This window comes from Klebsiella sp. I138, from assembly GCF_051131765.1.
Taxonomy (GTDB): Bacteria; Pseudomonadota; Gammaproteobacteria; order Enterobacterales; family Enterobacteriaceae; genus Klebsiella.
The window spans coordinates 631,495-687,107 of the sequence record NZ_CP180447.1; the positions used below are offsets into that span (position 1 = coordinate 631,495).

At 53.5% G+C, this 55,613-nt stretch carries 58 protein-coding genes and 4 tRNA genes (1 of these 62 running past the window's edge); 42 read left to right on the forward strand and 20 right to left on the reverse strand.

The features are described from left to right. Positions 1-45 precede the first annotated feature (45 nt). Positions 46-135, forward strand: a tRNA-Ser gene (locus ACMYSK_RS02825). Between the two features lie 278 nt (positions 136-413). Here ACMYSK_RS02825 and ACMYSK_RS02830 read toward each other — a convergent pair. Then, positions 414-1,496, reverse strand: coding sequence for a porin (locus ACMYSK_RS02830; RefSeq protein ID WP_434640053.1), 1,083 nt, complete (start codon positions 1,494-1,496; stop codon positions 414-416). Between the two features lie 584 nt (positions 1,497-2,080). Here ACMYSK_RS02830 and drpB point away from each other — a divergent pair. From drpB to ACMYSK_RS02850, 4 genes are read left to right on the forward strand one after another with little or no spacing between them, the layout of a single operon-like run. Then, positions 2,081-2,362, forward strand: a complete 282-nt coding sequence (drpB, locus tag ACMYSK_RS02835) for a cell division protein DrpB (RefSeq protein WP_434640055.1) — start codon at positions 2,081-2,083, stop codon at positions 2,360-2,362. Between the two features lie 42 nt (positions 2,363-2,404). Then, positions 2,405-3,100, forward strand: coding sequence for a phosphohydrolase (locus tag ACMYSK_RS02840; protein ID WP_434640056.1), 696 nt, complete (start codon positions 2,405-2,407; stop codon positions 3,098-3,100). A 56-nt stretch (positions 3,101-3,156) separates the two neighbouring features. After that, positions 3,157-4,590, forward strand: coding sequence for a DNA cytosine methyltransferase (locus ACMYSK_RS02845; RefSeq protein WP_434640058.1), 1,434 nt, complete (start codon positions 3,157-3,159; stop codon positions 4,588-4,590). Beyond that, on the forward strand, positions 4,565-5,065 hold the full coding sequence (locus ACMYSK_RS02850) for a very short patch repair endonuclease (protein WP_434640059.1): 501 nt from the start codon (positions 4,565-4,567) through the stop codon (positions 5,063-5,065). The genes ACMYSK_RS02845 and ACMYSK_RS02850 overlap by 26 nt, the downstream gene beginning before the upstream one ends. Here the strand turns inward: ACMYSK_RS02850 and yedA are convergent. Continuing rightward, positions 5,040-5,951: a drug/metabolite exporter YedA gene (gene yedA / locus ACMYSK_RS02855; RefSeq protein WP_434640061.1), complete on the reverse strand. Its 912-nt coding sequence runs from the start codon at positions 5,949-5,951 to the stop codon at positions 5,040-5,042. The two genes, ACMYSK_RS02850 and yedA, sit on opposite strands and share 26 nt — an antisense overlap. Before the next feature lie 249 nt (positions 5,952-6,200). On the opposite strand from yedA, the gene ACMYSK_RS02860 reads away from it, so the two are divergent. From ACMYSK_RS02860 to dgcQ, 3 genes are all read left to right on the forward strand, one after another. Further along, positions 6,201-7,112 carry a DUF808 domain-containing protein gene (locus tag ACMYSK_RS02860; protein ID WP_434640063.1) on the forward strand — a complete coding sequence of 304 codons (912 nt, stop codon included), beginning with the start codon at positions 6,201-6,203 and terminating at the stop codon, positions 7,110-7,112. Between the two features lie 76 nt (positions 7,113-7,188). Beyond that, positions 7,189-7,368 (forward strand): YodC family protein, encoded by a 180-nt coding sequence (locus tag ACMYSK_RS02865; protein ID WP_434640065.1) that lies wholly within the window; start codon positions 7,189-7,191, stop codon positions 7,366-7,368. 108 nt (positions 7,369-7,476) lie between these two features. After that, entirely contained in the window at positions 7,477-9,144 is a 1,668-nt protein-coding gene (dgcQ, locus tag ACMYSK_RS02870; RefSeq protein ID WP_434640067.1) for a cellulose biosynthesis regulator diguanylate cyclase DgcQ, read from the forward strand. A 296-nt stretch (positions 9,145-9,440) separates the two neighbouring features. On the opposite strand, the gene yodD is transcribed toward dgcQ, so the two are convergent. Beyond that, a complete protein-coding gene (gene yodD, locus ACMYSK_RS02875; protein ID WP_434643801.1) occupies positions 9,441-9,668 on the reverse strand; it encodes a YodD family peroxide/acid resistance protein in 228 nt (75 codons plus the stop codon). Between the two features lie 185 nt (positions 9,669-9,853). On the opposite strand from yodD, the gene dsrB reads away from it, so the two are divergent. Further along, complete coding sequence (dsrB, locus tag ACMYSK_RS02880) at positions 9,854-10,042, forward strand: protein DsrB (protein WP_004864183.1); 189 nt, start codon at positions 9,854-9,856, stop codon at positions 10,040-10,042. Positions 10,043-10,100: 58 nt separating this feature from the next. On the opposite strand, the gene rcsA is transcribed toward dsrB, so the two are convergent. Then, the gene (rcsA, locus tag ACMYSK_RS02885) at positions 10,101-10,724 is read right to left on the reverse strand and encodes a transcriptional regulator RcsA (protein ID WP_434640070.1); all 624 of its coding nucleotides are present in this window, start codon (positions 10,722-10,724) and stop codon (positions 10,101-10,103) included. A 472-nt stretch (positions 10,725-11,196) separates the two neighbouring features. On the opposite strand from rcsA, the gene yedD reads away from it, so the two are divergent. Continuing rightward, a complete protein-coding gene (yedD, locus tag ACMYSK_RS02890) occupies positions 11,197-11,610 on the forward strand; it encodes a lipoprotein YedD (protein ID WP_434640072.1) in 414 nt (137 codons plus the stop codon). A gap of 47 nt (positions 11,611-11,657) precedes the next feature. Here yedD and amyA read toward each other — a convergent pair whose 3' ends face one another. Next, the gene (gene amyA, locus ACMYSK_RS02895; protein ID WP_434640073.1) at positions 11,658-13,145 is read right to left on the reverse strand and encodes an alpha-amylase; all 1,488 of its coding nucleotides are present in this window, start codon (positions 13,143-13,145) and stop codon (positions 11,658-11,660) included. A gap of 199 nt (positions 13,146-13,344) precedes the next feature. On the opposite strand from amyA, the gene tcyJ reads away from it, so the two are divergent. The 4 genes from tcyJ to tcyN all read left to right on the forward strand — a co-directional run bounded on the left by tcyJ (position 13,345) and on the right by tcyN (position 16,659). Next, a complete protein-coding gene (gene tcyJ / locus ACMYSK_RS02900; RefSeq protein ID WP_434640075.1) occupies positions 13,345-14,145 on the forward strand; it encodes a cystine ABC transporter substrate-binding protein in 801 nt (266 codons plus the stop codon). A 94-nt stretch (positions 14,146-14,239) separates the two neighbouring features. Further along, entirely contained in the window at positions 14,240-15,226 is a 987-nt protein-coding gene (gene dcyD, locus ACMYSK_RS02905; RefSeq protein WP_434640077.1) for a D-cysteine desulfhydrase, read from the forward strand. Between the two features lie 15 nt (positions 15,227-15,241). After that, positions 15,242-15,910 carry a cystine ABC transporter permease gene (tcyL, locus tag ACMYSK_RS02910; RefSeq protein WP_434640079.1) on the forward strand — a complete coding sequence of 223 codons (669 nt, stop codon included), beginning with the start codon at positions 15,242-15,244 and terminating at the stop codon, positions 15,908-15,910. Further along, complete coding sequence (gene tcyN, locus ACMYSK_RS02915; RefSeq protein ID WP_434640081.1) at positions 15,907-16,659, forward strand: L-cystine ABC transporter ATP-binding protein TcyN; 753 nt, start codon at positions 15,907-15,909, stop codon at positions 16,657-16,659. Before tcyL ends, tcyN begins: the two co-directional genes overlap by 4 nt. A gap of 2 nt (positions 16,660-16,661) precedes the next feature. Here the strand turns inward: tcyN and ACMYSK_RS02920 are convergent, their stop codons facing one another. Further along, complete coding sequence (locus tag ACMYSK_RS02920; RefSeq protein ID WP_434640083.1) at positions 16,662-18,020, reverse strand: CoA transferase; 1,359 nt, start codon at positions 18,018-18,020, stop codon at positions 16,662-16,664. Positions 18,021-18,165: 145 nt separating this feature from the next. Here ACMYSK_RS02920 and sdiA point away from each other — a divergent pair, with 145 nt between their 5' ends. Continuing rightward, positions 18,166-18,888, forward strand: coding sequence for a transcriptional regulator SdiA (sdiA, locus tag ACMYSK_RS02925; RefSeq protein WP_434640084.1), 723 nt, complete (start codon positions 18,166-18,168; stop codon positions 18,886-18,888). 65 nt (positions 18,889-18,953) lie between these two features. On the opposite strand, the gene ACMYSK_RS02930 is transcribed toward sdiA, so the two are convergent. Next, on the reverse strand, positions 18,954-19,178 hold the full coding sequence (locus tag ACMYSK_RS02930; protein WP_004864152.1) for a DUF2594 family protein: 225 nt from the start codon (positions 19,176-19,178) through the stop codon (positions 18,954-18,956). 465 nt (positions 19,179-19,643) lie between these two features. On the opposite strand from ACMYSK_RS02930, the gene uvrY reads away from it, so the two are divergent. From uvrY to ACMYSK_RS02975, 9 genes are all read left to right on the forward strand, one after another. Further along, positions 19,644-20,300: a UvrY/SirA/GacA family response regulator transcription factor gene (gene uvrY, locus ACMYSK_RS02935; RefSeq protein WP_434640086.1), complete on the forward strand. Its 657-nt coding sequence runs from the start codon at positions 19,644-19,646 to the stop codon at positions 20,298-20,300. After that, complete coding sequence (gene uvrC / locus ACMYSK_RS02940; protein WP_434640088.1) at positions 20,297-22,129, forward strand: excinuclease ABC subunit UvrC; 1,833 nt, start codon at positions 20,297-20,299, stop codon at positions 22,127-22,129. Before uvrY ends, uvrC begins: the two co-directional genes overlap by 4 nt. Positions 22,130-22,186: 57 nt before the next feature. After that, the gene (gene pgsA / locus ACMYSK_RS02945; RefSeq protein WP_004864143.1) at positions 22,187-22,735 is read left to right on the forward strand and encodes a CDP-diacylglycerol--glycerol-3-phosphate 3-phosphatidyltransferase; all 549 of its coding nucleotides are present in this window, start codon (positions 22,187-22,189) and stop codon (positions 22,733-22,735) included. 151 nt (positions 22,736-22,886) lie between these two features. Continuing rightward, positions 22,887-22,962 (forward strand) — tRNA-Gly (locus ACMYSK_RS02950). Between the two features lie 40 nt (positions 22,963-23,002). Beyond that, positions 23,003-23,076, forward strand: a tRNA-Cys gene (locus tag ACMYSK_RS02955). 12 nt (positions 23,077-23,088) lie between these two features. Continuing rightward, positions 23,089-23,174, forward strand: a tRNA-Leu gene (locus ACMYSK_RS02960). A gap of 336 nt (positions 23,175-23,510) precedes the next feature. Then, positions 23,511-24,476 carry a metallophosphoesterase gene (locus ACMYSK_RS02965; protein WP_434640090.1) on the forward strand — a complete coding sequence of 322 codons (966 nt, stop codon included), beginning with the start codon at positions 23,511-23,513 and terminating at the stop codon, positions 24,474-24,476. Between the two features lie 144 nt (positions 24,477-24,620). After that, a complete protein-coding gene (locus ACMYSK_RS02970) occupies positions 24,621-25,196 on the forward strand; it encodes a DUF805 domain-containing protein (protein ID WP_434640092.1) in 576 nt (191 codons plus the stop codon). Between the two features lie 84 nt (positions 25,197-25,280). After that, positions 25,281-25,949 carry a YecA family protein gene (locus tag ACMYSK_RS02975; RefSeq protein WP_434640094.1) on the forward strand — a complete coding sequence of 223 codons (669 nt, stop codon included), beginning with the start codon at positions 25,281-25,283 and terminating at the stop codon, positions 25,947-25,949. 25 nt (positions 25,950-25,974) lie between these two features. Here ACMYSK_RS02975 and tyrP read toward each other — a convergent pair whose 3' ends face one another. Continuing rightward, positions 25,975-27,186 carry a tyrosine transporter TyrP gene (gene tyrP / locus ACMYSK_RS02980; RefSeq protein WP_434640096.1) on the reverse strand — a complete coding sequence of 404 codons (1,212 nt, stop codon included), beginning with the start codon at positions 27,184-27,186 and terminating at the stop codon, positions 25,975-25,977. Between the two features lie 194 nt (positions 27,187-27,380). Between tyrP and ACMYSK_RS02985 the strand changes: the two genes are divergently transcribed. Next, on the forward strand, positions 27,381-27,620 hold the full coding sequence (locus ACMYSK_RS02985) for a YecH family metal-binding protein (RefSeq protein WP_434640098.1): 240 nt from the start codon (positions 27,381-27,383) through the stop codon (positions 27,618-27,620). 36 nt (positions 27,621-27,656) lie between these two features. Here the strand turns inward: ACMYSK_RS02985 and ftnA are convergent, their stop codons facing one another. Further along, entirely contained in the window at positions 27,657-28,154 is a 498-nt protein-coding gene (gene ftnA / locus ACMYSK_RS02990) for a non-heme ferritin (RefSeq protein WP_434640100.1), read from the reverse strand. A gap of 430 nt (positions 28,155-28,584) precedes the next feature. On the opposite strand from ftnA, the gene ACMYSK_RS02995 reads away from it, so the two are divergent. Then, positions 28,585-29,223, forward strand: a complete 639-nt coding sequence (locus tag ACMYSK_RS02995; protein WP_434640102.1) for an RpiB/LacA/LacB family sugar-phosphate isomerase — start codon at positions 28,585-28,587, stop codon at positions 29,221-29,223. A gap of 51 nt (positions 29,224-29,274) precedes the next feature. On the opposite strand, the gene ACMYSK_RS03000 is transcribed toward ACMYSK_RS02995, so the two are convergent. Beyond that, positions 29,275-30,696 carry an MFS transporter gene (locus ACMYSK_RS03000; RefSeq protein ID WP_434640104.1) on the reverse strand — a complete coding sequence of 474 codons (1,422 nt, stop codon included), beginning with the start codon at positions 30,694-30,696 and terminating at the stop codon, positions 29,275-29,277. Positions 30,697-30,904: 208 nt separating this feature from the next. Between ACMYSK_RS03000 and azuC the strand changes: the two genes are divergently transcribed. Then, a complete protein-coding gene (gene azuC / locus ACMYSK_RS03005; protein WP_434643804.1) occupies positions 30,905-30,988 on the forward strand; it encodes a stress response protein AzuC in 84 nt (27 codons plus the stop codon). Between the two features lie 79 nt (positions 30,989-31,067). After that, a complete protein-coding gene (locus ACMYSK_RS03010; RefSeq protein ID WP_434640106.1) occupies positions 31,068-31,319 on the forward strand; it encodes a DUF2766 family protein in 252 nt (83 codons plus the stop codon). Between the two features lie 48 nt (positions 31,320-31,367). Here the strand turns inward: ACMYSK_RS03010 and ACMYSK_RS03015 are convergent, their stop codons facing one another. Then, entirely contained in the window at positions 31,368-32,879 is a 1,512-nt protein-coding gene (locus ACMYSK_RS03015; RefSeq protein WP_434643807.1) for an MFS transporter, read from the reverse strand. A gap of 419 nt (positions 32,880-33,298) precedes the next feature. Beyond that, positions 33,299-33,802 (reverse strand): non-heme ferritin-like protein, encoded by a 504-nt coding sequence (locus tag ACMYSK_RS03020; protein WP_434640107.1) that lies wholly within the window; start codon positions 33,800-33,802, stop codon positions 33,299-33,301. 891 nt (positions 33,803-34,693) lie between these two features. Here ACMYSK_RS03020 and ACMYSK_RS03025 point away from each other — a divergent pair. The 5 genes from ACMYSK_RS03025 to otsA all read left to right on the forward strand — a co-directional run bounded on the left by ACMYSK_RS03025 (position 34,694) and on the right by otsA (position 40,610). After that, entirely contained in the window at positions 34,694-35,674 is a 981-nt protein-coding gene (locus ACMYSK_RS03025; protein WP_434640109.1) for an arabinose ABC transporter substrate-binding protein, read from the forward strand. A gap of 62 nt (positions 35,675-35,736) precedes the next feature. Further along, entirely contained in the window at positions 35,737-37,251 is a 1,515-nt protein-coding gene (gene araG, locus ACMYSK_RS03030) for an L-arabinose ABC transporter ATP-binding protein AraG (RefSeq protein WP_434640111.1), read from the forward strand. Positions 37,252-37,265: 14 nt separating this feature from the next. Further along, a complete protein-coding gene (araH, locus tag ACMYSK_RS03035; protein WP_434640112.1) occupies positions 37,266-38,246 on the forward strand; it encodes an L-arabinose ABC transporter permease AraH in 981 nt (326 codons plus the stop codon). A 161-nt stretch (positions 38,247-38,407) separates the two neighbouring features. Next, positions 38,408-39,211 carry a trehalose-phosphatase gene (gene otsB / locus ACMYSK_RS03040; RefSeq protein ID WP_434640114.1) on the forward strand — a complete coding sequence of 268 codons (804 nt, stop codon included), beginning with the start codon at positions 38,408-38,410 and terminating at the stop codon, positions 39,209-39,211. After that, positions 39,186-40,610, forward strand: coding sequence for an alpha,alpha-trehalose-phosphate synthase (otsA, locus tag ACMYSK_RS03045; protein ID WP_434640116.1), 1,425 nt, complete (start codon positions 39,186-39,188; stop codon positions 40,608-40,610). Before otsB ends, otsA begins: the two co-directional genes overlap by 26 nt. Positions 40,611-40,649: 39 nt before the next feature. Here the strand turns inward: otsA and uspC are convergent, their stop codons facing one another. After that, on the reverse strand, positions 40,650-41,078 hold the full coding sequence (gene uspC, locus ACMYSK_RS03050) for a universal stress protein UspC (RefSeq protein ID WP_434640118.1): 429 nt from the start codon (positions 41,076-41,078) through the stop codon (positions 40,650-40,652). A gap of 158 nt (positions 41,079-41,236) precedes the next feature. Then, positions 41,237-41,365, reverse strand: coding sequence for a hypothetical protein (locus ACMYSK_RS03055; RefSeq protein WP_434640120.1), 129 nt, complete (start codon positions 41,363-41,365; stop codon positions 41,237-41,239). A gap of 73 nt (positions 41,366-41,438) precedes the next feature. Here ACMYSK_RS03055 and ACMYSK_RS03060 point away from each other — a divergent pair, with 73 nt between their 5' ends. Further along, on the forward strand, positions 41,439-43,022 hold the full coding sequence (locus ACMYSK_RS03060) for an MFS transporter (RefSeq protein WP_434640122.1): 1,584 nt from the start codon (positions 41,439-41,441) through the stop codon (positions 43,020-43,022). Between the two features lie 4 nt (positions 43,023-43,026). Continuing rightward, positions 43,027-44,166 carry a glycoside hydrolase family 88/105 protein gene (locus ACMYSK_RS03065; RefSeq protein ID WP_434640124.1) on the forward strand — a complete coding sequence of 380 codons (1,140 nt, stop codon included), beginning with the start codon at positions 43,027-43,029 and terminating at the stop codon, positions 44,164-44,166. A gap of 260 nt (positions 44,167-44,426) precedes the next feature. On the opposite strand, the gene argS is transcribed toward ACMYSK_RS03065, so the two are convergent. Further along, positions 44,427-46,160: an arginine--tRNA ligase gene (gene argS / locus ACMYSK_RS03070; protein ID WP_434640126.1), complete on the reverse strand. Its 1,734-nt coding sequence runs from the start codon at positions 46,158-46,160 to the stop codon at positions 44,427-44,429. 232 nt (positions 46,161-46,392) lie between these two features. Between argS and ACMYSK_RS03075 the strand changes: the two genes are divergently transcribed. Together ACMYSK_RS03075 and cutC are read left to right on the forward strand one after the other, a co-directional pair. Next, positions 46,393-46,962, forward strand: a complete 570-nt coding sequence (locus tag ACMYSK_RS03075; RefSeq protein ID WP_434640128.1) for a VOC family protein — start codon at positions 46,393-46,395, stop codon at positions 46,960-46,962. A 75-nt stretch (positions 46,963-47,037) separates the two neighbouring features. Continuing rightward, positions 47,038-47,781, forward strand: coding sequence for a copper homeostasis protein CutC (gene cutC, locus ACMYSK_RS03080; RefSeq protein WP_434640129.1), 744 nt, complete (start codon positions 47,038-47,040; stop codon positions 47,779-47,781). Positions 47,782-47,869: 88 nt separating this feature from the next. Here the strand turns inward: cutC and cmoB are convergent, their stop codons facing one another. The 5 genes from cmoB to ACMYSK_RS03105 are packed head-to-tail and all read right to left on the reverse strand — an operon-like array spanning position 47,870 to position 51,493. After that, positions 47,870-48,883, reverse strand: coding sequence for a tRNA 5-methoxyuridine(34)/uridine 5-oxyacetic acid(34) synthase CmoB (cmoB, locus tag ACMYSK_RS03085; RefSeq protein ID WP_434640131.1), 1,014 nt, complete (start codon positions 48,881-48,883; stop codon positions 47,870-47,872). Continuing rightward, entirely contained in the window at positions 48,880-49,623 is a 744-nt protein-coding gene (gene cmoA, locus ACMYSK_RS03090) for a carboxy-S-adenosyl-L-methionine synthase CmoA (protein WP_434640133.1), read from the reverse strand. The genes cmoB and cmoA overlap by 4 nt, the downstream gene beginning before the upstream one ends. A gap of 39 nt (positions 49,624-49,662) precedes the next feature. Further along, positions 49,663-50,058, reverse strand: a complete 396-nt coding sequence (locus ACMYSK_RS03095) for an MAPEG family protein (RefSeq protein WP_434640134.1) — start codon at positions 50,056-50,058, stop codon at positions 49,663-49,665. A 53-nt stretch (positions 50,059-50,111) separates the two neighbouring features. Next, a complete protein-coding gene (locus ACMYSK_RS03100) occupies positions 50,112-50,930 on the reverse strand; it encodes a DUF72 domain-containing protein (RefSeq protein WP_434640136.1) in 819 nt (272 codons plus the stop codon). Further along, positions 50,927-51,493 (reverse strand): hydrolase, encoded by a 567-nt coding sequence (locus ACMYSK_RS03105; protein ID WP_434640137.1) that lies wholly within the window; start codon positions 51,491-51,493, stop codon positions 50,927-50,929. Before ACMYSK_RS03105 ends, ACMYSK_RS03100 begins: the two co-directional genes overlap by 4 nt. Before the next feature lie 268 nt (positions 51,494-51,761). On the opposite strand from ACMYSK_RS03105, the gene aspS reads away from it, so the two are divergent. From aspS to ruvA, 5 genes are all read left to right on the forward strand, one after another. Continuing rightward, complete coding sequence (gene aspS / locus ACMYSK_RS03110; protein ID WP_434640139.1) at positions 51,762-53,549, forward strand: aspartate--tRNA ligase; 1,788 nt, start codon at positions 51,762-51,764, stop codon at positions 53,547-53,549. A 1-nt stretch (position 53,550) separates the two neighbouring features. Further along, a complete protein-coding gene (nudB, locus tag ACMYSK_RS03115) occupies positions 53,551-54,006 on the forward strand; it encodes a dihydroneopterin triphosphate diphosphatase (RefSeq protein WP_434640140.1) in 456 nt (151 codons plus the stop codon). Positions 54,007-54,055: 49 nt separating this feature from the next. Next, positions 54,056-54,796 carry a YebC/PmpR family DNA-binding transcriptional regulator gene (locus tag ACMYSK_RS03120; RefSeq protein WP_434640142.1) on the forward strand — a complete coding sequence of 247 codons (741 nt, stop codon included), beginning with the start codon at positions 54,056-54,058 and terminating at the stop codon, positions 54,794-54,796. Between the two features lie 154 nt (positions 54,797-54,950). Then, positions 54,951-55,472 carry a crossover junction endodeoxyribonuclease RuvC gene (gene ruvC / locus ACMYSK_RS03125; protein WP_004864044.1) on the forward strand — a complete coding sequence of 174 codons (522 nt, stop codon included), beginning with the start codon at positions 54,951-54,953 and terminating at the stop codon, positions 55,470-55,472. A 79-nt stretch (positions 55,473-55,551) separates the two neighbouring features. After that, positions 55,552-55,613, forward strand: the beginning of a protein-coding gene (gene ruvA, locus ACMYSK_RS03130) for a Holliday junction branch migration protein RuvA (RefSeq protein ID WP_434640144.1). The gene runs 550 nt beyond the window's last position; 62 of the gene's 612 nt are visible here — the first part of the coding sequence; it begins with the start codon at positions 55,552-55,554; the stop codon falls past the right edge of the window.

Consider the following 55,613-nt stretch of genomic DNA (forward strand, 5'->3'; position numbering starts at 1 on the left):
GAACTATTAAAGTGCCAAAGAACCTGGCATTATAGCAACCTCAGCGGAGAGATGCCGGAGCGGCTGAACGGACTAGTCTCGAAAACTAGAGTAGGGGCAACTCTACCGGGGGTTCAAATCCCCCTCTCTCCGCCACTATTCAAACACTTACGTCAATTCCTTTCAACGACCCGCATCACACTTGGCATAGTGTTGGTATAACGGGGCGTCACATTCTCATCAATCATCATCCTCTGATTTCTCAACGACGGGAAGTGCTCACTTCGACGACACCCGCTGGCAGCAGCCTTTTGCCATTTGCAAAACAGGTGATAGAAGGGGGGCGGGCAGGTTTTTGGCGAGCGATACGGCAGCAGCGCTGCGTGAAAAAGCCCGCACGCGGCGGGCTTAGCTTAAGCGCGGAAAAAAACGCATCAGAACTGATAGGTTATGCCGACAGCAAACTGGTCGTCAGTCGCGGAGCCGGTGATGGCACTGTCTTTATCATCAAGCAGGTTAAATTTGTAAGCCGTGTAAACGTTGAAGTTTTTGTTAAAGTAGTACCAGGTGCCCAGTTCAACATAGTTCATAATTTCAGCATTTCTGCCATTGCCAGCCCCAAGATCTTTGCCTTTAGCATAGACATAGCCGAGGGATGGGCGCAGACCAAAGTCGAACTGGTACTGAACCACGGCCTCAATATTTTGCGTTTTGTTGGCGGTTTTGTTGATGAAAACGTCATTTTCTATCGGCGTCATATTGTGGGATTCGGCATACATTACCGCCGTGTAAAGGTTATTGGCGTCATACTTCGCTGCTAAGCTCCAGACTTCTGCGGTTTCGCCTTTGCGGTCCGCTGCCTGTTCGTCAGTGCGGTCCGAATTGCTGTAGGCAGCGGCAAAGCCAAAGCCATCGACGCTGTAAACGACCGACGTGCTATAGCCGTCACCGTTAGATTTTAAACGGTCGCGGTTATTATTTTTACCCTGGTATTGCAGCGCGAAATTCAGACCATCAACCAGACCAAAAAAGTCGCTGTTACGATAGGTGGCAACGCCGTTGGTACGGCCGGTCATAAAGTTGTCGGTAGCCACCAGACCATCACCACCCCATTCGACCAGCATGTCGGTAAAACCTGCTGCGTCATAAACCAGCCCGTAGTTACGGCCATAATCAAATGAGCCGAAGTCGGCGAGTTTCAACCCCGCAAACGCCAGGCGCGTTGCGCTACCCTGTTCGCCTTCTGGTTTATCCGCTTTGATATTGTACTCAAACTGACCGTAACCGGTCAGGCTGCTGTTAATCTGAGTTTCACCCTTGACGCCGAAACGAGCATAGGTGGTATCCTGGGAGTTATTGTCACTGTTGTCGCGGTCGGTATTGGTGAAAACATGCTCGCCTACCATTTTGCCGTAGAAGTCCAGCTTGTTGCCGTCCTTATTATAGATTTCTGCTGCGTTAGCCGCTCCGGCTATTAATAAGGCCGGAACCAGAAGTGCCAGTACTTTTCTTTTCATTATGTTTTCCCTTTGTATTATAATTAATATGAATGGAGATAAGTCTTGCTGAAAGCTATTTAATACTATCGGGAAGGTTCGGTATTTTTTAAAATAAAAATGTAAATAAATTATATTGAATATTTCAAAATGTTTCCATTTGAATCTTTATATTTTAAATCTATCATTATAAAACAATGCATTCATATGATTTATTGTCTTTCATAACATTGGGTTATTGGTTTTTTTAGATGAGGTTGTAGATTTTATTTAATATGGTTTTTTTATTCATTTTGCATAATGGATTTGGCTTGTTTATTTAATTCCGGTAATGCGTGTTTTAGATTGAGAGTGCCTGGGTGAACATTCATTTTGTTATGTCAAAATAATCATCTGGCATCTTAATTATTTTGTTCGCCACCTAAAGTCAGAAGGGCGGGTATATTATGCTCTGGGCTGCTATTTCTCTCTGTATACCCGCGGGCATCAGCACGGTTTCCCAGTCGCTGAAGGGACTGTTCCATCCTCTTTTTCACAGTATAATGTGACGTGCGTCACCTTTTTCCGGTGTCGCTGTTTCGTTGTCAGTTAAAGGAGAGGAATGAATGGAGCAGAAAGCGAAACGGAGCCCGGGTGGGAAACTTGCCCTGTGGGTCTTTTATGCCTTTTGTGGTTACTTTCTGTGGGCGATGCTGCGCTACTGGTGGGTCGTTGGCAAAATTGAAAGTGTTCCCGGAGCGGCAATAGATGGGGATCTTGGATCGACGACGGGTAAGTGGCTTGGCGCTCTGCTTGGGTTTCTTGTACTGAGCCTCGTGGGTGCCATTCTGGGCGCCATTGCCTGGTACACCCGGCCTGTTCCCGGGATGCATGAACATCACGATTAAAGTTGCTATGCTCAACGCTGGCCTTTTCTCAGAGGAACGCGCATGGAACAACTTGACTGGCAGCAACGATTTGAAGCCTGGCTCGCGGGGCATCATCCGCAGGGTGACTCGGCCCATGACATTTCGCACTTTCGTCGCGTGTGGGGAACCGCGCAGCGGCTGGCCGAAGACTGTCAGGTCGATCGTCTGGTCATTCTGACTGCCTGTTATTTTCATGACATTGTTAGCCTGGCAAAAAATCATCCTGAGCGCAGCCGCTCCTCGGTGATGGCGGCAGAAAAAACGCTGGGTATTCTCCAGTCGTCGTTCCCTGATTTTCCGCGTGAGTGCTATCCCGCTGTTTACCATGCGATTGAAGCGCACAGCTTCAGCGCCGCTATTGCACCGCAAAGTACGGAAGCCAAAATTGTCCAGGATGCCGACCGGCTGGAAGCGCTCGGCGCAATTGGCCTTGCCCGCGTTTTTGCCGTGTCCGGAGCGCTCAATAATATTTTATTTGATGCGGACGACCCCTTTGCAGACCGGCGTGAACTGGATGATAAAAAGTACGCGTTGGACCATTTCCAGCGCAAACTGTTGCGCTTACCCGAAACGATGCAAACGGACAAAGGCAAAGCGATGGCGGTGCACAATGCTCGCTTTCTCGTGCAGTTTATGGCCAAGCTCAGCGCCGAGCTACGCGGCGACCCGTTGTCGGTGGATGACGCGGTTTTAAGGCGCTTTGACCCACAGCCCTGAAACTGCTCACGCGATTTATGGTACCCTCTGCAAAATTGTCCGGGCTGGTTGAGGATATGCCGCAAAATTTATTGAAGGAAAAGAGCCTGTCATTGCCTCCGGAACATGCCGGGGAAGAGGCTCAGGCGCTGCTGCGCCGGCTGATGACAATATACGATGTAAAAACGCTGGTGGCATTTCTGCTGGCCGTTGGCGATCGTCACTGGAGTCCGGCAATATTAAAACGCGTGGCAACGGTTGACCGGGCGGCAAGTCGTATCACTGCCAACGAGTATGCCCGTCTGGCAACGCTGCTGCCGCCACCGCCGGCCCATCATCCCAATTATGCCTTCCGCTTTGTCGATCTCTTTGCGGGAATCGGCGGTATCCGCAGCGGTTTCGAAGCGATTCGCGGGCAGTGTGTTTTCACCAGCGAGTGGAATAAGCATGCGGTGCGAACCTACAAAGCCAACTGGTATTGTGACCCGGAACAGCATCGCTTCAATGAAGATATTCGCGATATCACCCTCAGCCATCGCCCGGATGTCAGCGACGAGCAAGCCGCTCAGCATATTCGCGACACCATTCCTCCGCATGATGTTTTGCTGGCGGGCTTTCCCTGTCAGCCTTTTTCGCTCGCGGGGGTCTCGAAGAAAAATGCCCTGGGCCGGGCCCACGGTTTCGCTTGCGAAACGCAGGGCACGCTGTTCTTTGACGTGGTGAGAATTATTGCTGCCCGGCGACCGGCAATCTTCGTCCTGGAAAATGTTAAGAATCTTAAAAGCCATGATAAGGGACGGACTTTCCGCATTATCATGCAGACGCTGGACGAGCTCGGCTATGAAGTTTCCGATGCCGGGCACAGCGGCGCGGACGATCCGAAAGTGATCGACGGGCGACATTTCCTTCCCCAGCACCGCGAACGTATTGTCCTGGTGGGCTTTCGTCGCGACCTGCAGCTGCATGACGGTTTTACCCTGCGCGATATCTCAACGCTCTTTCCGACCGCGCGCCCGACATTTGGCGATTTGCTGGAGCCGACGGTGGATGCCAAATTTATTCTGACGCCGGTGCTATGGAAGTATCTCTATTACTATGCGCGCAAGCATCAGGCGCTGGGCAACGGGTTTGGCTATGGCCTGGTTGATCCGCTCAATCCGCAGAGCGTGGCGCGCACGCTATCCGCGCGTTATTACAAAGACGGCGCAGAAATTCTGGTCGATCGCGGCTGGGACCGCCCGTTGGGCGAAAAACACTTCGATGATTCACAGAACCAGCTCCGCCGTCCGCGGCGGCTGACACCGCGCGAATGCGCACGGTTGATGGGGTTTGAAAGTCCGCAGGGCTATCGCTTCCGCATTCCGGTTTCTGATACCCAGGCATATCGCCAGTTTGGCAATTCGGTCGTCGTGCCGGTGTTTGCGGCCGTCGCAAAATTGCTTGCGCCGAGAATCGCCAGGGCCGTGGCGCGTCGTGAATCCGAGGATGAAGACGGTGGACGTCCACGATAAAGCCACGCGCAGTAAAAATATGCGGGCTATAGGTCAACGCGATACGGCGATTGAAAAGCGACTTGCGGTGCTGCTCAGCCAGGCCGGATTTGCATTTACTGTTCAGGATGCGGCTCTGCCGGGCCGCCCGGATTTTGTTGTTGCAGAGTACCGCTGTGCTATTTTTACCCACGGCTGTTTCTGGCACCACCATCGCTGCTATCTGTTTAAAGTCCCTGCGACGCGCACGGATTTCTGGCTGGATAAAATCGGTAAGAACGTTGCCCGGGATAATCGCGATATGGCGCGTTTACAGACGCAGGGCTGGCGGGTGCTGATTGTCTGGGAATGCGCGCTGCGCGGGCGGTTGAAGCTGAGCGATGAGGCGTTGACTGAACGCCTGGAAGAGTGGATCTGCGGCGGTGGTCACCGCGCGCAGATCGATACGCAGGGCATCGGCGAGTTAGAACTTACTTCTCCACCTCACAAGGCGTGACTTCTCTTCGCGCGGGAAACAGGTATTTTCCCAGCGTCACCAGCACAACGGCGAAAATAATAACGCCCAGCGCCAGCCATTCGACGGACGACAGGCTTTCACCGGCAAACCCGGTCCCCAGCAGTACTGCCACTACCGGGTTAACGTAGGCGTAGCTGGTGGCGACCGCGGGGGTAACGTTGCGAATTAAATACATATACGCGTTAATAGCGATAAGAGAGCCAAAAATGGCCAGATAGGCAACGGCAAAAATGCTGGACCACGACGGCATTTGGGTCAGAGTTTCGCCAGTCAGCCAGGAAGCGACCGCCAGGACTATCCCCGCGGCGAGCATTTCAATTGCCCCCGCCATCATGCCTGTCGGCAGCTCAATGCGTGAACCGTACACGGAGCCAAATGCCCAGCTCATCGAGCCGATGAGGATCAGGAATGCCCCCCACGGATTGCCACTCAGGTTGCCGCCGCTGTTAAGCAGAATGATCCCCGCCAGGCCGATAGCAATCCCCAGCCACTCAATCTTGCGGGTGGTGATACCAAAAAAACGGCTAAAACAGAGTGTGAAGAGCGGGACGGTTGCCACCATAACCGCCGCGATGCCTGAAGGCACATGCTGGTGCTCAGCCAGGGTGACAAAACCATTCCCGACAGCCAGCAGCAGGATACCGATCAGGGCCGCGTTAAACAGAGGTCTGAGCGGCGGAAGCGAGTGGCCGGTTGCCAGTAAATACGCCAGCAGCAGTCCACCGGCTGAGAGAAAACGAATGCCGGCCATCATTAGCGGAGGCCAGCTGGCGACCCCAACGGCGATGGCAAAATAGGTCGATCCCCAGATGATATAAAGCGCAAACAGGGCTCCGATAAGCGGCAGAAGCTGACGGGTAGACATACGTCCTCACGACGGTACAGAGATAGAAAGGAGGCATATAGTAAACGTGAAAACTACCGCGCTGGCGAGCGCTTTAATTGATCCATAATTGTTAAATTTATATTGACTATTTGCCGCTCTGGGCGAGAAAGCACTTTTACCTCATACTTATGCGAATACGACAGCTAAACGCTCAGGCCGTGGCCAATGGCTCGCATCACCGCCCGTGTGGTTTTGCCGTTAACTCTCAATAAATGAAGGAAGGTCATTTTGGCAGGAAGTAGTCTTTTAACGTTGTTAGATGATATCGCCACCTTACTTGACGATATTTCCGTGATGGGGAAGCTGGCAGCAAAGAAAACAGCCGGCGTGCTGGGGGACGATCTTTCCCTCAATGCTCAGCAGGTAACGGGAGTGCGCGCAAACCGTGAACTGCCCGTCGTATGGGGCGTTGCCAAGGGATCGTTCGTCAATAAAGTGATTTTAGTCCCGCTGGCCCTGTTGATTAGCGCATTTATTCCTTGGGCAATTACGCCTTTGCTGATGTTGGGCGGTGGATTCCTGTGCTATGAAGGCGTTGAAAAAGTGCTGCACAGCCTACAGGCGCGTAAACACAAAGAGGATCCGCAGGCCCGTCAGCAGCGTCTGGAAGCGCTCGCTGAGCGAGACCCGCTGGCATTTGAACGCGATAAAGTGAAAGGAGCGATACGGACTGACTTCATTCTTTCGGCCGAGATCGTGGCCATTACGCTTGGCATCGTAGCCGACGCACCGTTGTTAAATCAGATTCTGATTCTCTCCGGGATTGCCATTCTGGTGACTATCGGCGTGTATGGCCTGGTGGGGATTATCGTGAAGCTTGACGATATGGGCTACTGGCTGGTGGAGAAAAGCAGTGCGCTGGCGCAGTGGGTTGGCAAAGGGTTGCTGGCGATTGCGCCGCGTCTGATGAAGCTGCTCTCCGTCGTCGGAACGCTGGCGATGTTTCTGGTCGGGGGCGGTATTATCGTCCACGGCATTGCGCCGCTCCACCATGCGGTTGAACATTTAGCAGGTGAACAGGCCGGGCTTCTTGCGTCACTGCTGCCGACGGGCGTCAACCTGGTGCTGGGATTTATCGTCGGCGCGGTGGTGCTGGCTGGCGTGAAGGCTATTTCCAGGCTGCGTGCTACGGCGGAGTAAAATCGGCTGGTGATTACGCAAAATCGCTCAGCTTCGTCTATGGTGAAACAGTTTCTCCCAGATGACGGACTAAAAAATGGTATTGTTGGTCAGTGATGAAGTGAGGCGAAAGAGCGGAGGGCCGCGCATGGTTGTGACGGGCTTCGCCAGCGGAATGGTCGAGTGTCGTTGGTACGACGGTTTTGGCGTTAAACGCGAGGCATTCCGCGAAGATGAGTTAGTACGTGGGGATGGGCGACAGCAGAACGGTGCCTGACCCCCTATAGCGCCCGGCAAACGCCGGGCGTTTTGTCGTTTTATTGCTTGTTTAACAAACAGGGAGCGTTGATGACGTTTGTATCTTTGATTGTACTGCGAGAGAACAATGGATAAACCACAGTGGGTAGGAAGACTTCGCCGCGTTTCTAGCCCGGGACATGTGGTTAATTATTGTTTTGTCGCGGTATTATTCTTTTCTACGCTCTTGATATGGCGCGAGGTGATGGTGCTGGAAGGGGCGTACGTCACCAATCAGCGCAATAATCTGGAAAACGTCGCCCACGAAATGGACGGTCTGCTGCAGTTCAATATCGACAGGATTGTATTTTTTCGCAACGGGATGCAGTCGGCCCTTGAAACCCCACTGGATTTCGCGATTTTACGTGACGCAGAACAAGAGTACATGAGCAAACGTCATGAGCCAATCTGGTCCGTGGCGCTACATAACCGGCGGACGTTACCGGTATTTGGCGTTTCTGACGCCTTTGTTGACAGCCAGAGTTCGTTGTCCCGCAACGACTCCCTGACCGGCAATGAGCTGATGGCAGCCCTTGAACTGGGCTATCTTCTGCGCCTGGCTGACAACAACCGCGGTTTTAACGAGCGGATGCTTTACGTCTCGCGCAGCGGTTTTTTTACCAGTACCGAATCGCCAACAAGTGCCGCACAGGCGCAGATGCAGTATGTTCAGGCGATCGGCGCCCCGTGGTTTCTTCGGCAGTCGCAGCGCAGTAACCCCGGTCGCGGCGTGGTCTGGCAAACCGTTCTGGAAGAGGATGCGCAAAATGACGACCCGGTGGTAGCGGCCTCTATTCCCCTGGATTTCCGACATGACTGGCTCGGCGTGTTATCGATGGATTTTTCGGTACGCGAGATGAAGGCGTTTCTGGTCAGTGCCATTAAGGGCGGGCAGGAGGGGGAGTACCAGCTGTATGACAGTCGGCTCAACCTGATAGCCTCTTCGGCTTCGGATAATGTACTGACCCTGCTGTCACCCCGCGAGCAGGCGATGCTGAGCTATGCGTTTTTACATGAAAACCGGGGCGGGATTCGTTTGTTAACGCGCTATATCAGCTGGGAGAAGTTAAATAACTTTGATGGTGTACTGCTGCGAATCCATACCCTCCAGGAAGGCGTGCGCGGTGATTTTGGCTCCATTACTATTGCGCTGACGCTGATGTGGCTGCTCTTTACGCTGATGCTAATCATCTCCTGGCTGGTGATTCTGCGGATGGTGCGCAACATGAGCATTTTGCAGAAGTCTTTGCAGTGGCAGGCCTGGCATGATGCGTTAACCCGCCTGTTAAATCGCGGAGCCTTATTCGAAAGGGCGATCGTCACGAGCAAAACGTGCGAACGGACAAACCGTCCGATCGCAGTGATCCAGCTCGATCTCGATTACTTTAAGAAAGTGAACGATCAGCACGGCCACCAGGCGGGCGACCGCGTACTGTCGCTGGTTGCCAGTACTATTGCGAGCAATATTCGTGAGGGAGATCTGGCCGGTCGCGTTGGGGGCGAGGAGTTTTGCATTGTCATGCCAGATACCACATTACAGGCGGCGACCGCCATTGCCGAACGCATCCGTATTCGCATTTATAGCCGTGAAATCTTACTCTGCAACGATACGAGTCTGCGGATTAGTGCCTCGCTGGGGGTGAGCTGTAGTGGCGATCCGGCAGGATATAATTTTGAAAACCTGCAGTCAGTTGCCGATCATCGGCTATATCTGGCCAAGCAAAATGGACGCAATCAGGTGTGCTTTAAAGATTAGCGGCGGCATGCCTGAATCGAGAAATGAGATTTATCTTAAAAAAGTGCCCGGGGTAAATCAGAATTTGGGGAAGGGAGCCTGTAATAAACCCTTACGGTGTCTGGATTTTTGGCGATAGATAAAAAGTTCATATCATTTCTCAAATATTTTCTTCATGAATAGCTCTTGTCATGCAAAATAATTGAGGATAATGTTTTCCCCGCAACGGATTTCCCGGTGTAACGAATTTTCAAGTGCTTCTTGCATTAGCAAGTTTCATCCCGACTCCTGCGAGTCGGGATTTTTTTCACCTGTATCTAGCGGTTGATCTCAGTGACGCTAAAGTCATGAATATCGAGCTCAAAGGCTTCCGCTAGTTCACGCCAGGTGTGATAGTCGCGGCCATCAACGCTCACGTGGTGAGGGTCGTCTCGCGTACGCTGTATCTCACTCTCACTGATTTCATTAATCGCCGCCAGCAGGGCGTCAACATCGACATTCACCCCGTGACTTCCCGCATATCCACTACCTTTGGCGGTTTTCATCATGGCTACCTCGCTTGGTTCCGATCGTGCCTCTTTAAGTATAGGCATAAAATTTTTCTACGGATGATGCAGTGCAGCCGCCAGCTACGAGGCGCTGCGGTCTATAAAAACATCACTCACCGGGCGGGGCACTGCACAGCGGGCAGTTTTGTTCTACACTGGCTCAAAAATAGAGGAGATAAGTTATGCAGGTGAACGATCGTGTCACGGTGAAGACCGACGGTGGCCCACGTCGATCGGGTGTAGTTCTGGCAATTGAGTCGTTTAGTGAAGGGACAATGTATCTGGTTTCGCTGGAAGACTACCCGCTGGGGATCTGGTTTTTTAACGAAGCAGGGCATCCGGACGGGATTTTTGTTGAGAGAGAAGACTAGCTCGCAAAACGTCTGAACTGGCGGAGATCGCGCCGCCAGTTTTTCACCTGCGCCAGTGTCAGCGCAGGTTGACGTGTATTCCGCTGGTAATGTTTTCCGCCAGGCGAACGATGTGGTAAATCACCTGTTTATTGTGCGTCTGGATTTTCTTTTTAATATTTCCTTTATGCGATGAGACCGTCTTCGCCTTAATGTTCATTTGGCTCGAAATTTGCTCCGTGCCATAGCCGGCCATCCACATTTTCAACATATTCGACTCGGCGCGGCTTAGCGATAACGTCGGCATATTGATACGTGCGCTACTGTAATTATCATATTTAAGACGGTTACCCAGAATTTCATCAAGGTCTCTTGGCGTTAGCGATTTAGAGCTAATAAGTAAATTCTTACGCACCAGCAGATAGTGATCAAAATGAATGTTGGCCAGCGACATAAAGATAACAAATAGCGTTCCAGGATGCTGAGTTATGATATGTCGAATCAGCTGATTGCTCGGCGAATGATGAATAAAGCAATCTTCATTGATAAATACTACCGCCGGATGCATGAGCTCACAGCTCTCTTTCAGGCTTTCCGCAGAATGTACTTCAGTTATGTCTCGTTTCCTTATTCCCCGGCTGGTCAGATACCCGGACAATCCCAGTCGGGTATAGCTACACAAATCCATGATAATCGTTGACATGACCCATCCTCAATCAACACGTAACGATAATTTATCCCTCGCCCACAAGCGCGATGAAATCCATTTAAGTGGGTAATAAAAACCCGGTCCAGCACAGGAACCATCAGAGAGTCTAAACTATTCCGTAATATTGCCCATAATTTGCCAGGAATACTCCCAAAGTCATCTCAGTGTGGAGTTATGTGAGGGAATTAAAAGCAAAAATACGCATTTCCAGACAGGGTTAGGCGCGAATAGTGAATATTTTTAGGACTTTCCTTATGCTGACTGCGCGAATAATCATCTGCCTGTCATCGAGACTTCATTATGGATATTAATGAATATTGCGCGGTTGACGGGTAACTATTTTCTCCGCCGGCGACGGAGCCGTTCCGTTGGCGGTGATTTTCCTGAGTCTGACGCGGGTTGACGGGAAGGGTGGCGGGCATAACGCTTTAATGCCACAATACTTTTTTATCGGTTTGTGGGATGGATGATGAAAAAGATAGTGATTGCGGGTGCGCTGTTTACTCTGGCCGGATGCGTCCAGGTTGATAATTATGATGCCGTGGTCAAGGCGCCCGCGCCCGCCGGGTTAGAGGGATACTGGCAGTCTAAAGGCCCACAGAGCGAAATGATGAGCCCGGATGCGATTGCCAGTCTGATTGTGACCAAAAATGGTGACACCCTGGATTGCCGTCAGTGGCAGCGAGTGATCGCTACGCCGGGTAAATTAATGCAGCGTGACGAACAGGTCTACAACGTCACGTCCGCTCTGGATGTCTATCCCGTTGAGCGTTCGGGTAATACGCTGCAATACGATCGCATGACCCTGACCCGCGTTGACCGCCTGACTGCCGAATGCGAACAAGCATGGAAAAAGGCTGCGGGGAAAAACGCGCACTAAAGCCGCTGCGGGCTGACGCAACGTTCAGCCCGCGATATTTCCCGATACTATAGCACTTCTTCAATGACCCAAACGCTGACGCCTCCGCCGTTGCAGGTAAACGTGCCGGCGCCTTCGTCGTCGGTTTCCACCACCTCTTGCCGATTGCCGAGAAAGTCCTTCCAGCGCTTATTGCCGTAGTTAGCGCCCAGCGTCAGCAGCTTTTCGCCCTCATCGCCGTTAGACAGGACAACGACGCATCCGGGTTCCTCCTCGGTACCGCTGCGGCTAAAAGCGATGCAGTTGGGATGATCGAACCACAGGGTCTGGACGCCGTGAGCAAAACGCTGGCGGGCATCGATGAGTTCATGGAGTTGCTCAATCACCGGCATCTCGATGGCGTAAGTCTGGCCGTCACCGCCGGTATCTTCATAGCTGGCGCCGAAAAGATCGGCATAAAAAACCGAAGGTACGCCGTTTTCACGCAGCAGAATGAGCGCATAGGCCAGCGGTTTAAACCACGGCTCAACCGGTGCTTCCAGCGCCTGCAATGGTTGAGTGTCATGGTTGGTCACCAGAGTGACGGCGTGAAACGGGTCGGTTTCTACCAGCGTGCCGCTGAAAATCTGACTCATATCGTAGTCGCGACCCTGGCGTGATGCCTCGTGAAACTTCATCTGCAAAGGGGCGTCAAACAGCATCGTCTTGCCGTCCACTCGCTCGATATATTGCTGGAGTTTATCCACTTCATGCGACCAGTATTCAGCCACGATAAACAACGGTTTTGTTGCCACTTCCTGGACGTGATCGATCCAGGCTTTATAAAACCATGCGGGAATGTGTTTAACCGCATCAAGGCGGAAACCGTCGCAGCCGGTTTGCTCCATGACCCAACGGGCCCAGTACTTTAGCTCCTCAGCGACCGCATGATTACGAAAATCGATATTCTCGCCCATCAGGTAGTCAAAATTACCCATCTCATCATCAACCTGGTCGCTCCAGCCTTCGGCGGTATAGTCATTAACGATTTTAAAAACGCCGTCCTCGTCGGGATTCTCAATGTGATCGACGCCGCTGAAGCATTTGTAGTCCCAGATAAACTGCGAATATTGCCCGGCCCGGATGGGGAAGGTGTAGCGGGTCCAGGCTTCGCACTCGATAATCTCATCGGCAATTTGCGTCCGGTCCTGTTCATCAACGCGCTGTACGCGAATACGCTCTTTTTCATCCGCACCCATTTTGTGATTGACCACGACATCGAGAAGAACGGCAATATCGTGCTGGCGAAGCGCGGCGATGGCGGCGAGGAGCTGCGATTTATCGCCATATTTTGTGGCGACGGAGCCTTTTTGATCGAACTCACCGAGGTCAAACAGATCGTAGCTGTCATAGCCAACGGAATAACCACCGGATGCGCCTTTGTATGCAGGCGGCAGCCAAATCATATTAATGCCAATTTCATTGAGGTTCGGTGCCAGGGCTTCGACCTCGCGCCACAACTCACCGCCGGTGGGGTAATACCAGTGAAAGCACTGCAGTAACGTGGGGTTTTTCATCTTCCGTGCTCCAGACGTCATCAAGCTGACCTCTGCAGTATGAGATATCTCCAGCAAATCCGATGAATTTTGGCTGCTTTTTCGCTATGTCTTAAATGGCTGCATATATAATGTTTTGGAATAAGATGTAGCGTATAGGTGTTGGTGAGTGAAACTAAACGCCTTACACTACAGGAAAATATCACTGTTAGGGGTATCTATGAAATTAGCACTTCTGGGTCGTCAGGCGCTGATGGGCGCAATGGCTGTCGTTTTCATGGCGGGCGTCAGCGCACAATCTTTTGCTGCGGAAAATCTGCTGGGTCAGATTAAAGAGCGCGGAACGCTGCGTGTAGGCCTGGAAGGGACTTATCCGCCGTTTAGCTATCAGGGCGACGACGGTAAGCTGACCGGTTTCGAGGTCGATTTTGCCAGTGAGCTGGCGAAACATCTGGGCGTGAAGGCCGATCTGAAACCGACCAAATGGGACGGGATGCTGGCTTCCCTCGATTCCAAACGGATTGACGTGGTGATTAACCAGGTCACGATTTCTGACCAGCGTAAGAAAAAATATGACTTCTCTACCCCATACACCGTTTCTGGCGTGCAGGCGCTGGTGAAAAAAGGTAACGAAGGTATTATCAAAACCGCGGCCGACCTGAAAGGTAAAAAAGTTGGCGTGGGTCTGGGGACCAACTACGAAGAGTGGCTGCGCCAGAATGTGCAGGGCGTGGATATCCGTACCTATGATGATGACCCGACTAAATATCAGGACCTGCGCGTAGGCCGTATCGATGCGATTCTGGTCGATCGCCTGGCAGCGCTGGATCTGGTGAAGAAAACCGGCAATACCCTGGCCGTGACGGGTGAAGCGTTCTCCCGTCAGGAGTCTGGCGTGGCGCTGCGTAAAGGCAACGAAGACCTGCTGAAAGCGGTTGATGGTGCCATCGCCGATATGCAGAAAGATGGCAGCCTGAAAGCGCTGTCGGAAAAATGGTTCGGTGCTGACGTAACTCAGTAACGGCTGGCGGTGAAAAAAGGCGCTTCTGATAGCGCCTTTTTTTATTTCGTACGCAAGTGCGTGCATAATAAAGATAACTCAGTCAGGAGGTACCATGTCACTGCAAAACTTAACGCGCTTCCCGCGCCTGGAATTGATTGGCGCACCGACGCCGCTGGAATATCTGCCGCGCTTGTCCGATCATTTGGGCCGCGAGATTTTTATCAAACGTGACGACGTGACTCCGCTGGCGATGGGTGGCAACAAGCTGCGTAAGCTGGAGTTCCTGGCAGCGGATGCGCTGCGCGAGGGGGCGGATACGTTAATCACGGCCGGCGCGATTCAGTCGAACCACGTTCGCCAGACCGCTGCGGTTGCGGCGAAGCTGGGCCTGCACTGCGTCGCGCTGCTGGAAAACCCAATTGGCACCCGTGCCGAGAACTATTTAACCAACGGCAATCGTCTGCTGCTGGATCTGTTTAATACCCAGGTCGAGATGTGCGATGCCCTGACCGATCCCAACGCCCAGTTGGAAGAGCTGGCAACCCGCATCGAAGCGCAGGGCTATCGACCTTATGTTATCCCGGTGGGGGGCTCGAATGCGCTTGGCGCGCTAGGCTATGTAGAAAGCGCGCTGGAAATTGCCCAGCAGTGCGAAGGCGCCGTCGAGATCTCATCCGTGGTCGTGGCATCCGGAAGCGCGGGCACCCACGCCGGTCTTGCTGTCGGGCTCGAACAGCTGATGCCGGGGGCCGATTTGATCGGCGTCACCGTATCGCGCAAGGTGGCCGAGCAGTTACCGAAGGTCGTTGCGCTGCAGCAGGCGGTGGCGAACAGTCTGGAGCTGCAGGCCAGGGCTGAGATTACGCTGTGGGATGACTATTTTGCACCGGGCTACGGCACGCCGAATGACGAAGGTATGGAAGCCGTGAAGCTGCTGGCGCAGCTGGAAGGCATTCTGCTGGATCCGGTCTATACCGGTAAAGCGATGGCCGGGTTGATCGACGGTATTCATCAGAAGCGCTTTAAGGATGAAGGGCCGATTTTATTTATCCACACGGGTGGAGCGCCGGCGCTGTTTGCCTATCATCCCCATATTTAAAGCAGAACATACAGAATGCAAGAAAGTATCCAACTGGTTATTGATTCCGCGCCCTATCTGCTGAAAGGCGCGGTGTTTACTTTACAGCTGAGCATCGGCGGCATGTTCTTTGGCCTGGTGCTGGGCTTTATTCTCGCATTGATGCGTATGTCGCCTCTCTGGCCGATAAGATGGCTGGCGAGAATGTATATTTCCATTTTCCGCGGCACCCCGCTCATCGCCCAGCTGTTTATGATCTACTACGGCCTGCCGCAGTTTGGCATTGAGCTGGATCCTATTCCGGCGGCGATGATCGGCCTGTCGCTGAATACCGCGGCCTATGCAGCAGAAACGCTGCGTGCAGCGATCGCGTCGATTGACAAAGGGCAGTGGGAAGCCGCAGCAAGTATCGGGATGACGCCATGGCAAACGCTGCGCCGGGCGATTTTGCCGCAGGCGGCGCGCGTGGCGCTGCCGCCACTCTCGAATAGTTTCATCAGTCTGGTGAAAGATACCTCGCTGGCGGCCACTATTCAGGTTCCTGAACTGTTCCGTCAGGCGCAGCTGATTACCTCGCGCACGCTGGAGGTGTTCACCATGTACCTGGCTGCCTCGCTGATTTACTGGGTGATGGCGACGGTACTGTCCTCGCTGCAAAACTATTTTGAAAACCAGCTTAATCGCCAGGAGCGTGATCCAAAATGAGTGCCATTGAAGTCAAAAACCTGGTGAAAAAATTCCACGGCCAGACGGTACTGCACGGTATCGACCTCAATGTGCAGGAGGGGGAAGTCGTGGCGATTATTGGCCCCAGCGGGTCCGGTAAAACGACGCTTCTACGCAGTATTAATCTGCTGGAGCAGCCGGAAAGCGGCACCATTCGGGTGGGTGACGTTACCATCGATACCGCGCGGAGCATCAACCAGCAAAAAGGTTTAATTCGCCGCTTGCGTCAGCACGTTGGTTTTGTGTTCCAGAACTTCAATCTGTTCCCGCATCGTACGGTACTGGAAAACATCATCGAAGGGCCGGTTATCGTCAAAGGTGAAGATAAGAATGAGTCTGTTACCCGCGCCCGGGAACTGCTGGCAAAAGTGGGGCTGACGGGTAAAGAAAATAGCTATCCTCGTCGTCTTTCAGGCGGTCAGCAGCAGCGTGTGGCGATAGCGCGCGCGCTGGCGATGCGCCCGGATGTGATTTTGTTTGATGAACCCACTTCGGCCCTCGACCCGGAGCTGGTTGGCGAGGTGCTGAATACTATCCGCCAGTTGGCCCTGGAGAAGCGCACGATGGTCATCGTGACCCATGAAATGAGCTTTGCTCGTGATGTTGCGGACCGCGCTATTTTTATGGATCAGGGCCGCATCGTCGAACAGGGAGAGGCGAAAGCGCTGTTTGCTAATCCGCAGCAGCCGCGTACCCGTCAGTTCCTTGAAAAATTCCTGATGCAGTAAACTTACCAGCTCGCAGCGGCCGTTCCCAGCGATGAGGGCGGCCGCGACCAGACCACCGGCGTACCCGCCAGCTGTAATGGAAAACGCAGACGTTCACCCAGACCGAAGGCCGACCACTCCATCGCCGGTAGAAAATCGCTCCGTCCCGGGGCACAAAAAGGCGGACCGTCATCCGGGGTTGGATATTGCATTAAACATGCCGCCACCCGAGCGAGAGATAAGCGAGCACGATAGCCTTCCCCGTATTCCGCACGCCGATAAAGACCTTTGAGCACCGCTGCCGCCATAAAATAACCGGTGGCGTGATCCAACGCCTGGACCGGCAGAGGCACCGGCCTGTCCGCCTGATACCACTCCTGACCCGCTGACGCAATCCCACTGGCCATCTGCACCAGACTGTCAAAACCGCGGCGGTTGCGCCAGGGCCCACTCCATCCCCAGGCATTCAGCGAGACATCGACCAGGCCGGGTCTGAGTCTGGCTCGCGTCTCGCTATCTAATCCCAGCGCGTCCAGCGCATCGGCACGATAGCCGTGCACGATAACATCGGCCTGACAGAGCAAATCTATTAAACGTTGCTTATCGATTGGTGTTTTTATATTCAGGTGCGCGCACCGTTTACCCGGCGTCATCTCTTCTTCCAGCGTAGGCTCGTGCCAGTCGGGTGGATCGATACGTAGCACCTGCGCCCCGAGACCCGCGAGCAGGCGGGTGGCCACTGGTCCGGCAATAATCCGCGTTAAATCGAGAACCCGAATGCCGAGCAGCGGCCTGCTACAATCCAGGCGCCAGTCGACGGGGGAGCCTGGCGGCAAGCATGCTTCAATTAGCAACGGTTCCTTACCGATAGCGATACCCTGTGGATGCTCTTGCCAGCCCCGGGCGCTGCGCATTGCCGCCGCGCAGCCTCCGGCCTCGACTACGGCCTGCTCCAGCGCTTCGGCCTGCCACTGACGCACCGCAGACGCCAAAGAATCACGCGTCTCATGTTCGCCTAACACGCGCGACATAGCCCGCCGGTGGTGGGCTGCGTTGGTATGTAAGCGGATCCAGCCTGCCTGAGTGGGGTAGTCTCCCGCCAGCGGATCCCACAGCGACTGGGGCGCCCGGTTTACAGAATACAGACTATGATTAAACCAGAAAGAAGCGAGGCGCCGATCGACCCGGGGTCTTTGTGCGGAGCCTGTTAGCTGTGCCAGATGTCCACCAACGATGGCGAAAGCGGCGGCGGCAAAATCGGTGACAGCAAAGCAGGAGGGAAGCGCCCCTGTTCCGGTAAATTCGATGTCCGGGGCGGGATGCAAACTAAAGGCCCGCCACAGCCGGGTATATATCGTTAGTAGCGATAAAGGATCCGACATACTCTTCTCCTGTAGCTGGTGAATAGCGCCAGTAACGGTCTAATAAGTGCGATGCATACGATATTTTATACATATAAATAAGATTTATGTGTTAGTTTTCTGTATTTCTAATAATGATTATTACTCAGGAGTTATTTGGTCGGTTATGAGGGACAATGATTTTTTCAGCTGGCGGCGGGAAATGCTGCAACAATTTCAGTCAATCGCGGCAGGAGAGGATGTTTATAATCTCCTGCAACAACAAACGGAAGGGCTGGAATATGACTATTTTGCGCTTTGCGTGCGCCATCCCGTGCCCTTTACCCGGCCCAGGGTGACGCTACAATCGACCTATCCGCAGGCATGGATGTCGCACTATCAAGCTGAGAATTATTTTGCTATCGATCCGGTACTGCGCCCCGAAAACTTTATCCGGGGGCATCTGCCGTGGGATGACAGACTGTTTCGCGATACGCCTGAATTGTGGGATGGCGCGCGCGACCACGGGCTGTTGAAGGGCGTCACACAGTGCCTGACCTTACCCAATCATGCGCAAGGGTTTCTGTCCGTTTCCGGTAAGAGTCGCAGCGCGGGCCCTTATCATGAAGATGAGCAGGAAATGCGTTTAAGGACGCTCACTGAACTCAGCCTGCTGACATTATTGCGTCTGGAAGATCCGATGGTTAAACCGCCGGAAATGAAATTCAGTCGACGTGAACTGGAAATATTGAAATGGACTGCGGAAGGCAAAACTTCGGCTGAAGTCGCGATTATTCTCTCTATTTCAGAAAATACCGTTAATTTCCATCAAAAAAATATGCAGCGAAAATTCAATGCACCGAATAAAACGCAAATCGCCTGTTACGCGGTGGCGACGGGGCTAATTTGAGCGAGTAGGGTGTTCTGCGTGTCAGACGTGGGACCGGCTGTGGTGAACTCACAGCCGGTTAACTGTTACTGGCGGTAAGCTTGTTTAATTTGCTTAACGGTGCTGGAGAATACGGCAGCCTGAGCCTCGTCTTCCATCTGCGTGATCTGTTTTTCCATTTTAATAATCACACGACCCGCATCTGCCTGGCCCATCGCCTGGAGCATCAGCGTCAGCAGCGTTTTAAGGCAGGTGACTTCCTGCGCCAGTTCTTGATTATTTTCTGCAGTGGAAAAATCTGGAGTGCTCATCGATATCCTCGTTTGCTATCGGCGCTTTAGCGCAATACTAAATGTTAAGGCGGCGCAGTATACCACAAGCGGCGGAAAAAAAAGGAGCGCGTAATTTATGTTCTCTCATCAGAGGTGTAGGCGGTTTAATTGCCTGAATAATACGTAATCTGCACCACCGCCGTACGTTAATTTTGCGGCAGGCTGTTTTCAAAGCTAATTATTGTTACATATTTTGTTTCGTATTTATCAATGCGGCATTGCATCGCGTTGCGTGTGTTTTTTGTAGGTTAAATGTTAAAAATGAGGCGTAATACAACTTATTGTTATCTATAAGTTTCCACTAACTGTGCAAACAAATTGACATATCAGGGGAAGAAACTTTCCGCCGGGCATTCTTTTGGCTTTTAAAGTGACGAGAAAACCCGGTAATATGTGTGAGATAAGCTATCCGTAGCGTTATCCCTAATTCTGGAGATTATTCCTTTGATCAACGTCCTTCTTGTTGATGACCACGAGCTAGTGCGCGCAGGGATACGACGCATTCTGGAAGATATAAAAGGGATTAAAGTTGTCGGTGAGTCCTGCTGCGGCGAGGATGCCGTGAAATGGTGTCGCGCCAATTCCGTTGATGTTGTTCTGATGGACATGAACATGCCTGGAATTGGCGGCCTGGAAGCCACGCGTAAGATTGCGCGTTCCATTGTCGATACCAAAGTGATTATGCTCACCGTGCATACTGAGAATCCGCTGCCGGCAAAAGTGATGCAGGCCGGTGCCGCAGGCTATCTGAGTAAAGGTGCTGCGCCGCAGGAAGTGGTGAATGCCATTCGCTGCGTTGCGTCCGGTCAACGCTATATCGCTTCTGATATCGCACAGCAAATGGCGCTTAGCCAGATTGAGCCGGAAAAGACGGAATCGCCTTTTGCCAGTTTGTCTGAACGCGAATTGCAGATTATGCTGATGATCACCAAGGGTCAGAAGGTGAATGAGATCTCAGAGCAGTTAAATCTGAGTCCCAAAACCGTGAACAGCTATCGTTACCGAATGTTCAGTAAATTAAACATCCACGGTGACGTTGAGCTGACCCACCTGGCCATTCGTCATGGTTTGTGCAATGCGGAGTCGTTAGCAAGTCAGTGAGTGATGTTTTTGACGCAAAAGCTTTCCTGAAAACGGTAACCAGCCAGCCGGGCGTCTATCGCATGTATGATGCTGGCGGTACCGTCATCTATGTTGGCAAAGCAAAAGATCTGAAAAAACGGCTGAGCAGCTATTTTCGGAGCAACCTGGCTTCGCGTAAAACAGAAGCGCTGGTGGCGCTGATAGCCCAGATTGACGTGACCGTAACCCATACCGAAACGGAAGCGTTGCTGCTGGAGCACAACTACATCAAGCTGTATCAGCCACGCTATAACGTGCTGCTGCGCGATGACAAATCCTATCCTTTTATTTTCCTGAGCGGCGATACCCACCCTCGTCTGGCAATGCACCGCGGCGCGAAACATGCCAGGGGCGAGTATTTCGGTCCTTTCCCGAATGGCTATGCGGTGCGCGAGACGCTTGCGCTGCTGCAAAAAATATTCCCCGTTCGTCAGTGTGAAAACAGCGTTTACCGGAACCGGTCACGTCCGTGCCTGCAATATCAGATTGGTCGCTGTCTGGGCCCCTGTGTCGCAGGGCTGGTGAGCGAAGAGGAGTATGCGCAGCAGGTTGAATATGTGCGCCTGTTCCTCGCGGGTAAAGACGACCAGGTGCTGACACAGCTGATTGCCCGAATGGAGAAGGCCAGCCAGGCGCTGGAGTTTGAAGAGGCGGCGCGTATTCGCGACCAGATCCAGGCGGTTCGTCGGGTGACAGAGAAACAGTTTGTCTCGAATACCGGCGATGACCTCGACGTCATCGGCGTCGCCTTCGAGGCGGGCATGGCCTGTGTCCACGTTCTGTTTATCCGCCAGGGGAAGGTGCTGGGCAGCCGCAGCTATTTTCCGAAGGTGCCCGGAGGCACGGAGCTGGGTGAAGTCGTGGAAACGTTTGTCGGTCAGTTCTACCTCCAGGGCAGCCAGATGCGCACCCTGCCGGGAGAGATTCTGCTCGATTTTAATCTTGGTGATAAAACCCTGCTGGCGGATTCACTCTCCGGGCTGGCGGGCCGTCGGGTGAACGTCCAGACGAAACCTCGAGGCGACCGCGCCCGCTATTTGAAGCTGGCGCGAACCAATGCCGCCACGGCGCTAACCACTAAACTTGCTCAACAGTCGACTATCCATCAACGTCTGCAGGCGCTGGCTACCGTGCTTAAACTGCCGGCTGTCAAACGTATGGAATGTTTTGATATCAGCCATACTATGGGTGAGCAGACGGTGGCTTCCTGCGTGGTATTCGACAGCAACGGGCCACTGCGGGCGGAGTATCGACGCTACAATATTACCGGAATTACGCCTGGCGATGATTATGCAGCGATGAATCAGGTCCTGCGTCGTCGCTACGGCAAAGCCATAGAAGAGAACAAGATTCCGGATGTTATCCTCATAGACGGCGGTAAAGGCCAGCTTGGGCAGGCGAAAAGCGTCTTTGCTGAGCTGGATGTACCCTGGGATAAACATCATCCTCTCTTATTGGGTGTGGCTAAAGGCAGCGATCGTAAAGCCGGGCTGGAAACGCTATTCTTCGAACCGGAAGGTGAGGGGTTTAATCTGCCACCGGACTCGCCAGCCCTGCATGTCATTCAACATATTCGTGATGAATCCCACGATCATGCTATTGCCGGTCACCGTAAAAAACGGGCAAAAGTGAAAAGCACCAGTTCACTGGAAACTATCGAAGGGGTCGGGCCAAAGCGCCGCCAGATGCTGCTGAAGTACATGGGTGGGCTGCAAGGATTACAGCAGGCCAGCGTCGAGGAGATAGCAAAAGTACCGGGTATATCTCACGGTCTGGCAGAAAAGATCTTCTACTCGTTGAAACATTAGGGGCTCTGTAGCAACATAGGGCTAATTTTTACTTCTAACAGATAGTTACCTGTCACTATGCAATTTAATATCCCTACATTGCTTACTCTGTTTCGCGTCATCCTGATACCGTTCTTTGTGCTGGCGTTTTATCTCCCTTTCGTCTGGGCGCCGTTTGCCTGCGCACTGATCTTTTTTGTTGCCGCCGTTACCGACTGGTTTGATGGTTATCTGGCCCGCCGCTGGAACCAGAGCACGCGTTTTGGGGCTTTTCTTGACCCGGTTGCCGATAAAGTCATGGTGGCAATTGCGATGGTGCTGGTGGTTGAGCATTACCACACCTGGTGGGTGACGTTGCCAGCCGCCACGATGATTGCGCGCGAGATTATTATTTCTGCTCTGCGTGAGTGGATGGCCGAACTGGGCAAACGCAGCAGCGTGGCGGTCTCCTGGATTGGGAAAGTGAAAACGACTGCGCAGATGACGGCGCTGGTTTGGATGCTGTGGCGGCCAAATGCGTGGGTTGAATGGGCGGGTATTGCGCTGTTCCTTGTCGCGGCAGTGCTGACGCTGTGGTCCATGTTGCAGTATCTGAACGCTGCGCGCGGAGATTTGCTTGATCAGTGATCGTTTCGCCGCAAATTTCAGCAAACGACACAAGGATTTAAAAAATATCGTTGACTCATTTCGCCAGGTAAGTAGAATGCAACGCATCGAACGGCAGCACAGCTTGCCAGACGATAACAAAATCAAGTGATTAGCAAATTTGCTTGGTGATGCGGGAATAGCTCAGTTGGTAGAGCACGACCTTGCCAAGGTCGGGGTCGCGAGTTCGAGTCTCGTTTCCCGCTCCAAATTAAAAGCATCGGCAGTAGCGGGTGTTAAAGTTTTAAAGGCGCGTTAGCAAAGCGGTTATGTAGCGGATTGCAAATCCGTCTAGTCCGGTTCGACTCCGGAACGCGCCTCCACTTTCTTCCCGAGCCCGGATGGTGGAATCGGTAGACACAAGGGATTTAAAATCCCTCGGCCATAGGCTGTACGAGTTCAAGTCTCGTTCCGGGTACCATGGGAAAAACAGAATAAAATCAATGATAAGCAGTGTCGTGAAACCACCTACGGGTGGTTTTTTTGTTTTTGTCCCATCGCCTCTCCCCCTTTGCCCACAATAATGTCCCGGCGCTCCAGGATAATCTTTGGTAAGAGCTTATCCCGCCAGGAGTCATGGGCGCAGGCAGTTTGCACCCGGCCCGCACGCGAAACTGGAGCGTACACGCAGTACGTGAGGATTTCGAGCTCAGCCCAGGTTCAGCATGGCAAGCAAAATAGTCCTAATCAGATAGGTTCTAAGTCATCCGCATATCCTGATATCATCCAGGTCCGCAATCCACAAAAGGGTGTTCATATGCTGCATTTGGGCCTGCCGGGGAAGGGTAAAATATTCGTCGGTGATATCCACGGCCAGCACAGTAAACTCAGCGCTTTGCTGGAGTGTCTCGATTCTCATTACCAACGGGATGACCATACGCTGATCTTTGTTGGCGACCTGATTGATAATCAACCAGGGGCGCAGATCAACCACCTGGCGGTACTGGAACGGGTGAGGGCAGAGGTGGTGTCTGGCCATGCAGTATGCCTGATGGGCAATCATGAATTTAACGCCGTTGGCTGGGCGATGCGACATCCGCTTAACGCTCAGCCGTTGCGCCCGCATTCGCAGAATAATCGCCGCCAGCATCAGGCATTTCTGAATGATGTCGTCGAAGACAGTCCTCAGCATGCTTTCTGGATTGACTGGTTTAAAACGCTGCCGCTCTTTGTTGATTTTGGCGATGTCAGGGCGGTGCATGCATGCTGGGACGATGCGACTATCGCCAGTTTGCGACCGTGGCTGGACGAGCAGAACCGTTTAAAACCAGAAAGCTGGCTCTATGCTTTTGATAAACGACACCCTCTGTTTCGGCTGATTGAAACTGTTCTCAAGGGGCCGGAGCTGAAATTACCTGCGGGCTTTAGTTTCGTCGATAAAACGGGCATCGAGCGCCAGCATATTCGGGTGCGCTGGTGGCGGGATGATGCGAAAACCTATCGCCAGATAGCCCAGGTTCAGCCGGAGATGGTTAACCGGATCCCGGATATCCCGCTGGAACAGGCTCTCCCCGGCAGAACAGATATTCCTGTTGTTATTGGGCACTACACCCTATCCGGCGAGCCGCGTGCCTTGAGCGATCGTGTTGTCTGCGTCGATTACAATGCGGCAAAAGCACACAACCCGTTATGTGCATGGGTTCAGGACTCCAGTTCGCCGCGTGCGGTGACTGGGGCATTTGTCCGCGGGTCCGATTCATCATTCCGCCATCATGTCGGGTAGCCCGGGTTTATCGCTTAACCTGCCATTTTTCTCAGGCGCATCATTGGCAAATTACGCTAAAATAGCGCTCCGGCTTGCCGGGACATTATCCTTTGGGAACAGGATGCCATTACGGCAATAAAAACAATTTAAATGAGGGATCTTATGGCGACATTGCTTGAAAGCTACGGTAATTGCTTCCGCAAATATGCCACTTTTCGCGGCCGTTCGGCGCGTAAAGAGTACGTGGTTTTTACCGTCGCAAACTTTGTGCTTTCTGCTGTTCTGGGATTAATTCCGATCGTTGGCGGCCTGTTTGGTCTGATCATTATTATTCCCGGGATTGCCGTCGCGGTGCGTCGTCTGCACGATCTGAACAAATCAGGCTGGTGGCTGTTGTCGCCGTATGCCGTTTTGCTGATCGGCTTTATTGGTATCATCGCCACCGTTGACAATGGTGAAGCGGCTGCCTGGGTATGGATCACGGCGGCGGGCGGCATGGCGGCTCTCGCGCTGTCTATCTGGCTGCTGTTTGCCCGCGGCACCGACGGAGACAACCGCTTTGGCGGACCTCAGCAAGAGAGTGAATACGGTCCGTCTGCCGCCCTGCAGAGCGCACAGATCTCTTCCGCTGATGATGTTCGGGAACGTCTCGCACAGGCGAAAAAAATGTTTGATGACGGGACCATCTCCGAGAGCGAATACGAAACCATGCGTGCCAGTATTATTAAAGACATTTAACGCTCGCTGAATACGTGTCGGGTGGTTTTCTCCCGGCATTTCCGCTACTGTATGCGCCATTTTTCTACCACGACGAGCCTGTTTATGAAAACCGGACCCCTGAACGAAAGCGAACTGGAATGGCTGGACGATATCCTGTCGAAATACGCCACCGAGGGCGCCATCCTTGATGTCTCAGAGCTTGACGGCCTGCTGACGGCGATTCTCTCCGGACCGAAGGAGATTGAACCGGCGCAGTGGCTGCTGGCAATCTGGGGCGGGGCGGACAACGTACCGCGCTGGGCGAACGATCGCGAGCGCGACCGCTTTGTTAACCTGACTCTGCAACATATGAGCGATATTGCCGAGCGTCTGGAGGACTACCCCGATCAGTTCGAACCTCTGTTCGGCACCCGCGAAGAGGAAGGTCAGGAACTGACGATTGTTGGGGAATGGTGCTTTGGCTATATGCGAGGCGTTGGCCTGGGCGACTGGTCTGGTCTACCGGATGAGCAGCAGGCAGCGCTGGACAGCATTGCTTTGCACGGCACGGAAGCGCAGTTTGCGGCGGTTGAAGCGCTCTCTGTCGATGAATTTATCGCCAGTGTCGACAATATCACTCCTGCAGCGCTCTCTTTATATCACTACTGGACCGAGCATGCTCAGCCGCAGGACGTGCCGCAGCCGATCCGCAACGAAGCAAAAATCGGGCGTAACGATCCGTGCCCGTGCGGCAGTGGTAAAAAGTATAAGCAGTGTTGCTTAGCAAAATAATCAAGGGGCCAACAGGCCCCTTTTTTTATCCTACCGCCGGGAGCAGACCCGCGACGATGCAAAACTGAATCGCGACAATAGCGATACCGCACAGCAGAACCAGCCACAGTGCCGGCGCTCCGCCAGCTACCCGCCAGGGGGCGTCAGGGTGTTGTTTCCGACTCTTCATCACCAGCAGTGAAGGTAGCATCAGCGCCAGCACCGCCAGCGCGACGCCGGCATAGCCCAGCGCCATGACGAATCCACGCGGATAAAACAGGGCAAACGCCAGCGGCGGGAGAAAGGTGATCGCTCCGCTCTGCAGACGGCCGCCAGGGCTGTTTTTGCGCTGGAACAAATCCGCCAGATAATCAAACAGGCCCAGCGATACGCCGAGGAACGAGGTGGCCAGGGCGAGGTCGGCAAACAGATGTACCGCCAGCTCAACGTGCGGGGAAGCCACGACTTCGCGTAGAGCCTCGAGCAGCCCATTCAGGCCAGCGTTTTTCGCCAGTAGTGCGGTAAACGCCGGGGAGTCAATGCTACCGAGGGTCGCCAGCTGCCAGAAAATATAGGCCACCAGCGGGATAAAACTACCGATGATAAAGACCCGACGCAGCTTACGAATATCGCCGTTAAGATAGCTGACGATACTCGGCACGCTGCCGTGAAAACCGAATGAGGTAAAAATGACCGGAATTGCCGACAGCGCCAGGCCCTGCTGGAGCGGGAGCGTCAGCAGATTTATCCGGTGGATATGCGGCAGCAGCAGCACCAGCATAATGGCGAGAAAGATAATCTTGGCGCTAAACAGGAAGCGGTTAAACAGATCGACAAGGGACGTGCCGAGGCAAACTACCGCGCCACCGACGGCGGTAAACAGCAGAACGCCGCCCGCCGGAGGAAGCGACCAGCCAAGCCACTGATTGAGGCTGGACGCCAGCAGTTCGCCCGCGCCGCTGATGTAAGCCGCGGTCAGCGCATACATCAGAAATAACATGCAAAAGCCGGTTACCCACTGGCCGTAACGCCCGAGATAGCGTGCTGCCAGCGAGCCGAGTCCCATATCTGCCGGTACATGTTGATAGACTTCCAGCAACAATAGCGCGGTGTAGCACATCAGCGCCCACAGCGCGATCAGTAAGCAGAAGGTCACACCAAACCCTACGCCCGCAGAGGCCAGCGGCATTGCCAACATCCCTGCGCCGATTGTGGTGCCGGCGACGATTAAAATACTACCCAGAGTGCGGTTCTTCACGTTTCTCTCTATCCATGAAGGAATTAACAATAAAATATGTCGCGCAGAGTATGTGAAATTCTGACTCTCGTCAAATGAGGGTTACAGTAGTTGTAATTAAATATTTACAGTTATCAGTGGCCGCCTGAAGGCTGCGCTGGCGCAAAACTTCCCGCTATCCGCTGGGCTATTCTGGGCGTTTTACAGGAGGAGTTATGCAATCGATTCATGGCCATGAAGTGCTGCAGATGATGATCGCCACGGGTGAATCTTACACGACGGCCAGCCTTGAGGCCGCAATAACCGAACGCTTCGGCGCCGGTGCGCGCTTTCATACCTGCTCGGCGGAAAATTTAAGTGCGGCGGAGCTGGTGGCGTTTCTGCAGAAAAAAGGGAAGTTTGTTGCCGTGGAGGCGGGGTTTAATACGCGAGAGAGTAAAATTTGCCGTCATTAATTTAGCGGCGAAGCTGGAACCTCGCCGCCAGGGGAATTAATTCTGCGTGTCGAGCGTAGCCAGCTCTTTATCAATAAAGTACAGACCTTCGCCACTTTTACCGGCGAGGGTAAGTTTATCAATAACAGATTTAAATAATTTCTCTTCTTCGTGCTGTTCAGCAACGTACCACTGCAGGAAATTAAAGGTCGGATAATCCTGGTTTGTCATAGCAGCGTGGGCCAGCTCATTAATTTTCTGCGTAATCAGCTGTTCATGTTCGTAGGTGACGCGGAACAGCTCATCCAGGGATGCGTATTCGGCAAACGGCGACGCGATTGCGTTGATGCAAGGCAGGCTGCCAGTATCGGTCAGATAATCGAACAGGCGCTGCATATGGGTCATTTCTTCCTGCGCATGACGGCGGAGGAATGCGGCCGCACCTTCAAAACTGTTGTAGCTGCACCATGCGCTCATTTGCTGATAAAGCAGAGAGGAATAAAGCTCAAGATTCATCTGCTCATTCAGTTTATCGATCATTTCTGTTTTCAGCATCGGGTGTGCTCCGCAAATAAAGGGTCAACGTAATTGTGCGGTTACTATAATTTGTTATTAATTTATTTGCAAAAAGTAAATTAAAAAACTTATTTATTAAAAATGAAAATGGGAATAAAACGCATTGGCAATTTAATAAGTAATGAGAATGGTTTTGGTTTAATATTTTAGCCAGTACTTGTTATCAATATAAAAACAGAAATATGAAGCTCTCTGCCGTCGGAGGATGAGCTGCGGCTGGCGGATTTGCTCGTTCTGGGTGGGGACGGACGCGGGGGATCGCGGGCGCAAAGCAAAAATGTGAAGCACCGCGTAATTTATAAAACAACTTTTCATAAAATTTGAAAGTGTGTTTGTTAAGTAGTAGAGTCCATCATAACGCTAACGAACTATCGCGGAAGCACCCGCACAGCATTCAGGAGAGTAAAGCATGAAAATTGCACTGATGATGGAAAACAGCCAGGCCAGCAAAAACGCCATCATTCTCAATGAATTAAACACCGTTGCCGATGAAAAAGGATTCCCGGTCTACAACGTCGGGATGAGTGATGAGCACGACCATCATCTGACCTATATCCATCTGGGCATTATGGCCAGCATCCTGTTGAATTCAAAAGCGGTTGATTTCGTGGTCACCGGCTGCGGTACGGGGCAGGGGGCGATGATGTCGCTGAACATCCACCCGGGTGTGGTTTGCGGCTACTGTATTGATCCGGCCGATGCCTTCCTGTTTGCACAGATTAATAACGGTAATGCACTGTCTCTGCCTTTTGCTAAAGGTTTTGGCTGGGGTGCAGAGCTGAACGTGCGCTTTATTTTCGAAAAAGCCTTCACCGGCCGCAATGGCGAAGGTTATCCGCCGGAGCGTAAAGAGCCGCAGGTACGTAACGCTGGCATCCTCAATACGGTGAAAGCCGCCGTCGTGAAGGAGAACTATCTCGATACCCTGCGCGCCATCGATCCGGAACTGGTCAAAACTGCGGTCTCCGGCCCACGTTTCCAGCAGTGTTTCTTTGAGAACTGCCAGGATAAAGAGATCGAAGCCTTTGTGCGCCAGATAGTCGGCTAAGCTCTTCAGTTTCGTCTCGAATAAGGCCAGCCTCCGCTGGCCTTTCTGCTTTTATTTCTTTCTCTTTGATACGCTGCTGCCGGCATCTTGAGTTAATCGCAGACTATCCACCATTCCCACCAGACAAATTAACACAATGAAAATAAAGGAGAGGCGGAAGCTTATTCCCGGCAATGCTGACAGGTTTAACCATTCACTGGCTTTTTCACCAATACGAATACCAATTGCACCAAGGGTAATTCCCAGGCCTACAGCCAGCTGCGAAGCGGTACTGAACAGGGTATTGGCATAGCTCATCTGCGGTGGCGGGATATCGGCAAAAGCAAGCGTGCTGACGCCGGTGAACTGAATTGAGCGGAATACGCCGCCGAGATAAAGAATCGTGCAAATGAGCCAGACCGGCGTTTGCGGCGTTAAAAAGGCGCAGGCGAGCAGCGACAGAACGTTTAATCCCCCGTTTATCAGCAGCAGACGGCGGAAGCCGAGCCAGCGGATAAGCGGCGTGGTGGCGGGTTTAATCGTGAAGTTGCCGACAAACACCGCCAGCACCAGCAGCCCGGAATGGAAAGGGTCCATGCCGAAACCGACCTGAAACAACAGAGGCAGCAAAAAGGGGACCGCGCTGATGGAGGCCCGGAAAAGCGACCCTCCGTACATCGTGACCCGAAAGGTGGGGACCCGGAGCGCGTCCAGACGTACCATCGGCCAGGCTGCCCGGCGGAAATGGCGCAGAGAGAATAACATGCAGCCCATGCCGATCCCCAGCAGAACAAGGGTTGCCCAACCCTGGGGCCGGGTATCGCCGAGAAGCTCCATCGCGCTCACCAGGCTGACCATGGCCACCGATGTTGCAAGGAAGCCGGGAAGGTCAAAGGGGCGTCGCTCCTCTTCCCGGATATCGGGGATAATGCGTAGCGACAGCGCGATGGCTATCAATCCCAAGGGAACATTAATAAAGAATATCCAGTGCCAGCTGGCATAGCTGGTGATAAAGCCCCCCAGCGGCGGGCCGATGATCGGTGCAACCAGCGCCGGCCAGGTGAGGGTCGCAATCGCTTTAATGAGCTGATCTTTCGGCGTGGTACGTAGCACCGCCAGGCGGCCGACCGGAACCATCAATGCACCGCCCATCCCCTGCAGAATACGCATCGCGACAAAGCTGTCCACGTTGGTAGAAAGACCGCAAAAGACTGAGGCCAGCGTAAAAATCGCCAGCGCGAGAGTGAAGATCTTACGTGCGCCAAAACGATCGGCAATCCAGCCGCTGGCCGGTATCAACACCGCCAGCGTAATCAGATAGGCGCTGATCCCAATATTCAGATCAACCGCCGCGACGCCAAAATCTTTAGCCATGTCCGGCAGCGCTGTGGCGATCACCGTCCCGTCAAGAAACTCCATGAAGAATGCCCCGGCTACCAGCAGCGCGGGAGCGGAGAAGGCGCGGCCTTCCCGTGAAGAGAGATCTGTACTCATTGTGTCTGCCATTGCCTGGTGAGGTTGGTATCGAACGAAAAGTGTGCCGGACTCTTAACGTTTCGATTTTCCTCACTTTTGTTTAATTTATAAATTATACTTGTAAAAAAATTGTGATTTGTCGCATATTTATATTGATTTATGTGACGCAAGTCATATTATAGGGCCATTGAACGTAACACCTGCATAACAAAAACGGAGTCGCTTCATGAAGCTGCGCAAAATTTTGAAGAGCATATTCGAGCAGTACTGCAAAACATTCAAAGATGTACCGCCTGCCGGTATGTTCTGATAAAAAAACCTGCTGCGGCAGGTTTTTTTATCTCTCAAGATTTAGGTTACTATTACGCTCCTCGAAAAAGGAGTAATAAATGTCTCAACATGTCACCGAACAAGACGAACTGGTTTCCGACGTTGTCGCCTGCCAGTTGGTTATCAAACAGATTCTCGACGTCATTGATGTTATCGCCCCTGTTGAAGTGCGCGAAAAAATGACCAACCAGCTGAAAGCCATCGATTTTGCCAGCCACCCGGCTTCGGCCGATCTGGTGACGCTGCGCGCAGTGCAAAAAGCCATTGCTCTGATTGAGCTTAAGTTTACGCCGCAAGGTGAAGCACACTGAGTTGTTTCGCCCCGCTGTCGTTGTCGATAGCGGGGCGTTGACGCAGATCTAATGAGAGGCAATTGTCCTTATTGATGCTGGCTGCTCATCCTGAAACAGCTTGCTGTTGCCCCAGCACTCTTCATAGCGGTGGCCAACTAAATCCTCGACGATGATCCGCACATCAGGCGGAATATCGCTAACCTGGCCGCCTGCTTTAATCCGCGCCACTTCCTGTAGCACGACCAGGTGCGCTTTGCGATCCAGCTTCATTTGCTTGCTGAATACAATAGCCGCCAGCGCTAGCAGAATGACTCCGCTACAGAACACTACCGCAATGGCAGTAACCGCGCTTTCTGGTTGCGTATGCGCTTTTGACTGGAATCCGTAGAAACTGAGAATGGCTCCCATCGTAAAGACGATAATCGAGCGCAGGATTTTCCCTGAGAAGGTCATGGCCCCTGCGTAAATTCCTTCGCGGCGGCGGCCGGTATAGATCTCATCGACATCGGCGAGGAAGGTGTAAACGGTCCACGGAATGTAGTACACGCCACCGGTACCGAGGCCAAACAGCACCGTTATCCCAAACATCAGAATGGTTGCCAGATGGGCCGGCAGGTGGAAAAACCACAAGGACGTATACAGCAGCACGGAGAAAATCACGATGCATAGCGCCAGGATATAGGGCTTACTAAACCCTTTTTTCACGCACAGGCCGATAAACAACGCGGTGGAGATCAGCTGCAGAATTGAGTTCAGGCTGTTCAGTCCGGCAACCATTGCCGGATCGTGCTGCAGAACAAAGATAACGAAGTAGGTAAAGATCGAGGCAAACAGCCATTCTGCACCGAAACCACACAGATACATCCCGAGATGCTTGCGGAATACCCGCAAATAGAAGGTCGAACGCATATCCTTTGCCAGCATCAGCAGCGTTGTCAGTAGATTTTTTTTCTCACTCACGCGAGTCTCTTCTTCACGTGGGCGCTCCCAACTGCAATACCACAGGCAGGAAATGGCAATGATCAGAATAAGGCCGTAGGTCAACCCGGTCAGGAAGAAAGGTGTCGCAGAATCTTTACCGTATAAAAGGATAAACTGACCGGGGATAAAAGCGGCCAGGAAGTTAGCCAGCTTGCCGAAAATAGCCTTATAGCCGGTCAGTTTTGAACGTAATGAGAAGTCATCGGTCATTTCGGTGGCTAAGGTTTCGTAAGGCACCATGACTGAGGTATAAATAATCTCAAAGACGACATAGGTGCAGAGGTAGTACCAAAAGCCAAGGCCCTCAACCCACAGCAGCGGGTAAAACATCATCAGCGGAATGCCGATAAGTAAAAAGAAGCGCCGCCGCCCGAAGCGTTTACCGAGCCGCGTTTTACCAAAGTTATCGGTCAGGTAGCCCATTAGCGGGTTACTAATGGCGTCGATAATACTGGCGACGGAAAAAATAAACGACGCCTCGATCAGCGTCAGCCCGCAGAACGTTGTGTAGAAATAAAGTAGCCAGGCGCCGCTGATCGCCAGCGCGCCACTCCCCAGTAAATTACCGCCGCCGTAGGCTAGCTGATGGCGTAACAAAATCGGTCTTCCCTGCAACCCTTGTGAGGTTGAAGCCGCGTATCTTGCCATTAATATAAACTCCGTGTTTTAAATTTTTGAAACGCTGTTTTTATATTATTAATGGCGATAGCGAAAAGTGATCTCCGTCACTAATCATTCGCTATGAGATTTCCCGGCGTGGTAATGCGATCGGCTTAAAAGTTTTTAATACTTTTCAGGAATAAAAACGGTGCCGAAGCGCCGAAAATGATGTTTCAGCAGAGGAGGCGTCGGGAGGAGGACAATCGAGGGCGTGCAAGCCGGTAGTTCATGGGCACCCGCAAGAGCCGGGCGGCTGCGCCTGTCAGGCCGAGAGTTATAAAGTGGTGCGGAGGGCAATTCCCTCAGGATTTAGCGTCACTGAGGGAACCGTTGGTGTGGTGTCCGCCGCTGCGGTCTTAATCCTGGTGACGCGCCACCAGGCTCAGCAGATGGCGGTCGGTTTGATGCATGCACAAGCCGGCTTTGTCCGCATTGCGAACTTCTTCAAGTACGCTCTGGAGCAGAACGCCATCCTGCTGCTGCTCTTTTTCTAACAGAGTCAGAAAACGCCAGGTCTTATCATCGCGATGCGTTTTGGCTTCCTCGGTCAGCCCGGATAGCATGCTACTCCGCTGTTCATAATCGGCCAGCGTCGTGGTGAACAGATCTTCGAGGGAGTTACAGTCGTGGTCGTAGCTGCCTTCGCTTTTGACGATCGGCCAGTTTCCGCCGGTCTTCATAAAATCAAATACGCGCATCATCTGCGTCACGCGAGATTGCGCGCGGGAGCGTAAAAAAATGGCGGTGCCGTTCAGGCGCTGCTGCTCGCACCACTCACTAAGATGCAGATACAAATTTGATGCACGGAACTCAAGGTTCATCTGATTATTGAGTTTTTGAGCCATTCCAGGAACTACCATAAAAATATCCTTATTAAGCTGGAGGTGTCATCCACACGTCGAGAACCTTCGCCCGTGAACGATCTAATGCGAGACTCTTTACGCGTAACATTGTTGGCAAAATAATGAATTTGCACTTTCCCTATGTCATCGGTAATTAATTATTCACTACCGAGATATATAGAATACTCTCAAGAATAGATTAAGAAAACTCTTAAGGTAGTGTTTTTACGTTTCGTTACAACATCCATATAAAACATGTTGTTATTGTATTTTTCTCTTTTTATATGTTTATCTTGTTGATTTTATTTGGTTTATTAATTTCATGGCTATTTTTATGATATGGATGAGTGCTACGACATATTTATTAAATATGAATTTAACTTTGGCTTCATATTTCGGTCATGTCGTATCTATCTTTCGGCAAAAAAGAAGTTACAGCCAATGGTTATCTCGCCGTTTTGATAATCTGGGTTAACCGGGGCACTGAGGTATATTCTGTTATTAACGGAAATAAAAGCCTTCTTATCGGCATTTCATCTGGTGAGAAGACGCATCCGTAAGGTAAACCGCTGAAGCGGTGCATTGCGGCAATTTCAGGACGGCCCAGGAGGATGCCAGCGACTGATACAAGGATAAGTCTGCTGATGATATGGATAATATTGCTATATTCAGGGTTAATTGTCTGACAATTAGCTCTTTTATTATGTCATTTTTCGCTGAATCTATGTACGCAATTACTGTAATTTCGCGATGTGATAACGCTCTCGTATGGAGAATTGATTTCCGGCTATTACTAAATGAACAAAGGCAATGCGGTATGTGATTTTTCTAATGCCTTGTTTTACGTCCGATAAAAAAATTAAGTCCGATACTTCCCTACAGAAAAGCAAAATAAAGCTGGAGTTTACCATGCACAAATTTACTAAAGCGCTGGCGGCGATCGGTCTCGCTGCGGTTATGTCACAATCAGCTATGGCTGAAACGCTGAAACTCGGTTTTTTGGTGAAACAACCTGAAGAACCCTGGTTTCAAACTGAATGGAAATTTGCTGATAAAGCCGGCAAAGATTTAGGTTTTGATGTGATCAAAATTGCGGTCCCTGACGGTGAGAAAACGCTTAATGCTATCGATAGCCTCGCAGCCAGCGGCGCCAAAGGTTTTGTCATTTGTACCCCCGATCCCAAACTGGGGGCGGCGATTGTTGCGAAGGCGCGCGGATACGATATGAAAGTCATCACCGTTGATGACCAGTTCGTCAATGCGAAAGGCAAACCGATGGACAGCGTGCCGCTGGTCATGATGGCCGCTAGTGAAATTGGCGCTCGCCAGGGTCAGGAGCTGTATAAAGAGATGCAAAAACGCGGCTGGGATGTGAAAGATACCGGGGTCATGGCGATTACCGCCGATGAACTCGATACCGCCCGTCGCCGTACAACCGGCTCGATTGACGCACTGAAAGCTGCCGGTTTCCCGGATAAACAGATCTATCGCGTCCCCACCAAATCCAACGATATCCCGGGTGCCTTTGACGCCGGTAACTCGATGCTGGTACAGCATCCTCAGGTGAAACACTGGCTGATCGTGGGGATGAACGATAACACCGTCCTGGGCGGTGTGCGCGCAACCGAAGGGCAGGGCTTTAAAGCCGGGGACGTGATCGGTATTGGTATTAATGGTGTGGATGCGGTTAACGAACTCTCCAAAGCGCAGGCGACCGGCTTCTACGGGTCTCTGCTGCCAAGCCCGGATATCCACGGTTATAAAACCAGTGAAATGCTCTACAACTGGGTCACCAAAGGCGCGGAACCGCCAAAATTCACCGCAGTTACCGATGTGGTGCTGATCACGCGCGATAACTTCAAAGAAGAGCTGGCGAAAAAAGGGCTGTAAAGCCTGGTTGACCATGCCTCCTGCACCCTGCGGGAGGCAGAGCACAGAAGAGCGGAGTCGTGATGCAACAGTCTACCCCTTATCTCTCATTTCGCGGTATTACCATGACGTTTCCCGGCGTTAAGGCGCTGACCGACATTAGCTTTGACTGCTATAGCGGACAGATCCACGCCCTGATGGGGGAAAACGGCGCCGGAAAATCGACGCTGCTGAAGATTCTCAGCGGCAACTATTTCCCTACCGCTGGCGACCTGCAGATTGGCGGGCAACCGCGCGTATTTAACAATACCACCGAGGCGCTTAACGCCGGGGTGGCGATTATTTATCAAGAGCTGCACCTGATCCCGGAAATGACCGTCGCGGAAAATATCTACCTTGGCCAAATCCCGCATAAGTACGGGTTGGTCAACCGCTCGCTACTCAACTATGAAGCTCGCCTGCAGCTGGAGCATCTGGGGCTGGATATCGACCCGGAAACGCCGCTGAAATACCTCTCCATCGGCCAGTGGCAAATGGTGGAGATTGCCAAAGCGCTAACCCGCAACGCAAAAGTTATCGCGTTTGATGAACCGACCAGTTCGCTTTCCGCACGTGAGATCGACCATCTGTTCCGCGTCATTCGTGAATTGCGCGAAGAGGGGCGTGTCATTATCTATGTCTCGCACCGCATGGAGGAGATCTTTGCGCTCAGCGATGCGATTACCGTATTTAAAGATGGTCGCTACGTGCGTACCTTCGATGATATGCAAACCGTGAGTCATGATGCGCTGGTGCAGGCGATGGTGGGGCGCGAGCTGGGCGATGTCTACGGCTGGAAACCGCGCGAATATGGTAAAGAGCGCCTGCGCCTGGATCAGGTCAAAGCACCTGGCGTGCGCAGGCCGGTGAATCTGTCGGTGCGGAGCGGGGAAATTGTCGGCCTCTTTGGGCTGGTGGGCGCCGGGCGTAGTGAACTGATGAAAGGGTTATTCGGCGGAACGCGTATCACCGGCGGTCAGGTATACATCGACGGGCAGGTAATTGACATCCGCAAACCGGCGCAGGCCATTCAGGCCGGTATGATGCTGTGTCCGGAAGACCGCAAAGCAGAGGGGATTATTCCTGTTCACTCCGTACGCGACAATATCAATATCAGCGCCCGACGCCGGCATATTCACGCGGGCTGCATCATCAATAATGGCTGGGAAGCGCAGAATGCCAGGCACCATATCCAGTCCCTCAATATCAAGACGCCAGGTCCCGAGCAGCTGATTATGAATCTCTCCGGCGGTAATCAGCAGAAGGCGATCCTGGGACGCTGGCTATCGGAAGAGATGAAAGTGATCCTGCTGGATGAGCCGACCCGCGGTATTGATGTGGGAGCCAAACATGAAATCTATAACGTCATCTATGCGCTGGCGGCTTCTGGCGTCGCCGTTGTTTTCGCCTCCAGCGATTTACCCGAAGTGCTTGGCGTAGCCGATCGTATCGTGGTTATGCGCGAGGGCGAGGTGGCGGGCGAACTGCTGCATGAAGATGCCAACGAACAGCGGGCGTTAAGCCTTGCGATGCCAAAAGTGAGCCAGGCTGTCGCCTGAGTAAGGAGTCAACAATGTCCTCTGTTACCACCCCGAATGCCCGCCGATCTTCGTTCAGCTTTAGCCGAATCTGGGATCAGTTTGGCATGCTGGTAGTTTTTGCCGTGTTGTTTCTCGGCTGCGTGATTTTTGTGCCTAATTTTGCCTCGTTTATCAATATGAAAGGGCTGGGCCTGGCGATTTCGATGTCCGGTATGGTGGCCTGCGGCATGCTGTTTTGCCTGGCATCCGGTGACTTTGACCTGTCGGTGGCGTCGGTCATCGCCTGTGCTGGCGTGACGACGGCGGTGGTGATTAACCTGACAGAAAGCATGTGGATAGGGATTGCCGCCGGTCTGCTGTTGGGGGCAATTAGCGGACTGGTTAACGGTTTCGTGATTGCCCGGCTGAAAATTAATGCGCTGATCACGACCCTGGCCACGATGCAGATTGTGCGCGGCCTGGCCTATATTATCTCCGACGGGAAAGCCGTGGGTATCGAAGACGAGCGCTTCTTTACCTTAGGCTATGCCAACTGGTTTGGCCTGCCGGCGCCGATCTGGCTGACCGTCGCCTGCCTGATCGTTTTCGGTTTACTGCTCAACAAAACCACCTTTGGCCGCAATACTCTGGCTATCGGGGGTAATGAAGAGGCGGCTCGTCTGGCGGGGGTTCCGGTCGTCCGGACCAAGATTATTATCTTCGTGATCTCAGGCCTGGTGTCTGCCGCCGCAGGGATTATTCTCGCCTCGCGAATGACCAGTGGCCAGCCGATGACCTCGATAGGCTATGAGCTGATCGTGATTTCAGCCTGCGTGCTGGGTGGCGTGTCGCTGAAGGGCGGGATCGGCAAGATCTCATACGTGGTGGCCGGGATCCTGATCCTCGGTACCGTAGAGAACGCGATGAACCTGCTGAATATCTCGCCATTTTCTCAATATGTGGTGCGTGGCGTAATTTTGCTGGCGGCGGTCATCTTCGACCGTTACAAACAAAAAGCCAAACGGGCGGCTTAATTATCCCCCAACCTTTCAGTTTACTCCTTGATTATCGCCGGTGCCCGCTGCGCTGGCGATAACTATCAAAAATGGCGATCCCGGTCACACTGTCTATACTTACATGGCTAACAATTCTTTAACAACCAGCTTTGCGCTGGCCATGAAAGGAGGAGAACAGGGTGGCTGACCAGATATCTGTACCGCCTGTGCCAACGGAACATCATGCATTTTTCTTTGACCTCGACGGCACGCTTGCCGATATCAAACCTCATCCCGATCAGGTTGTTATTCCCGCCCATGCGCTTCAGGCGCTGCAGCAGCTCGTGCAGCAGCAGGAAGGCGCGGTGGCATTGATTTCAGGGCGCTCTATGTCGGAGCTTGATGCGCTTACCCGTCCTTATCGGCTGCCGTTGGCCGGGGTTCACGGGGCTGAACGCCGCGATATCAATGGTAAAACGCACATCGTCACGCTGCCGGATGCGCTGCTCAAGGCGCTGGATCTGCAGCTACGCGCGGCGCTGGATACGATGCCCGGATGCGAACTGGAACACAAAGGGATGGCGTTTGCGTTGCATTATCGCCAGGCTCCGGCATTTCAGAGCGCGGCACTGTCGCTCGCCCAGGGAATCGTCAAGCGTTACCCCATTCTGGCGTTGCAACTGGGCAAGTGTGTGGTGGAGATCAAACCGCGCGGGGTGAATAAAGGAGAAGCGATCGCCACGTTTATGCAGGAAGCGCCGTTTCAGGGGCGCAAACCGGTATTCGTCGGCGACGATTTGACGGATGAATCCGGCTTTCACGTGGTGAATCAGCTTGGCGGTATGTCGGTAAAAGTTGGCAAGGGTGACACCCAGGCGCAGTGGCGTCTGCCGGATGTCGCGGCCGTTCAGAATTGGCTCAACAGCATCGCAAATAATAAGCAACAATCCGATGCGCAAAAAGACAGGAGAGAGGGTTATGGGGCGCTTAGTCGTAATATCTAATCGTATTGCGCCACCTGATGATAAAAAGGCCGGCGCGGGTGGCCTGGCCGTCGGTATTTTGGGGGCGCTGAAGGCTGCGGGAGGATTGTGGTTTGGCTGGAGTGGGGAGATTGGGGATGACCAGAAACCGCTCACTAAGGTGACGCGCGGGAATATCACCTGGGCCTCGTTTACACTCAATGCGCGGGACCATGACGAATACTACAATCAGTTTTCCAACGGCGTGCTGTGGCCCGCATTCCACTATCGGTTGGATCTGGTGGACTTTCAGCGCCCGTCCTGGGAAGGCTACCTGCGGGTCAATGCGACGCTGGCGGAAAAGCTTCTGCCGCTGATAGAACCCGATGATATTTTGTGGATCCATGATTATCATCTGCTGCCTTTTGCCAGCGAGCTGCGCAGGCTCGGGGTCAATAATCGCATTGGCTTCTTTTTGCATATTCCGTTCCCGACGCCAGAGATTTTTAACGCGCTGCCTCCGCATGCTGAGCTTCTGGAGCAGCTCGGTGACTACGATCTGCTTGGCTTCCAGACCGAGAATGACAGGCTGGCATTTCTTGATAGTATCTCATTACAGACCCGGGTTGTGACGCGAGATGGCCGATGTCATGAGGCCTGGGGCAAACATTTTCGTACCGAGGTCTATCCGATAGGCATCGACCCTGACGAGATTGCGCGAAGTGCAAAGGGGCCGCTGCCGCCAAAACTGGCGCAGTTGAAAAGTGAGCTCAAAGGCGTGCAAAATATCTTCTCCGTTGAGCGGCTGGATTATTCCAAAGGCCTGCCGGAGCGCTTTCTTGCCTTTGAAGCCCTGCTGGAAAAATACCCGCAGCATCATGGCAAGATTCGCTATACGCAGATTGCGCCAACCTCACGCGGTGAGGTGCAGGCTTATCAGGATATCCGCCATCAGCTGGAGACCGCCAGCGGGAGAATCAATGGCCAGTATGGTCAGTTGGGCTGGACGCCGCTGTATTATCTGAATCAACATTTTGAACGCAAACTCTTGATGAAGGTGTTCCGCTATTCCGATGTCGGATTAGTGACGCCGCTGCGCGATGGGATGAATCTGGTGGCGAAAGAGTTTGTTGCCGCACAGGACCCGCAGAATCCGGGTGTCCTGGTCCTGTCGCAGTTTGCCGGTGCGGCGAACGAGCTGACCAGTGCGCTGATCGTCAATCCCTACGATCGCGACGAGGTAGCGGCGGCGCTGGATCGCGGCCTGACGATGCCGCTGGCGGAACGTATCGCGCGCCATGCTCAGATGCTGGCGGTGATCAAGGATAATGATATTCATCATTGGCAGGCACGGTTCATCACGGATCTAAAGCAGATTGAACCGCGCAGTGAGGAAAGCCGATTACAACGTCAAGTCTCAACGTTCCCCAAACTGGCTTAGGCACGGCATCAGTGAGGTAAAGGCTAACGCCCCTGGGCGTTAGCCTTTTTCGAGCGAAACCAGCAAAACGTCCACGCCGCTGCTGCCGACGATGCTCTTCGCCGAGCAGGTCGCGCGCGAAAACAGGCTGTGGTTGTGATTGCCGCAAATCACCAGGTCCACGCGATGCTGTTGGCAAAAATCTTTGATGTGGTGGCTAAGCTCGCCGCTGGCAATCGTAACTTTATCGATAGGGTAATCAGCGTCTTTCGCCAGTCGTGAGAGGAAATCACGCGTTTCTTCATGCATTAAATCCCGCAGATTTTCCAGCATCGGCGCGGCAAACTGGTTGTATAGCTCCGGATCGGTGGCCAGCGTGATCAGGCTGACTTTGGCATCCAGCGGGCGCGCAATGGAGACCGCTTTATTGATAAGCACGCTGCTTTCCGGCGTTGGGGCGACGGCGACTAACAGATGAGAGTAGGACATCAGGCCTCCTTTAGATACGCGAAATAACCCTTCATACTTTCTTTACTCCCATTTTTAATATCCCGCAAGACCCGTTCATCACACATCCGCCGCACGATTCCTGGGGAGGAAAAATCACCTCTCAGTGAGCTGAGTTACTATTGCGGTCCTTGGTTTTGTTATAAAAGAAAAGCTGTTTTATAAATCGGTGATGCGTGTCCGCCAACTCTTTGTATCTTTGCCACGGTTGGGCGAGGTCTGGCAAAAATGAAAAGGTATCCCTTTTCCCATGCTTCTACTGTAGCCATATATCAACTCCCTTTTGGCTGAGCCAGAAAGTTTGTCGGAGTTCTCTAAAAAAAAGACACAGGATTTACGGCGATGAAAACACGTAAAATCGGTTTGGCTAACTATCTTGCCTATGGATCGGGCGACTTCCTCGGAGCCGGGACGACAGCGCTGACTGCGGCCTGGCTACTCTACTTCTACACCACCTTCTGCGGCCTCTCTCCTATCGAGGCGACATTGATTTTCGCTACGGCGAGAGTGCTTGACGCGGTGATAAGCCCGCTGATGGGCTTCCTGACCGATAACTTCGGGACAACGTGGCTCGGCAAGCGCTTCGGTCGGCGCAAATTCTTTATTTTGCTCGGTATTCCTTGTGTGTTCAGCTACTCCATCATGTGGGTTGGCGACATGGGATTCTGGTATTACCTGCTTACCTATCTGTTGTTCGATATTGTCTACACCATGATTCTGGTGCCCTATGAAACGCTGGTGCCGGAAATGACGGATGACTTTAAACAAAAAACGAAATTCTCCGGCGCCCGCATTTCGATGGCACAGATGTCCGCTATTCTGGCGTCATTCCTGCCAGGGATACTGCTGACCCAGTTTGGTAAGGACAATGCGGTCTCTTTTTTCTACGCAAGCCTTGTTTTCTCCGTGCTGTGTGCGCTGATGCTGACTTTTGTCTGGTTCTTCACCTGGGAACGTCCGCGAGAAGAGTGGTCGGAAGCAGCGCTGCGGGCAGAAGAAGAGAAACGCAATCTGTCTTTGGCCCAGAGCCTCAATCGCCTGTTTATTGAACTGAGTTCGACGCTGCGGATTAAGATTTTCCGCCAGCACTTAGGTATGTACCTTGGCGGCTATATTGCCCAGGACGTCTTTAATGCCGTCTTTACCTACTACGTGGTCTTCGTGCTGATGCAGGAGGCTGCAATGGCATCGAACCTGCTGGGTACGATGGCTATCTTCCAGTTTATTGCCGTCATCGCCATGATCCCGCTGTGTATTCGCTTTGGGCCTGCGCCTTCTTATCGCATGGTGGTGGTGCTGTTTGGTCTGAGCTCGCTGTCCTATGCGGTGCTCTACTATGCCGGGCTGAGCGATGTCTACTCGCTGCTGCTGTTGGTGTCGGCCGTTGCGGGCCTTGGACGTGGCGGGATCAACTATGTGCCATGGAATATCTATACCTATATCGCGGATGTGGATGAGGTTATTACCGGGCAGCGTCGCGAAGGGATTTTTGCCGGCATTATGACGCTGACGCGAAAAGCATCCCAGGCGGGGGCGATTATGCTGGTGGGGATAATTATGCAGCTCTCCGGGTTTGTCTCCGGGCAGAAGACCCAGCCTTATGAAGTGAGCCACACCATTCTGTTAATTCTGAGCGTCGGCACGCTGCTGGTGCTGGCCTGCGGTTTCCTGGTTTCTCTGCGCTTCAGACTGAATCTCGCGACACACAGCGTGCTGCGGGCCGAAACGCACAAAATGCGCCAGTCAGGTCGTGCGCAGCCGGAGCTGGCGACGGCGGAGGATCGCGCGGTAGTCGAGATGCTGGCCGGCATGCCTTACGACGCGCTGTGGGGAAACAACAATATTGGTTATCTGAACCGCAATAAGCCTGCTGCGCCATCGCTTAAGCAGGGTGCTGAAATGAAATCGACATACAACCGAGGTTAAAAATATGAAGGTTTGGCCTGTCAAACACAGCCCGTTGCTGCGTCAGCCGGAGCATTTTATTGCCCGCAGTGAACTGCAGGCGCTGATCCAAAAAGTGACTCATAACCTGGTCAATATTCGCGATGACGCGGGGACATTTCTGCTGCGCCTGGACGACGGGCGGGTTATAGATACCAAAGGGTGGGCCGGATGGGAGTGGACGCATGGCGTGGGTTTGTACGGTATTTATCAGTACTACCAGCAGACCGGAGATACGGCGATGCGCGATATTATCGACAGCTGGTTTGCCGACCGTTTCGCCGAGGGGGCGACCACCAAAAACGTTAATACCATGGCGCCATTTCTGACCCTGGCCTGGCGCTACGAAGAGACGAAGAAGCCAGAGTATCTGCCCTGGCTAGACAGCTGGGCAGAATGGGCGATGTATGAAATGCCGCGTACGGAACACGGGGGGATGCAGCACATCACGCTGGCGGAAGAGAACGCTCAGCAGATGTGGGACGATACGCTGATGATGACCGTCCTGCCGCTGGCTAAAATCGGTAAATTACTCAATCGTCCGCAGTATGTAGAGGAGGCAGTGTATCAGTTTTTACTCCACGTACAGAACCTGATGGACCGGGAAACTGGGCTGTGGTTCCACGGCTGGAGCTATGACGGTCAGCATAACTTTGCGCGGGCTCGCTGGGCGCGGGGAAATAGCTGGCTGACGATGGTGATCCCTGACTTCCTTGAACAGGTCGATTTACCCGAGCACAGTGCCGTCAGACGTTACCTGATCCAGGTGCTGAACGCGCAAATCTCCGCCCTGGCAAAATGCCAGGATGACAGCGGCCTGTGGCACACGCTGCTGGATGACCCGGACTCTTATCCTGAAGCCTCGGCGACCGCCGGTTTTGCTTACGGTATTCTGAAAGCGGTGCGCAAACGCTATGTGAACCGGGATTACGCCGGGGTGGCGGAGAAGGCAATTCGCGGAATTGTGAAAAATATCTCCCCGCAGGGTGAGCTGTTGCAGACGTCGTTTGGTACCGGAATGGGCAGCAATCTGGAGTTTTATCGCCAGATCCCGCTCACCTCAATGCCGTACGGGCAGGCGATGGCGATCCTGTGTTTGACGGAATATCTGCGCAAATACCGTTAGGCCAGAATTCTGGAACGACGGAAATCGACACCTGATGGACATCCGCCCGACCGTGTCGATACCGGGTCAATCCTTTGCAGGCCTGATAAGCACAGCGCCATCAGGCATTTCCCCGGCGGCGCTATGTCGGCCGGGGCGACGAAAACCCATAAAAAACCCGGCATTCGCCTGATGCCGGGTTCCCAGGTCCGCGATAAACCATAAAAAAATGCTGGCCACTTAAAGTGACCAGCACGAGGTATTCGCCGGTTTTTTTGCGCTTACATTCGCTCGACGGTTTCGATACCCAGCGTATCCAGACCCTGCTTCAGGGTTCTGGCGGTCAACTGCGCCAGCTTCAGGCGGCTGTTACGGGCGGCTTCACTCTCTGCGGTAAGAATCGGGCAGTGCTCGTAGAAACCAGAGAACAGGCCGGCCAGATCGTAGAGATAGGCGCACATCACGTGCGGCGTTCCTTCACGAGCTACAACGGTCAGCGTCTCTTCGAACTGCAGCAGGCGTGCGGCCAGCTGCGCTTCGCGCGCTTCGGTAATGATAACCGGGGCCGCTGCCAGCGCTTTCTCGTCAACTTCCGCTTTACGGAACACGGACAGCACACGGGTATAGGCATACTGCATATACGGCGCGGTGTTGCCTTCAAACGCCAGCATGTTATCCCAGTCAAACACGTAGTCGGTGGTCCGGTTTTTGGACAGATCGGCATATTTCACCGCGCCAATACCGACCGCATTTGCCAGTTTTTCCAGCTCATCGGCAGACATGTCCGGGTTCTTTTCGGCAACCAGGCGGCGTGCGCGGTCCAGCGCTTCATCCAGCAGGTCGGCCAGCTTCACGGTACCGCCGGCGCGGGTTTTGAACGGCTTGCCGTCTTTACCCAGCATCATGCCAAACATGTGGTGTTCCAGCGGCACGGATTCCGGCACGTAGCCCGCTTTACGGACGATAGTCCACGCCTGCATCAGGTGCTGGTGCTGACGGGAGTCGATATAGTAGAGCACACGGTCGGCGTGCAGGGTTTCGTAACGATATTTCGCACAGGCGATATCGGTAGTCGTGTAGAGGTAGCCGCCATCCTTTTTCTGGATGATGACGCCCATCGGTTCGCCTTCCTTGTTTTTGTACTCATCAAGGAACACCACGGTAGCGCCTTCGCTTTCCGTCGCCAGGCCCTTCGTTTTCAGGTCGGCAACGATGCCCGGCAGCATCGGGTTGTAGAGGCTTTCGCCCATGACATCATCACGGGTCAGGGTGACGTTAAGACGATCGTAGGTAATCTGATTTTGGGTCATGGTGATATCGACCAGCTTGCGCCACATCTCCAGGAAGTAAGCGTCGCCGCCCTGGAGTTTTACCACGTAGTTACGGGCGCGTTCGGCAAAGACTTCATCCTCGTCATAATGCTTTTTCGCATCGCGGTAGAAACCTTCAAGGTCAGACAGCGCCATTTCACCGGCGTTTTCCTGCTGCTGCTTTTCCAGCCAGGCGATCAGCATGCCGAACTGGGTGCCCCAGTCGCCAACGTGGTTCGCCCGGATCACGTTATGACCGAGGAACTCCAGCGTGCGGACGGCGGCGTCGCCGATGATGGTCGAACGCAGGTGGCCGACGTGCATCTCTTTGGCGACGTTCGGCGCCGAGTAGTCAACGACGATGGTTTGCGCCTGCGGCTGGGTGATACCCAGGCGGTCTGACGCCAGCGCGCCGTTCACGTTTTCCGCTAAAAATGCCGGGTCGAGAAAAATATTGATAAAGCCGGGTCCGGCGATTTCAACCTTGTTAGCAATGCCGCTAAGGTCGAGATGAGACAGTACCTGCTCTGCGAGTTGTCGCGGCGCCATACCCAGTTTTTTCGCTACTGCCATCACGCCGTTAGCCTGATAGTCGCCGAACTGGATTTTTGCTGACTGGCGGACCTGAGGTTCGCAATCGGCAGGGGCACCTGCTGCGATCAGGGCCTGGCTGACTTTTTCTGAGAGAAGAGCCTGAATATTCACCGGAATACCTTACGTTTAAGGCGCTGTAACCCCTGCGGGGTAGCGCCGGAATGTGGACAAATTAGGGCAGGAGTATACTGCATTTGCAGCCATGCGTCAGCACCGTGCGCGCGGCGCCGGGCGGCACGCTTAATGAATAACCACTCGATGGAGCCCGTGGAAGATTCCCGGTTGGTCGCCGCCGGGAAACACGTTAAATTACTCACCCCTTTGACGTGCATTGAGGTGCAAAATGGCAAACTGGCAGCAAATTGATGAACTCGACGATATTTCCGCGGATCTGCCGCGTTTCACCGATGCATTAAGCGGGTTCGCCACTCGACTCGGGCTGGATATCGCTCCGCTGGGGGCCGACCACATTTCCCTGCGTTGTCACCAAAATGCTACGGCGGAACGCTGGCGTCGCGGTTTAGAACAGTGTGGCACGCTGCTGTCGGAAAACACGATTAACGGTCGGCCGATCTGTCTGTTCAAACTCGATGAGCCGGTTTGCGTGGCCCACTGGCGATTCAGCGTCGTTGAGCTGCCGTGGCCGGGTGAAAAACGTTATCCGCATGAAGGGTGGGAGCACGTCGAAATTGTGCTGCCAGGCGAGCCGGAAACACTCAATGCTCGTGCGCTGGCGCTGCTTTCGGATGAGGGGTTGAGTCAGCCGGGAATATTTGTCAAAACCAGTTCGCCGAAAGGGGACCGTGAACGGCTGCCAAATCCGACTCTGGCGGTTACGGATGGCCGCGTCACGATAAAGTTCCACCCGTGGTCAATTGAGCAAATTGTCGCCAGTGAACAATCTGATGCGTAACAGTGTGAAGCGACGCGGTTTTTGAACGGATAATTCATGACATGCTGTGTTGCCCGCAGCGTGAAGGAGAGAGTAATGACGCTACTGGAAGTGTGTTGTTATAGCATGGAGTGCGCGCAAGAGGCGCAGCGCCAGGGTGCCGACCGAATTGAGCTTTGCGCCGCGCCGCGTGAAGGGGGGTTAACTCCGTCGCTGGGCGTGCTGAAAACGGTGCGCGAAACGGTGACCATTCCGGTACATCCGATTGTTCGGCCACGCGGTGGTGATTTTTGCTACACCGAAGGCGAATTCGCGGCGATGCTCGACGATGTGACGAGGGTTAAGGAGCTGGGTTTTCCCGGCGTGGTAATCGGCGTATTAGATGCGGATGGCGGGGTTGATACCGCGCGCATGAATAAAATTATGGCCGTAGCGGGTTCGCTGGCGGTGACGTTCCATCGGGCTTTTGATATGTGTGCCGACCCGTATCAGGCTTACCGCACGCTGGCTGATTGTGGCGTGGCCCGAATCCTGACATCAGGCCAACAGGCCAGCGCTGAAAAAGGACTTTCATTAATTACGGAACTTATTGCCCTGGGTGATACTCCAACCATTATGGCTGGTGCAGGTGTTCGAGCGGCCAACCTGGCGAAGTTTCTTCAGGCAGGTGTGAAAGAAGTACACAGCTCGGCCGGGCACTGGGTGCCATCGCCAATGCGCTTTCGTCATTCCGGATTGTCGATGTCCGCCGATGCCGACGCAGATGAATATTCGCGCTATGCCGTTAACGGCCTGGCGGTTGCAGAAATGAGGCAAATAATTTCTGCGCAGAGAAGTTAAACCGTTTTTTGCTGCACATCATGTCGCCCAATATGATGATTGCCCGTACCAGGCCCCTGCAATTTCAACAGGGGTCTTTTTTTCGCCTTTATTTACGCTCGGCTGACTTTTTTGCCAGCGACTGCTGGGTTTCCGGTTTGCTGGCAATAATCACTGCACGCACCGGCGCCGGGTAGCCTTCAAGCGTTTTACTGCTGTCGTTGGGGTCGAGGAAGTCAGCCAGTGACTCTGTGACCATCCAGTCTGTCCGGCGCTGCTCTTCGGTGGTCGTGGTGCAGACATCGACGATTCGCACATCGACAAAACCGCATTTCTCCAGCCACATTTTCAGCGCCGCGGCTGAAGGGATGAAGTAAACGTTACGCATCTGCGCGTAGCGATCGCCCGGCACCAGAACGCTGTTTTCATCCCCTTCAATAACCAGCGTTTCCAGCACCAGTTCACCACCGTCGACCAGCTGGTCTTTGAGCTGCCATAAATGGTCGAGCGGCGAGCGGCGATGGTACAGTACGCCCATCGAAAAAACGGTATCGAAGGCGTTAAGCGCCGGCAGTTGCTCAATACCCAACGGGAGCAGGTGGGCACGCTGATCGTTGCCCAGCAGTTTGCGCACCGCTTCAAACTGGCATAAAAACAGCTGAGTCGGGTCTATCCCGACCGCCAGGTGCGCGCCCGCGCCGATCATGCGCCACATGTGATATCCGCTGCCGCAGCCGACATCGAGAATGGTACGCCCGGTCAAATCGGAAAGGTGTGGCAAGACGCGTTCCCATTTCCAGTCAGAACGCCATTCGGTGTCGATGTTCACGCCATACAGCGAGTAGGGCCCTTTGCGCCAGGGCATCAGGTTTTTAAGCAGGTTCTCTACACGCAACCGGTGCCCTTCGCTTAACGGCGTTTCGCTTTCGGCGGTGACGCTATGCAGCAGGTCCAGACGATACGGCGCAAGTTCAGGTAAAAACTCGACGGCCCGCTCCCATTCGCGGAATTTGCCGTGCAGCGCTTCACGTTGCCAGGCTGCAACCTGGGCGGGCAGCGTCTCCAGCCAGTGGGAGAGCGGGCTGACGGCAATGCGCTGATAAAAATGACTGAAATCGATCATGCTTTTTCCTCGGACTTCACTGCCACCAGTGAACCAAAGTTAAAGCACTGGAACCACAATTCGGCATGTTCAAAACCGGCTTTACGCAGGCGTGTTTTGTGCGTTTCAACCGAATCGGTCAACATGACGTTTTCCAGCATGCTGCGTTTCTGGCTGATTTCCAGCTCGCTGTAGCCATTGGCGCGCTTAAAGTCGTGGTGCATGTTGAACAGCAGTTCGCCAACGTGGGTATCCTCAAAGCTGAACTTTTCGGACAGCACCAGTGCACCACCGGGATTCAGGCCCTGGTAAACTTTATCCAGAATGGCCTGACGCTCATCGGGGGCAAGAAACTGAATGGTAAAATTCAGCACTACCATGGAGGCGTTCTCGATAGTGATATCCCGAATATCGCCTTCTACTACCTCGACGGGGGTCGGCGCTTTGTAGGCATCGATATGGCGACGGCAGCGTTCAACCATGGCAGAAGAATTATCCACCGCCACAATTTTGCAGCCCGGGTGAGCAATGTTACGCCGGATAGAGAGCGTTGCCGCTCCGAGCGAACAGCCGAGATCGTAAACCTGAGTATCGGGCTGAACGAAGCGTTCAGCCAGCATGCCGATCATGGAAATAATATTGGAATAGCCGGGAACAGAGCGCTGGATCATATCCGGGAAGACTTCAGCAACCCGTTCATCAAAGGTCCAGTCGCCGAGACTGGCAATCGGCGCGGAAAAAAGCGTATCGCGGTGAGACATAACGTTAAACCCGAAAAAACGAAAACGGCGTATTGTGCGCTAATGTAAGGAGAAAACCAACTCCCAGGGCATATACCACAGATTCGCGAGCACCATCAGCAACAAGGCACTCCAGGTGGCGCTCATTCCCGAGCGGCGCCAGCTATAGAGCCGGTGGTGAAAACCATAGGAGTGCATCAGTCGTCCGGCAATCAGTAAAATACCGCAGACGTGTACCATCCAGTTCTGCGCGCCATTCATCTCCATAAACAGCAGCAGAATGATGCCAATGGGCACATACTCAACGGCATTGCCGTGCACGCGGATAGCAACCTGCAGCTCGCTAAACCCTCCATCACCATACCCGACGTGGTATTGCGTGCGCAGACGGACGACATCAAAAGAAAACTTAATTAGCAATAACGCACCCAACACCGCGTACAGCGCGCTGACCATACAAAAAACTCCCTTTTACTCTTTCAGATGGCTCCGATTAGCATAGCAGGATATCAGAAAAGCGCGGTCTGCTGCGGAATTGACGGTGCGGCACCGACGTCAGGGATCACCCGGCGTAGATCATCCCATAGTGTGCTGACCAGCTCCGGGGCCTGAGCGATGTCCGGGGTGTGGAGAAATAAATAGGGCGTGGTGGACTGGCACCATTTGGGCAAGGTTTGCAGCCAGACGCCAAACAGCCGGTGATTTTGTGCCATGTCGTCGCTGCCGATAAAGCGCACCAGCGGGTTACCCGCCGTAACCACGGCATGAACCGGGAGCCTGGGTTTTTTACGCTGGGCGTCGAGCATCGCCGGATTTCGCGCCACGGCGCTATGGACCGGGCGGCTGTCGAGAATGGCACGATTGACGTTGCGCTGATGCAGCCCGCGGTTGAGAGCCTGTTCGGCGTCGCCTTTGGCAAAAAACTCCGGATGCCGCACTTCGACACCATAGGTGAACTGAGCCGGCAAAGCGTCAAGAAACTGCCACAAAGCGGGCAGGTCGCCGGGGCCGAAGGTGGCGGGCAGCTGTAGCCAGTACTGGCCTGTTCTCGTCTCCAGCGGCGCCAGACGAGTAAAAAACTCGTGGCATAAGTCATCGCAATGGCGCAGTGCAGCCTGGTGCGAAATAGTGGCCGGGAATTTAAAACAGAAGCGAAAATTATCGTGGGTTTGTTCATACCAGCGGGTGACTATCTCTGCCCTTGGCAGGGCATAAAGGGTCGTGTTGCCCTCCACACAGTTAAAGTGGCGAGCATAGTCTTCAAGGCTGGTGATGCCCAGCCGCACCCATTGCGGGTGCGACCATTGCGGGAGCCCAATATAGATCATAAGGCGGCGAGAACGTCCTCAGTGCTGCGCACGCGGGCGATGCGCGGGAAAATATGCGTCATGCTGCCCTGATGCTGGTCGGCTGACGCCGCGCTGCATGCGTCTTCAACGATAACCAGATTGAAGCCCAGTTCCCAGGCATTACGCGCGGTAGACTCCACGCCGATATTGGTGGAAATGCCGCAGAGGATAACGGTCTCGATGCCGCGACGGCGGAGCTGCAGCTCAAGATCGGTGCCATAGAAGGCGCCCCACTGGCGTTTAGTCACCTCGATATCGCTCTCCTGCTTACCTAATGCCGCCGGCCAGTCCCACCAGTTTCCCGGCAGCGCGTGTGCGCCGGTCTGGGCATCAACCGGCTGCTTCAACGCTTCGGCAAAATCAGCGGACCAGCCAACGCGGACCAGGATCACCGGTGAACCCTGCTGGCGACACTTTTCAGCCAGGCGGGCGGCGCGTGCCACCACTTCATCTGCACGATGCGGCCCGCCGGCGAAAGGTAAAATACCTTCTTGCAGGTCGATGACGACGAGCGCCGTTTTTTTCGCATTGAGTTCTAACATGGTATCCCCGTATCTTCTTCAGTGGTTTGGCCGTTACAATACCGTTGCCGATCCCGCTCATGGGTAACAATTTTTGTTAATTTTTGTGAGCACAGGCAATAAGCGTACAGCAAAGCAACGTACAAACTGCATCGGGCTTATCGTGCGGCGGAAATTCTATTATAATGACCGCCTTTTTTCATTCAGTTGTGACATTCAGCTAAAGCTGCGACTCCGTCGCCTGCGAGGCAGGCAACAATCCGCCTGCGGCTAAGTTAAGGGATATCTCATGCGTACAGAATATTGCGGACAGCTCCGTCTGTCCCACGTGGGGCAGCAGGTGACTCTGTGTGGTTGGGTCAACCGTCGTCGTGATCTTGGTAGCCTTATCTTCATTGATATGCGTGACCGCGAAGGCATCGTGCAGGTGTTTTTCGATCCGGATCGTGCGGAGGCATTAAAGCTGGCTTCCGAACTGCGCAATGAGTTCTGCATCCAAATCACCGGTACCGTGCGTGCGCGCGACGAGAAAAACGTCAATAGCGAGATGGCGACCGGTGATATCGAAGTACTGGCTTCTTCGCTGACGATCATCAACCGTGCAGAAGCGCTGCCGCTTGACTCCAATCACGTCAACACCGAAGAAGCACGACTGAAATACCGCTATCTGGACCTGCGTCGTCCGGAAATGGCCCAGCGCCTGAAAACCCGTGCGAAAATCACCAGCTTCGTGCGCCGCTTTATGGACGATCACGGTTTCCTCGATATCGAAACCCCGATGCTGACTAAAGCAACCCCGGAAGGGGCGCGTGACTATCTGGTTCCGAGCCGCGTTCACAAAGGCAAATTCTACGCGCTGCCGCAATCGCCTCAGCTGTTCAAACAGCTGCTGATGATGTCCGGTTTTGACCGTTACTATCAGATAGTTAAATGCTTCCGTGACGAAGACCTGCGTGCAGACCGCCAGCCGGAATTCACCCAGATCGACGTAGAAACCTCCTTTATGACTGCGCCGCAGGTGCGTGAGGTGATGGAAGAGCTGGTTCATAAGCTGTGGCTGGACGTGAAAGGTGTTGATCTGGGCGCATTCCCGATCATGACCTTTGCTGAAGCCGAACGCCGTTACGGCTCTGATAAGCCGGACCTGCGTAACCCGATGGAGCTGGTTGATATTGCCGATCTGGTAAACGCGGTTGAATTTGCCGTCTTCTCCGGCCCGGCCAACGATGCCAAAGGGCGCGTTGCCGCTCTGCGCGTGCCTGGCGGTGCGGCGCTGACCCGCAAACAAATTGATGAGTACGGCAAATTCGTCCAGATCTATGGCGCGAAGGGCCTGGCTTACATGAAAGTCAACGAGCGTGCGAAAGGCCTCGAAGGTATCAACAGCCCGGTGGCAAAATTCCTCAACGCTGAAATCGTTGACGCTATCCTTGAGCGCACCGGTGCCCAGGATGGCGACATGATTTTCTTCGGCGCGGATACCAAAAAAGTGGTTGCCGATGCGCTGGGTGCGCTGCGTCTTAAGCTGGGTAAAGACCTGAGCCTGACCGACGAAACCAAATGGGCGCCGCTGTGGGTTATCGACTTCCCGATGTTTGAAGACGATGGTGAAGGCGGCCTGACCGCGATGCACCACCCGTTCACCTCGCCGAAAGATATGACCGCAGATGAGCTGAAAGCCGCGCCAGAAACCGCGATTGCGAACGCCTACGATATGGTGATCAACGGTTACGAAGTGGGCGGCGGTTCCGTGCGTATTCACAGCGGTGAAATGCAGCAGACGGTCTTTGGTATTCTGGGCATCAACGAACAGGAACAGCGTGAAAAATTCGGCTTCCTGCTGGATGCGCTGAAGTACGGTACGCCGCCGCACGCGGGTCTGGCTTTCGGCCTTGACCGTCTGACGATGCTGCTGACCGGTACCGATAATATCCGTGACGTTATTGCCTTCCCGAAAACGACCGCAGCGGCCTGTCTGATGACAGAAGCTCCGAGCTTTGCTAACCCGGCTTCTCTGGGTGAGTTAGGTATTCAGGTTGTGGCGAAAGAGACAAAAGAGTCTCCGGAGAATAAGTAAGATGTCATTCAAGCTTCCCGTTTCCGTTCTGGTGGTCATTTATGCCGAAGATACGAAGCGGGTGCTGATGTTGCAGCGACGCGACGATCCCGCTTTCTGGCAGTCGGTAACCGGCAGTCTGGAAGTGGGAGAGACCGCAGCGCAAGCCGCCGTGCGTGAAGTAAAGGAAGAGGTCGCGATTGATGTTGCTTGCGAGCAACTGACCTTAATGGACTGTCAGCGCACGGTGGATTTCGAGATATTTTCTCATTTACGTCATCGCTACGCGCCGGGCGTTGAGCGCAATACGGAGTTTTGGTTCTGTCTTGCGCTCCCTCATGAACGCCAGATTGTCTTTACGGAGCATCTGGATTACCGCTGGGTTAATGCGACAGAAGCCGCCGCATTAACCAAGTCGTGGAGTAACCGGCAGGCGATTGAAGAATTTGTAATTAACGCCGACTCATCTTCCCGGTGATTTGCAGGTCGAAAGGCTGCGGGAAGCAGGCATTTTTGGAGAGTTTTTTATGGCAGGTCATAGTAAATGGGCCAACACCAAACACCGCAAAGCGGCACAGGATGCCAAACGCGGTAAGATCTTTACTAAAATTATTCGTGAGCTGGTTACCGCTGCGCGTCTGGGCGGCGGCGATATCGCTTCAAACCCGCGTCTGCGTGCGGCAGTGGATAAAGCACTGTCTAACAACATGACCCGCGACACCCTGAACCGTGCTATCGCCCGTGGCGTAGGCGGCGACGATGACGCGAACATGGAAACTATCATTTACGAAGGTTACGGCCCTGGCGGCACCGCGGTCATGGTTGAATGCCTGAGCGACAACCGCAACCGTACCGTTGCCGAAGTGCGTCATGCCTTCAGCAAAACCGGCGGTAACCTCGGCACCGATGGCTCCGTGGCCTATCTGTTCAGCAAAAAAGGGGTCATCTCTTTTGAAGCTGGCGACGAAGACGTCATCATGGAAGCCGCACTGGAAGCCGGTGCTGAAGACGTGGTGACCTATGACGACGGCGCGATTGACGTCTATACCGCGTGGGAAGAGATGGGTGCCGTGCGTGATGCGCTGGAAGCGGCTGGCCTGAAGGCTGATGCGGCTGAGGTCTCCATGATTCCGTCGACCAAAGCAGATATGGATGCGGAAACCGCACCAAAACTGCTGCGTCTGATCGATATGCTGGAAGACTGCGACGACGTGCAGGAAGTTTATCATAACGGCGAGATCTCTGATGAGGTCGCAGCTACGCTGTGATCCCCGTAATTTTTCAGCCCACAGCGGCGTTGACGCTCCTCGCTAACCCCGGTCACGTAGTTAATCTACGCTCCCGGGGATTCGCAGCGCGGTTGCCTGGCTGTGAACTGAAATATTCAGGGTCTCAGAGGTTAGTTGTTACCGGAGAGGCGTGATGGCGATTATTCTCGGTATTGACCCGGGGTCACGGATTACCGGCTATGGCGTGATTCGTCAAGTCGGACGGCAGCTGAGCTACCTTGGCAGCGGCTGTATTCGGACCAAAGTCGACGATTTACCATCCCGCCTGAAGCTGATTTATGCTGGCGTGACGGAAATTATCACCCAGTTTCAGCCGGACTATTTCGCCATTGAACAGGTGTTTATGGCGAAAAACGCCGACTCAGCGCTGAAGCTGGGGCAGGCGCGAGGTGTGGCGATTGTCGCGGCAACGAATCAGGACCTGCCGGTCTTTGAGTATGCGGCAAGGCAGGTAAAGCAAACCGTTGTCGGCATCGGCAGTGCGGAAAAAAGCCAGGTCCAGCACATGGTGCGCACGCTGCTTAAGCTGCCCGCCAACCCCCAGGCGGATGCGGCGGATGCTTTGGCCATCGCCATTACCCACTGCCACGTCAGTCAGAACGCGGCTCAGATCAGCGAAACGCGGCTCAATCTGGCGCGTGGACGCTTACGATAACGTCAAATCAGGCTGGATATTCATCCAGCCTTTTTTTATGATACCGCAGATACTTTAGCCCTTAACGCAGGAGTTCCATGTGATAGGCAGACTCAGAGGCATCGTTCTCGAAAAACAACCCCCGCTTGTATTACTGGAAAC

Excerpts from the sequence above, each read along its gene's own strand:
- ACMYSK_RS02830 (WP_434640053.1), bottom strand. The coding sequence starts at position 1,496 with ATGAAAAGAAAAGTACTGGCACTTCTGGTTCCGGCCTTATTAATAGCC.
- drpB (WP_434640055.1), top strand. The coding sequence starts at position 2,081 with ATGGAGCAGAAAGCGAAACGGAGCCCGGGTGGGAAACTTGCCCTGTGG.
- ACMYSK_RS02840 (WP_434640056.1), top strand. The coding sequence starts at position 2,405 with ATGGAACAACTTGACTGGCAGCAACGATTTGAAGCCTGGCTCGCGGGG.
- ACMYSK_RS02845 (WP_434640058.1), top strand. The coding sequence starts at position 3,157 with ATGCCGCAAAATTTATTGAAGGAAAAGAGCCTGTCATTGCCTCCGGAA.
- ACMYSK_RS02850 (WP_434640059.1), top strand. The coding sequence starts at position 4,565 with ATGAAGACGGTGGACGTCCACGATAAAGCCACGCGCAGTAAAAATATG.
- yedA (WP_434640061.1), bottom strand. The coding sequence starts at position 5,951 with ATGTCTACCCGTCAGCTTCTGCCGCTTATCGGAGCCCTGTTTGCGCTT.
- ACMYSK_RS02865 (WP_434640065.1), top strand. The coding sequence starts at position 7,189 with ATGGTATTGTTGGTCAGTGATGAAGTGAGGCGAAAGAGCGGAGGGCCG.
- dgcQ (WP_434640067.1), top strand. The coding sequence starts at position 7,477 with ATGGATAAACCACAGTGGGTAGGAAGACTTCGCCGCGTTTCTAGCCCG.
- yodD (WP_434643801.1), bottom strand. The coding sequence starts at position 9,668 with ATGAAAACCGCCAAAGGTAGTGGATATGCGGGAAGTCACGGGGTGAAT.
- dsrB (WP_004864183.1), top strand. The coding sequence starts at position 9,854 with ATGCAGGTGAACGATCGTGTCACGGTGAAGACCGACGGTGGCCCACGT.
- rcsA (WP_434640070.1), bottom strand. The coding sequence starts at position 10,724 with ATGTCAACGATTATCATGGATTTGTGTAGCTATACCCGACTGGGATTG.
- yedD (WP_434640072.1), top strand. The coding sequence starts at position 11,197 with ATGATGAAAAAGATAGTGATTGCGGGTGCGCTGTTTACTCTGGCCGGA.
- amyA (WP_434640073.1), bottom strand. The coding sequence starts at position 13,145 with ATGAAAAACCCCACGTTACTGCAGTGCTTTCACTGGTATTACCCCACC.
- tcyJ (WP_434640075.1), top strand. The coding sequence starts at position 13,345 with ATGAAATTAGCACTTCTGGGTCGTCAGGCGCTGATGGGCGCAATGGCT.
- dcyD (WP_434640077.1), top strand. The coding sequence starts at position 14,240 with ATGTCACTGCAAAACTTAACGCGCTTCCCGCGCCTGGAATTGATTGGC.
- tcyL (WP_434640079.1), top strand. The coding sequence starts at position 15,242 with ATGCAAGAAAGTATCCAACTGGTTATTGATTCCGCGCCCTATCTGCTG.
- tcyN (WP_434640081.1), top strand. The coding sequence starts at position 15,907 with ATGAGTGCCATTGAAGTCAAAAACCTGGTGAAAAAATTCCACGGCCAG.
- ACMYSK_RS02920 (WP_434640083.1), bottom strand. The coding sequence starts at position 18,020 with ATGTCGGATCCTTTATCGCTACTAACGATATATACCCGGCTGTGGCGG.
- sdiA (WP_434640084.1), top strand. The coding sequence starts at position 18,166 with ATGAGGGACAATGATTTTTTCAGCTGGCGGCGGGAAATGCTGCAACAA.
- ACMYSK_RS02930 (WP_004864152.1), bottom strand. The coding sequence starts at position 19,178 with ATGAGCACTCCAGATTTTTCCACTGCAGAAAATAATCAAGAACTGGCG.
- pgsA (WP_004864143.1), top strand. The coding sequence starts at position 22,187 with ATGCAATTTAATATCCCTACATTGCTTACTCTGTTTCGCGTCATCCTG.
- ACMYSK_RS02965 (WP_434640090.1), top strand. The coding sequence starts at position 23,511 with ATGCTGCATTTGGGCCTGCCGGGGAAGGGTAAAATATTCGTCGGTGAT.
- ACMYSK_RS02970 (WP_434640092.1), top strand. The coding sequence starts at position 24,621 with ATGGCGACATTGCTTGAAAGCTACGGTAATTGCTTCCGCAAATATGCC.
- ACMYSK_RS02975 (WP_434640094.1), top strand. The coding sequence starts at position 25,281 with ATGAAAACCGGACCCCTGAACGAAAGCGAACTGGAATGGCTGGACGAT.
- ACMYSK_RS02985 (WP_434640098.1), top strand. The coding sequence starts at position 27,381 with ATGCAATCGATTCATGGCCATGAAGTGCTGCAGATGATGATCGCCACG.
- ftnA (WP_434640100.1), bottom strand. The coding sequence starts at position 28,154 with ATGCTGAAAACAGAAATGATCGATAAACTGAATGAGCAGATGAATCTT.
- ACMYSK_RS02995 (WP_434640102.1), top strand. The coding sequence starts at position 28,585 with ATGAAAATTGCACTGATGATGGAAAACAGCCAGGCCAGCAAAAACGCC.
- ACMYSK_RS03000 (WP_434640104.1), bottom strand. The coding sequence starts at position 30,696 with ATGAGTACAGATCTCTCTTCACGGGAAGGCCGCGCCTTCTCCGCTCCC.
- azuC (WP_434643804.1), top strand. The coding sequence starts at position 30,905 with ATGAAGCTGCGCAAAATTTTGAAGAGCATATTCGAGCAGTACTGCAAA.
- ACMYSK_RS03010 (WP_434640106.1), top strand. The coding sequence starts at position 31,068 with ATGTCTCAACATGTCACCGAACAAGACGAACTGGTTTCCGACGTTGTC.
- ACMYSK_RS03020 (WP_434640107.1), bottom strand. The coding sequence starts at position 33,802 with ATGGTAGTTCCTGGAATGGCTCAAAAACTCAATAATCAGATGAACCTT.
- ACMYSK_RS03025 (WP_434640109.1), top strand. The coding sequence starts at position 34,694 with ATGCACAAATTTACTAAAGCGCTGGCGGCGATCGGTCTCGCTGCGGTT.
- araG (WP_434640111.1), top strand. The coding sequence starts at position 35,737 with ATGCAACAGTCTACCCCTTATCTCTCATTTCGCGGTATTACCATGACG.
- araH (WP_434640112.1), top strand. The coding sequence starts at position 37,266 with ATGTCCTCTGTTACCACCCCGAATGCCCGCCGATCTTCGTTCAGCTTT.
- otsA (WP_434640116.1), top strand. The coding sequence starts at position 39,186 with ATGGGGCGCTTAGTCGTAATATCTAATCGTATTGCGCCACCTGATGAT.
- uspC (WP_434640118.1), bottom strand. The coding sequence starts at position 41,078 with ATGTCCTACTCTCATCTGTTAGTCGCCGTCGCCCCAACGCCGGAAAGC.
- ACMYSK_RS03055 (WP_434640120.1), bottom strand. The coding sequence starts at position 41,365 with ATGGCTACAGTAGAAGCATGGGAAAAGGGATACCTTTTCATTTTTGCC.
- ACMYSK_RS03060 (WP_434640122.1), top strand. The coding sequence starts at position 41,439 with ATGAAAACACGTAAAATCGGTTTGGCTAACTATCTTGCCTATGGATCG.
- ACMYSK_RS03065 (WP_434640124.1), top strand. The coding sequence starts at position 43,027 with ATGAAGGTTTGGCCTGTCAAACACAGCCCGTTGCTGCGTCAGCCGGAG.
- ACMYSK_RS03075 (WP_434640128.1), top strand. The coding sequence starts at position 46,393 with ATGGCAAACTGGCAGCAAATTGATGAACTCGACGATATTTCCGCGGAT.
- cutC (WP_434640129.1), top strand. The coding sequence starts at position 47,038 with ATGACGCTACTGGAAGTGTGTTGTTATAGCATGGAGTGCGCGCAAGAG.
- cmoB (WP_434640131.1), bottom strand. The coding sequence starts at position 48,883 with ATGATCGATTTCAGTCATTTTTATCAGCGCATTGCCGTCAGCCCGCTC.
- cmoA (WP_434640133.1), bottom strand. The coding sequence starts at position 49,623 with ATGTCTCACCGCGATACGCTTTTTTCCGCGCCGATTGCCAGTCTCGGC.
- ACMYSK_RS03095 (WP_434640134.1), bottom strand. The coding sequence starts at position 50,058 with ATGGTCAGCGCGCTGTACGCGGTGTTGGGTGCGTTATTGCTAATTAAG.
- ACMYSK_RS03100 (WP_434640136.1), bottom strand. The coding sequence starts at position 50,930 with ATGATCTATATTGGGCTCCCGCAATGGTCGCACCCGCAATGGGTGCGG.
- ACMYSK_RS03105 (WP_434640137.1), bottom strand. The coding sequence starts at position 51,493 with ATGTTAGAACTCAATGCGAAAAAAACGGCGCTCGTCGTCATCGACCTG.
- aspS (WP_434640139.1), top strand. The coding sequence starts at position 51,762 with ATGCGTACAGAATATTGCGGACAGCTCCGTCTGTCCCACGTGGGGCAG.
- nudB (WP_434640140.1), top strand. The coding sequence starts at position 53,551 with ATGTCATTCAAGCTTCCCGTTTCCGTTCTGGTGGTCATTTATGCCGAA.
- ACMYSK_RS03120 (WP_434640142.1), top strand. The coding sequence starts at position 54,056 with ATGGCAGGTCATAGTAAATGGGCCAACACCAAACACCGCAAAGCGGCA.
- ruvC (WP_004864044.1), top strand. The coding sequence starts at position 54,951 with ATGGCGATTATTCTCGGTATTGACCCGGGGTCACGGATTACCGGCTAT.